Source organism: Psychrobacter sp. CX5 (genome assembly GCF_057621535.2).
This window is the reverse complement of the sequence record NZ_CM177735.1, coordinates 3,114,260-3,171,930: the sequence shown is the minus strand read 5'-3', so window position 1 is coordinate 3,171,930 and position 57,671 is coordinate 3,114,260. Positions and strand designations below refer to the sequence as shown.

Annotated in this window: 43 protein-coding genes (2 of these 43 running past the window's edge); 18 read left to right on the top strand and 25 right to left on the bottom strand. The window is 41.0% G+C overall.

What is annotated here, in order from left to right; translation table 11 throughout:
• Positions 1-2,455, bottom strand: the 5' portion of a protein-coding gene (nirB, locus tag AC21OG_RS12145; protein ID WP_487376862.1) for a nitrite reductase large subunit NirB. It extends 173 nt beyond the left edge of the window; 2,455 of the gene's 2,628 nt are visible here — the first part of the coding sequence; it begins with the start codon at positions 2,453-2,455; the stop codon falls past the left edge of the window.
• Between the two features lie 609 nt (positions 2,456-3,064).
• Here nirB and AC21OG_RS12140 point away from each other — a divergent pair.
• From AC21OG_RS12140 to cobA, 5 genes are all read left to right on the top strand, one after another.
• On the top strand, positions 3,065-4,570 hold the full coding sequence (locus tag AC21OG_RS12140) for a NarK family nitrate/nitrite MFS transporter (RefSeq protein ID WP_487376860.1): 1,506 nt from the start codon (positions 3,065-3,067) through the stop codon (positions 4,568-4,570).
• 235 nt (positions 4,571-4,805) lie between these two features.
• A complete protein-coding gene (locus tag AC21OG_RS12135; RefSeq protein WP_487377143.1) occupies positions 4,806-6,878 on the top strand; it encodes a bifunctional protein-serine/threonine kinase/phosphatase in 2,073 nt (690 codons plus the stop codon).
• 164 nt (positions 6,879-7,042) lie between these two features.
• Positions 7,043-8,512 carry an NAD(P)/FAD-dependent oxidoreductase gene (locus tag AC21OG_RS12130; protein ID WP_487376859.1) on the top strand — a complete coding sequence of 490 codons (1,470 nt, stop codon included), beginning with the start codon at positions 7,043-7,045 and terminating at the stop codon, positions 8,510-8,512.
• Positions 8,513-8,514: 2 nt separating this feature from the next.
• Entirely contained in the window at positions 8,515-12,003 is a 3,489-nt protein-coding gene (locus tag AC21OG_RS12125; RefSeq protein WP_487376858.1) for a molybdopterin-dependent oxidoreductase, read from the top strand.
• A gap of 195 nt (positions 12,004-12,198) precedes the next feature.
• Positions 12,199-13,155 (top strand): uroporphyrinogen-III C-methyltransferase, encoded by a 957-nt coding sequence (gene cobA, locus AC21OG_RS12120; RefSeq protein ID WP_487376857.1) that lies wholly within the window; start codon positions 12,199-12,201, stop codon positions 13,153-13,155.
• Between the two features lie 314 nt (positions 13,156-13,469).
• Here cobA and AC21OG_RS12115 read toward each other — a convergent pair whose 3' ends face one another.
• From AC21OG_RS12115 to AC21OG_RS12105, 3 genes are all read right to left on the bottom strand, one after another.
• The gene (locus tag AC21OG_RS12115) at positions 13,470-13,856 is read right to left on the bottom strand and encodes a hypothetical protein (protein WP_487376856.1); all 387 of its coding nucleotides are present in this window, start codon (positions 13,854-13,856) and stop codon (positions 13,470-13,472) included.
• A gap of 153 nt (positions 13,857-14,009) precedes the next feature.
• A complete protein-coding gene (locus tag AC21OG_RS12110; protein ID WP_487376855.1) occupies positions 14,010-14,351 on the bottom strand; it encodes an AzlD domain-containing protein in 342 nt (113 codons plus the stop codon).
• The gene (locus tag AC21OG_RS12105; RefSeq protein WP_487376854.1) at positions 14,348-15,196 is read right to left on the bottom strand and encodes an AzlC family ABC transporter permease; all 849 of its coding nucleotides are present in this window, start codon (positions 15,194-15,196) and stop codon (positions 14,348-14,350) included. The genes AC21OG_RS12110 and AC21OG_RS12105 overlap by 4 nt, the downstream gene beginning before the upstream one ends.
• Positions 15,197-15,402: 206 nt before the next feature.
• On the opposite strand from AC21OG_RS12105, the gene AC21OG_RS12100 reads away from it, so the two are divergent.
• Positions 15,403-16,860 (top strand): SLC13 family permease, encoded by a 1,458-nt coding sequence (locus AC21OG_RS12100; protein WP_487376853.1) that lies wholly within the window; start codon positions 15,403-15,405, stop codon positions 16,858-16,860.
• A gap of 92 nt (positions 16,861-16,952) precedes the next feature.
• On the opposite strand, the gene AC21OG_RS12095 is transcribed toward AC21OG_RS12100, so the two are convergent.
• Both AC21OG_RS12095 and AC21OG_RS12090 read right to left on the bottom strand, forming a co-directional pair.
• The gene (locus AC21OG_RS12095) at positions 16,953-17,423 is read right to left on the bottom strand and encodes a Dps family protein (RefSeq protein WP_486546521.1); all 471 of its coding nucleotides are present in this window, start codon (positions 17,421-17,423) and stop codon (positions 16,953-16,955) included.
• A gap of 512 nt (positions 17,424-17,935) precedes the next feature.
• Positions 17,936-18,598 (bottom strand): YcxB family protein, encoded by a 663-nt coding sequence (locus AC21OG_RS12090; protein WP_487376851.1) that lies wholly within the window; start codon positions 18,596-18,598, stop codon positions 17,936-17,938.
• 411 nt (positions 18,599-19,009) lie between these two features.
• On the opposite strand from AC21OG_RS12090, the gene serS reads away from it, so the two are divergent.
• The 3 genes from serS (at position 19,010) to AC21OG_RS12075 (ending at position 23,836) form a co-directional block, all read left to right on the top strand.
• Positions 19,010-20,296 carry a serine--tRNA ligase gene (gene serS / locus AC21OG_RS12085; RefSeq protein ID WP_487376850.1) on the top strand — a complete coding sequence of 429 codons (1,287 nt, stop codon included), beginning with the start codon at positions 19,010-19,012 and terminating at the stop codon, positions 20,294-20,296.
• Positions 20,297-20,510: 214 nt separating this feature from the next.
• Positions 20,511-22,511 carry a transketolase gene (tkt, locus tag AC21OG_RS12080; protein ID WP_487376848.1) on the top strand — a complete coding sequence of 667 codons (2,001 nt, stop codon included), beginning with the start codon at positions 20,511-20,513 and terminating at the stop codon, positions 22,509-22,511.
• A gap of 320 nt (positions 22,512-22,831) precedes the next feature.
• Positions 22,832-23,836, top strand: coding sequence for an IS110 family RNA-guided transposase (locus AC21OG_RS12075; RefSeq protein ID WP_487378311.1), 1,005 nt, complete (start codon positions 22,832-22,834; stop codon positions 23,834-23,836).
• A gap of 248 nt (positions 23,837-24,084) precedes the next feature.
• Here the strand turns inward: AC21OG_RS12075 and AC21OG_RS12070 are convergent, their stop codons facing one another.
• Complete coding sequence (locus AC21OG_RS12070; protein ID WP_487378310.1) at positions 24,085-24,753, bottom strand: hypothetical protein; 669 nt, start codon at positions 24,751-24,753, stop codon at positions 24,085-24,087.
• A gap of 320 nt (positions 24,754-25,073) precedes the next feature.
• Between AC21OG_RS12070 and AC21OG_RS12065 the strand changes: the two genes are divergently transcribed.
• A complete protein-coding gene (locus tag AC21OG_RS12065) occupies positions 25,074-25,676 on the top strand; it encodes a hypothetical protein (protein WP_487378309.1) in 603 nt (200 codons plus the stop codon).
• 91 nt (positions 25,677-25,767) lie between these two features.
• Complete coding sequence (locus tag AC21OG_RS12060) at positions 25,768-26,343, top strand: hypothetical protein (RefSeq protein WP_487378308.1); 576 nt, start codon at positions 25,768-25,770, stop codon at positions 26,341-26,343.
• Positions 26,344-26,445: 102 nt separating this feature from the next.
• Here AC21OG_RS12060 and AC21OG_RS12055 read toward each other — a convergent pair whose 3' ends face one another.
• Positions 26,446-27,423, bottom strand: a complete 978-nt coding sequence (locus AC21OG_RS12055; protein ID WP_487378307.1) for a DMT family transporter — start codon at positions 27,421-27,423, stop codon at positions 26,446-26,448.
• Positions 27,424-27,844: 421 nt separating this feature from the next.
• Between AC21OG_RS12055 and AC21OG_RS12050 the strand changes: the two genes are divergently transcribed.
• Positions 27,845-28,846 carry a GlxA family transcriptional regulator gene (locus AC21OG_RS12050; protein ID WP_487378306.1) on the top strand — a complete coding sequence of 334 codons (1,002 nt, stop codon included), beginning with the start codon at positions 27,845-27,847 and terminating at the stop codon, positions 28,844-28,846.
• 63 nt (positions 28,847-28,909) lie between these two features.
• Here the strand turns inward: AC21OG_RS12050 and AC21OG_RS12045 are convergent, their stop codons facing one another.
• Both AC21OG_RS12045 and AC21OG_RS12040 read right to left on the bottom strand, forming a co-directional pair.
• On the bottom strand, positions 28,910-29,542 hold the full coding sequence (locus tag AC21OG_RS12045; RefSeq protein ID WP_487378305.1) for an FMN-binding negative transcriptional regulator: 633 nt from the start codon (positions 29,540-29,542) through the stop codon (positions 28,910-28,912).
• A 17-nt stretch (positions 29,543-29,559) separates the two neighbouring features.
• The gene (locus tag AC21OG_RS12040) at positions 29,560-30,879 is read right to left on the bottom strand and encodes an MFS transporter (RefSeq protein ID WP_487378304.1); all 1,320 of its coding nucleotides are present in this window, start codon (positions 30,877-30,879) and stop codon (positions 29,560-29,562) included.
• Positions 30,880-31,201: 322 nt separating this feature from the next.
• Between AC21OG_RS12040 and AC21OG_RS12035 the strand changes: the two genes are divergently transcribed.
• Both AC21OG_RS12035 and katG read left to right on the top strand, forming a co-directional pair.
• Positions 31,202-32,392 carry an acyl-CoA dehydrogenase gene (locus AC21OG_RS12035; protein ID WP_487378303.1) on the top strand — a complete coding sequence of 397 codons (1,191 nt, stop codon included), beginning with the start codon at positions 31,202-31,204 and terminating at the stop codon, positions 32,390-32,392.
• A gap of 473 nt (positions 32,393-32,865) precedes the next feature.
• The gene (gene katG, locus AC21OG_RS12030) at positions 32,866-35,073 is read left to right on the top strand and encodes a catalase/peroxidase HPI (RefSeq protein WP_486546594.1); all 2,208 of its coding nucleotides are present in this window, start codon (positions 32,866-32,868) and stop codon (positions 35,071-35,073) included.
• A gap of 249 nt (positions 35,074-35,322) precedes the next feature.
• Here katG and copM read toward each other — a convergent pair whose 3' ends face one another.
• From copM to otsB, 10 genes are all read right to left on the bottom strand, one after another.
• Entirely contained in the window at positions 35,323-36,141 is an 819-nt protein-coding gene (gene copM, locus AC21OG_RS12025) for a CopM family metallochaperone (protein WP_487378302.1), read from the bottom strand.
• 557 nt (positions 36,142-36,698) lie between these two features.
• The gene (locus AC21OG_RS12020) at positions 36,699-37,886 is read right to left on the bottom strand and encodes a sugar transporter (RefSeq protein WP_487378301.1); all 1,188 of its coding nucleotides are present in this window, start codon (positions 37,884-37,886) and stop codon (positions 36,699-36,701) included.
• Between the two features lie 158 nt (positions 37,887-38,044).
• Complete coding sequence (locus tag AC21OG_RS12015; protein ID WP_487378300.1) at positions 38,045-39,682, bottom strand: BCCT family transporter; 1,638 nt, start codon at positions 39,680-39,682, stop codon at positions 38,045-38,047.
• Positions 39,683-40,202: 520 nt separating this feature from the next.
• A complete protein-coding gene (locus tag AC21OG_RS12010; RefSeq protein ID WP_487378298.1) occupies positions 40,203-40,955 on the bottom strand; it encodes a hypothetical protein in 753 nt (250 codons plus the stop codon).
• A gap of 175 nt (positions 40,956-41,130) precedes the next feature.
• Entirely contained in the window at positions 41,131-41,814 is a 684-nt protein-coding gene (locus tag AC21OG_RS12005) for a glycosyltransferase family 2 protein (RefSeq protein ID WP_487378297.1), read from the bottom strand.
• On the bottom strand, positions 41,811-42,812 hold the full coding sequence (locus tag AC21OG_RS12000; protein WP_487378296.1) for a class I SAM-dependent DNA methyltransferase: 1,002 nt from the start codon (positions 42,810-42,812) through the stop codon (positions 41,811-41,813). The genes AC21OG_RS12005 and AC21OG_RS12000 overlap by 4 nt, the downstream gene beginning before the upstream one ends.
• A complete protein-coding gene (locus AC21OG_RS11995; RefSeq protein ID WP_487378295.1) occupies positions 42,796-43,605 on the bottom strand; it encodes a PIG-L deacetylase family protein in 810 nt (269 codons plus the stop codon). The genes AC21OG_RS12000 and AC21OG_RS11995 overlap by 17 nt, the downstream gene beginning before the upstream one ends.
• Positions 43,593-44,780, bottom strand: a complete 1,188-nt coding sequence (locus tag AC21OG_RS11990; RefSeq protein WP_487378293.1) for an acyl-CoA dehydrogenase family protein — start codon at positions 44,778-44,780, stop codon at positions 43,593-43,595. The genes AC21OG_RS11995 and AC21OG_RS11990 overlap by 13 nt, the downstream gene beginning before the upstream one ends.
• A 177-nt stretch (positions 44,781-44,957) precedes the next feature.
• A complete protein-coding gene (locus AC21OG_RS11985; RefSeq protein WP_487378292.1) occupies positions 44,958-46,631 on the bottom strand; it encodes an alpha,alpha-trehalose-phosphate synthase (UDP-forming) in 1,674 nt (557 codons plus the stop codon).
• Between the two features lie 29 nt (positions 46,632-46,660).
• Positions 46,661-47,581: a trehalose-phosphatase gene (gene otsB / locus AC21OG_RS11980; protein WP_487378291.1), complete on the bottom strand. Its 921-nt coding sequence runs from the start codon at positions 47,579-47,581 to the stop codon at positions 46,661-46,663.
• 574 nt (positions 47,582-48,155) lie between these two features.
• Between otsB and AC21OG_RS11975 the strand changes: the two genes are divergently transcribed.
• The 4 genes from AC21OG_RS11975 to AC21OG_RS11960 all read left to right on the top strand — a co-directional run bounded on the left by AC21OG_RS11975 (position 48,156) and on the right by AC21OG_RS11960 (position 52,274).
• Positions 48,156-49,202, top strand: a complete 1,047-nt coding sequence (locus AC21OG_RS11975) for a DUF1852 domain-containing protein (RefSeq protein WP_487378290.1) — start codon at positions 48,156-48,158, stop codon at positions 49,200-49,202.
• Between the two features lie 266 nt (positions 49,203-49,468).
• Positions 49,469-50,503 carry a methionine synthase gene (locus AC21OG_RS11970; protein WP_487378288.1) on the top strand — a complete coding sequence of 345 codons (1,035 nt, stop codon included), beginning with the start codon at positions 49,469-49,471 and terminating at the stop codon, positions 50,501-50,503.
• A 211-nt stretch (positions 50,504-50,714) separates the two neighbouring features.
• Positions 50,715-51,242, top strand: a complete 528-nt coding sequence (locus tag AC21OG_RS11965; RefSeq protein ID WP_487378287.1) for a flavin reductase — start codon at positions 50,715-50,717, stop codon at positions 51,240-51,242.
• Positions 51,243-51,446: 204 nt separating this feature from the next.
• Positions 51,447-52,274: a sulfite exporter TauE/SafE family protein gene (locus AC21OG_RS11960; protein WP_487378286.1), complete on the top strand. Its 828-nt coding sequence runs from the start codon at positions 51,447-51,449 to the stop codon at positions 52,272-52,274.
• Positions 52,275-52,433: 159 nt separating this feature from the next.
• Here AC21OG_RS11960 and AC21OG_RS11955 read toward each other — a convergent pair whose 3' ends face one another.
• From AC21OG_RS11955 to AC21OG_RS11935, 5 genes are all read right to left on the bottom strand, one after another.
• Positions 52,434-54,929 carry a copper-transporting P-type ATPase gene (locus tag AC21OG_RS11955; RefSeq protein WP_487378285.1) on the bottom strand — a complete coding sequence of 832 codons (2,496 nt, stop codon included), beginning with the start codon at positions 54,927-54,929 and terminating at the stop codon, positions 52,434-52,436.
• A gap of 227 nt (positions 54,930-55,156) precedes the next feature.
• Entirely contained in the window at positions 55,157-55,645 is a 489-nt protein-coding gene (locus AC21OG_RS11950) for a DUF305 domain-containing protein (protein ID WP_487378283.1), read from the bottom strand.
• A gap of 22 nt (positions 55,646-55,667) precedes the next feature.
• Positions 55,668-56,123, bottom strand: coding sequence for a copper resistance protein B (locus tag AC21OG_RS11945; RefSeq protein ID WP_487378282.1), 456 nt, complete (start codon positions 56,121-56,123; stop codon positions 55,668-55,670).
• A 36-nt stretch (positions 56,124-56,159) separates the two neighbouring features.
• Positions 56,160-56,660, bottom strand: coding sequence for a hypothetical protein (locus AC21OG_RS11940; RefSeq protein WP_487378281.1), 501 nt, complete (start codon positions 56,658-56,660; stop codon positions 56,160-56,162).
• A gap of 33 nt (positions 56,661-56,693) precedes the next feature.
• Positions 56,694-57,671: the 3' portion of a copper resistance system multicopper oxidase gene (locus AC21OG_RS11935; protein WP_491185048.1), read on the bottom strand. It continues 720 nt past the right edge of the window; only the last 978 of its 1,698 coding nucleotides appear in the window; its start codon lies off the right edge, out of view; the stop codon is at positions 56,694-56,696.

Sequence of the window (57,671 nt, the reverse complement as noted above, 5' to 3'; positions counted from 1 at the left end):
TATCCACCAATAGCTGCATTTGATCTTCAAGCTCTTTGGCGATGCCGAGACTGTCATTGATAATCACATCTTGTAAATACTCTAGACCACCTTCTAAGCTTTCACGCCACTTTGAGGTGCGCTGTAATTTGTCCGCGGTTTTAATATAGAACATGGTAATGCGATCGATATACTTTAAAAGAGTCTCGGTATCAAGATCTTTTGCAAACAACTCTGCATGACGCGGTACCATACCACCATTACCCGCCACATATAAGTTCCAACCATTTTCGGTTGCGATGACACCAAAATCTTTCGATTGGGCTTCGGCACATTCGCGCGTACAGCCTGAGACGCCCATTTTGATTTTGTGCGGTGAGCGCACGCCTTTATAGCGGTTCTCTAAGGTTAATGCTAAGCCAACACTGTCTGCAACGCCATATCGACACCAGTTGTTACCGACACAAGATTTTACGGTACGTAAAGACTTGCCATACGCATGACCGGTTTCAAATCCAGCTTCAACTAAGCGCTCCCAAATATCGGGTAATTGCTCAAGACGTGCACCAAACAAGTCAACACGCTGACCGCCGGTTATTTTGGTATACAGATTAAACTCTTTGGCAACTTGACCGAGTACAATCAATTTATCAGCAGTAATTTCACCGCCTGCAACGCGTGGAACGACTGAGTAGGTGCCATCTTTTTGGATATTACCCAAGTAATAATCATTGGTTTCTTGCAGAGGGGCAAGCTCGGTTTTTAGGACATAGTCATTCCAGCAAGAGGATAAGATTGAGGCCACGGCAGGCTTACAAATCTCACAACCACGACCAGTGCCGTGCTGTGTTAATAGCTCATCAAAGGTCTTAATTTCATGCACACGAACTAAGCTGTACAGCTCTTGACGCGAATAAGCGAAATGCTCACATAAGTCATTATTCACCTCAAAACCAAGCTCGGTCAGCTGATATGCGAGTACATCTTTTACCATAGGGGCGCAGCCACCACAGCCTGTCCCTGCTTTGGTGCAACTTTTGACCTCAGCAAGTGAGTATGCGCCATCTTCAACAGCCCCGCAAATCGCGCCTTTAGTCACATTAAAGCATGAACAAATCGTCGCCGTATCGGGTAGATTTTCGACACCCATTGATGGTTTTTCAACATTGGGTAAGATTAAGCTTTCGGGATGAGCGGGTAGGTCGATATCATTTAAAAATATCTGAAGTAGGTTGTTATAATCTTCGGTGTCACCGACCATTACGGCGCCCAATAACTTCTTATTATCGCCACTGGTGACCAGTTTTTTATAAATACCCTCTGCAGGATTCTGATAGACATAGCTTAAGCTGCCTTCAGTTTTGCCATGTGCATCACCGATACTGCCGACATCTACGCCCATAAGCTTAAGCTTGGTACTCATATCCGCACCAGTAAAAGTTTTATCAGTATCGCCCGCTATCTGAGCAGCACAAATGCTTGCCATCGTATAGCCTGGAGCTACCAATCCAAAAATCTTGTTGTCCCAAACGGCACACTCACCGATGGCATATATATCCTCATCGTTAGTTTGACACTGATCGTTAATTAAAATACCACCACGACCACCAAGCGTCACGCCACATTCTGGATTCTGTTTCATAATGCCATCTTGAGGACGGATACCCGCACTAAAGACGATAAGATCAGTATCAAGCTGCGTGTCATCAGTGAACTGCATGGTTAAATACGTGTCTTTGTCTAAATGAATGTCTTGTTCATCTTTTTGATGAATATCGTGATTGAGTGACACACGGCGGTTATGAATGATCTCTTTGGTATTTTTGCCCGTCAATACCTTGACGCCTAATGATTCAATTTTTTTCTTAAGTATTTCACCGCCTGCCGCATCGAGCTGTACACCCATCAGCTGTGGAGCAAACTCTACCACATAGGTGTCAAGCCCTAAGGTGACTAATGCTTTTGCCGCTTCCAGTCCAAGTAAGCCACCACCGACAACCACACCTTTTTTGACATTGGGTTTTTCAGCAACTTTAAGAATGCTATCCAAGTCAGCAATGGTGCGATACACCTGACAATGCGAATGACCACCACCTTCAATAGGTGGCACAAAAGGATAGGAGCCCGTTGCCAATACCAATTTGGCATAGGTTATCGTGTCACCCTCTTCGGTAGTGATAGTATGGCTGACGCTATCAATATCAGTGATGCGTTGGTTGAGATGCAGCTTAACATCCGCAGCGTCATAATTGGCAAGATCAACAAGATTAAGTTTACTGGCATCTTTATGCTCAAAGTAACTTGAAAGATAGACGCGATCATAAGCGGGACGGTCTTCTTCGCCAAAGACATGAATGTCGTATACATCATTGAGTCCAAGCTCGATGGCTTTTTCTACGAAATGGTGACCGACCATTCCGTTACCGACGACGACTAAATTAGCTTTTAGCGTTTCGTTATTCTTTGTATTACTCATAAATGCCTTGCTCATTGTTATTTATAAAGGGGGAGTTTGGTAAAGGAAGCGACTCATTTATATGGTGCACTTTACTAATTGCCTACCCTAATACATTCAATAATCGTGCCACTCTTAAGCAATACAGCTAAATAAACTTTAAATGAAATAGATATCTTATCTCAGAAGGAGCTGACTCCTTTATCAGTTCTCTTTGCATTTTTATAACCTTCCGATCAACTCATTTTTTATGTCACTCACTATTTATGGTTTATTTTTTTGTATTATTCGAACGTTATTTTTGATATCTATCAAGGTGTTAATTCATATTAAGAAAGCTTAAATTATTTTTAATCATAATTTAAACAGATTTATGGATGGATGGCATGGGGATTGCAACGACATGGATAATTGAACCGTTTACTAAATAGCCTCTAAATCAATATAAAACTATGTAGTTAATTAAGACATATGATAAATACACGATGTTAAACGTTAACTTAATTTAGTAAAAATTTAATAGCTAGCTTAATAACGGGTTTTAACAATAAGTTTAATAACGAGCTTGACAATATGCATTTGAATAACTGTGTTATTGCAAGCTACCCATCCTAAATAAGGAAATCAAATATGTCTTCAGCCACTCCCGTCCCCCCTTCCAAGGGTAAACTAAATATCTTATCTTTTGCTGGAAAAAATAAAATCCTGCATTTAGGTTGGATGGCATTTTTCTTAACCTTCTTTGTCTGGTTTAACCACGCCCCCTTTCTATCTGCTATTGGTGAAACCTTAAATCTAACCCCGCAACAAGTTAAAACGTTGTTAATCTTAAATGTCGCATTAACCATTCCTGCACGTGTCATTATCGGCATGCTAACGGATAGGTTCGGACCTCGAATTGTTTATACCTGCATTTTAGCGCTGGGTGCCATACCTTGTTTTACCTTCGCATTCGCACAGGACTATACGACACTAGCCTTATCACGTTTCGTTTTAGGTTTCGTTGGAGCAGGCTTTGTGGTGGGTATTCGCTTAATGAGTGATTGGTTTCCAGCGAATGAGTTGGGTACCGCAGAAGGTATTTATGGTGGTTGGGGTAACTTTGGATCAGCTGCAGCTGCTATGATACTGCCTACCTTGGCGATTGGCTTTGCTGCTTGGTTCGGTGGAGACGAAGGTTGGCGATATGCTTGTGCGACCTCTGGTGTCGTCATGGCGTTATATAGTATTTTATTCTATGCCAAAGTACGTGATACCCCTAAAGGGCATACTTATTTTAAACCTAAGAAACATGGCGCCATGACCGTAACCTCATCAGGTGACTTTTGGTTAATGATGATCTTTAAAGTGCCGATGTATTTAGCGTTAGCTCTACTGGCATGGAAACTCTCGCCATCAGGTGTTAGTTTATTAAGTCAGTTTTGGGTTAATATTATCTATTTGGTATTAGCATTATTGTATGTCTACGAGTTTATTAGTAGCTATCGTTTCAATAAAGAAGTATTTACCACCCCAGTTCCCGAAGCTCAGCGTTATGACTTTAAACAAGTGGGTGTATTAAATATTTTGTACTTCGCAACGTTTGGTTCTGAGTTAGCAGTAGTATCAATGCTACCGTTATTCTATCTAGAGACCTTTGAAGTATCTGTGGTTGCCGCAGGTTTATTAGCCTCGTCGTATGCCTTTATGAACTTAATGTCACGCCCAGGTGGCGGTTGGTTAAGTGATCGATTTGGACGTAAAAGCACGCTCCTTATCTTAACCGCAGGTCTTGCGATTGGGTATTTCTTAATGGGCATCGTTGACTCTACCTGGCCTATAGCTTTAGCGTTATTAATTACCATGTTTTGTTCATTCTTCGTACAAGCGGGTGAGGGTGCCGTATTCGCCGTCATTCCCCTTATTAAGCGCAGTATGACAGGTCAGTTCGCGGGTATGGCAGGCGCCTATGGTAACGTGGGCTCAGTGGTGTATCTTACCGTGTTAAGTTTGGTGTCTTATCAGATCTTCTTTATGGTCATTGCTGCCACGGCAGTTGTTGGTTTTATAGCTTTATTCTTACTAAAAGAGCCATCTGGCGTCATTCTAGAAGAAATGCCAGATGGATCATTTGCTGAAATTAAAGTGAGCCATTAATCCATTCAAAAAACGTTTCTTTAACTTATCGAAAGTTAACTTATCGACGTTTCATTTATAGAGTTTCATGTATAGAAGTTTAAGGGTTATTACGCCTCAGGACACGCCCAAGGAGTAACAGTTGAATAGTAGGAACAGTCGTCCTGATCAGCATAATAAGACGGAAAACCAGTCTAACAATACAACAAGCCACCAATTTGCTTCGCAGGCAAGTTGGTGGCTTGATTTTTGGTCAATGGCAGGACGTAAGTCTGAGAATCAGGACAGTATGCTGATTACCAATTGTGTGATGAATGAAGATTGGCAAGGTCCAGCACCTCTTTTAGTACTGTTATCAGATGGCGTGAGCGCCTGCCAATTTCCAAAGCAGGCCAGTAGACTAGCGGTACAAACAGTTGCAGAAACCGTGGTCAATCAGCTACCTGATATCATTGAGCAAACTAATCATTCGACCAGTTCTGTACAAAGTGGAACCGGATTATTAAATGATGAGTATGTCGCAATAATGCTGAAGCAGGCCGTCAATAACGCCAATGATGCGATGTATTTCTCACAGGTCTATCAACGCGTGCCACCCTTGTTGTCAACTTTGTCGGGTTTGCTGTGTATCAATGACCGTATACATCTATTTCACACAGGTGACTCTCGAATATATCGACTGGGTGTCAATGAATTAACTATATTGAGCCATGACCATCGTATTCACAAAGGTCAAGATAAAGGGGCTTTATCGGCAGCTTTGGGTGCCGATACGACGGTGCATTTACAACAAGATGTGTTTACTTTACATCAAAATGAATATCTCGCCATCATGACGGATGGGGTCTACGAGTTTATCGAGTCATCGGAGCTGCAGTATGAAGTCAGTCAGTCGCTTTCGAGTTTAGAAACGACATTAACTAATGGTGAGTTTGAATTTAGCGCCGATTCATTTGATCACTATATTCAGCATTGGCAATTAAGTCGACGATTGTGTGAGCATGCGTTAAAAGAGGGCAGTAATGATAATCTGAGTATGATCATGCTAGGTATGCTCACCCCAGCCGCCACTTATCCTTTGATGGTAAACCCGAAGAATCAACCGCTAAATAACCCCTTGGCTACTGATGCTAAAAATACAGTGGCTGCTAACAGGACGTTGGAGGATAGTGTGGGCAATAACAGTACGCATCAGAGAAGTCCTAAAAATAGCATTGACGAAAGTGCTTACATACCACCGCCAACTCAAATAGCAACGCCTCCGCAAACCTCTAGCTTTAAGTTACCGAGCGGTTTTGAGATAGGTGAATCGATTGACGGGTTCAAAGTCACTAAAATTATCGCTCGTACCGCTCGCAGTGAAGTCTATTTAGTTGTGGACAGTGAGGGGCATGAATATGTGCTTAAGTCGCCCAGTATTAATACGGTTGACGATGGAAACTACATTCGTGATTTCTTAAAAGAACGTAAGATTGGACTAAGCTTATCCAAAAATCGCCGAGCAGGGGAGTCTTCTTATAACCAAATAGACCCTAATAGCCCTGTTATTAATAATGTGCACACCAAAGAGACAAAGGAGGGTCAGCAGTCAAACTCAACGTTCAGTGACTCAGGGTTACTTCGCTATTATCCCGTTCCAGCAAGTACCCTATATTTATATCACTTGACCGAATACGTTGAAGGCGAAAGTCTGAGAATGTTTATAGAGCGCAATGCGCCTTGTGATATTTGGCAAACTCATGACTTATTAACGAAGATTGGCATGGCAGTTCGGGTGATGCATCGAAACTATTTATTGCATCAAGATTTAAAACCGGAAAATATATTGTTGACCAAAAGCGGAGCGGTCAAGTTGATCGACTTTGGCTCAGTAAGTTCTTCAATTTTAAAAGACAGTACCCGTCCGCCTGTTGGTGATTTACACTACGCTGCACCTGAATACTACACGGATGCACCAAAAGGGGTGCATTCAGATTTATTTTCCATAGCGGTTATCGGCTTTGAGTTATTAACGGGCGAGTTGCCGTTTACCTCGCAACAGCTTATGTCGCCAACCAGTGCGCTGAAAGTGCCAACAGAATTACTACGTAAGCAAAACGTACCGTTTTCTAGCCAGCAAGCGCTATTGCGAGCTATGCACCGTAATACCAATGTTCGTTACCAAGCAATCGGTGAGTTTCTGCAAGAGTTCAATCCAGATAATATGGCCTCAGTAAATGATCCTGAACCGTTGATCAAACGTCATCCCTTAATGGTATGGCATGGCATTTGCTTGATACAAAGTGTCATTATTGTTTTTTTAATATTTAAGGTTTTAGCAATCCACTAAATTTTGCTAGCCGTACTTTTTATAATCACAATGTTTAATAAGCGAACGTTTTTCCAACCGAAGCTTTGTTAATTCGCACTTTTCATAACCATTTTTTTAATTGTAATTTCAATCGTCCATTTTATGTCTGCACACATTGCCACCACAATGGCTAAGGTCTTCCCATGCCAGCTCAAGTAACTGCTAGCTCAAATCCGCAACTTTCTGATAACTCACTCAGTATTAATACTATCCCCAATGCTATCTCTAGTGGCATTGTGATTGTGGGTGCGGGTATGGCAGGCAGTCGTTTGGCCATTAAGCTGGCTACTTTATGGAAGCAATGCAAAGGGGTAAACCCGGAGATTACCTTAATTAGTAAAGAGCCTCAAGTAGGTTATAACCGTATTATGTTATCTCCAGTGCTGGCAGGAGAGACCTTATTTGAAGACACTTATTTGTATGACAATAGCGAATACGAGCGTTTAGGAATCAAGATATTAGCGGGCGTTTGTGTGGATACTATAGACACTGCTAGCCAGCAGTTAACTTTGAATAATAATGATATTTTGAGTTATGACACGCTTGTTATTGCCACCGGCTCTACTGCTCGGGTGATTCCCTTTCCGAACCATGACGCCAAAGGGGTGCATGTGTTTCGGGATGCAAGTGATGTCGCTGTGTTAAGTGACTTTGCCAAACAGGGCAAAACGGGTTTGGTGATTGGCGGTGGTGTGTTGGGATTGGAGGCGGCCTGTGCCTTGGCATCTCAAGGTGCGCGTATGAGCGTTGTTCATGTGGATAGTTATGTCTTAAATCGACAGTTGGATCAGCCTGCTGCCTTAATGCTACAAAATGAACTTACCTTACGTAACGTCGGACTAGAAGTGTCAGCGATGTCTACGACTATTGAAAAAAATGATGTCGGAGAAGTTACAGGGTTAAGCCTAAAAGATGGTCGAACATTACCGGCTGACTTTATTGTGATGGCAGTGGGTATTATTCCTAATACTAAGCTCGCCAAAGACAGTGGGATTTTGGTCAATCGTGGCATAGTGGTTGATGAGTATATGCAGACCAACTGCAACAACGTTTATGCCATTGGTGAATGTGTTGAAATTAATGAAGAACTCTTTGGCATGGTGTCCTCGGTCAATCAACATGTCGATACGCTTATCAGCGTTTTATGTTATCCAGATAATCAAAAAAAGTGGCAACCGTTTATCAGTGTGCCATTATCTTTAAAGCTAAAAGTGTCGGGTATAGCCGTATTTTCAGCAGGACAAATTGAATTTGAAGATGATGAGATTGATGAGATTGAGCGTGTCATCTATCGGAACTTAGCGCAAAATCATTATCATTGTCTGTATATTAAGGACAATGAGCTGATTGGGGCAGTGCTTTATGGAGAAACCAGTGATGGCAATTTTTACAGTCAGTTAATTAATGATAAAACGGATGTATCCGGTTTTAAAGACTCATTAATATACGGCGCTGCTTATTGCCAACCTATGTTAGATGAGTCCACGGGTGAGCCGTTAACAGAAAACATGAATGATAATTCACTAGTAAACCAAGAAGATAATAATTTAAACAGAAAGGCCACAACAAAAAATGACGCTTCAAGCAGTCAAGCTGCACGGGAGCCTGCATAGGTATGAGTAACACAAACCGTAGCGATACTATTGATGTTTTAAATAACAATCTACAAACCTATACCACCAGTCCGAAGCATATCTCTACACTAGTTAATAATGAGAGCACCAACTTTAGCGAGAATAATATTAATACCAGCCAACATAATCCAGCCAGTTTAATTCCGATAAAGCTTATCAATGAAGATAATCCATCTTTAAGTGCTGATTCAAGAAGCGCGGAGCCAAGCGGCATAAAAACAAAAAATGTAAAAACAAGAAACGAAAGGACAAGAAATTATAATACGGATAAGTTGAAAACAGTGAAAACCACGTGCCCATATTGTGGTGTTGGCTGTGGGGTATTAGCGACTATCGATACTGTAAATGGCAATATAAGTGTTGAGGGTGATCCTGATCATCCTGCCAATTACGGTAAGCTGTGTTCGAAGGGTAATAACTTAGCCCAAACTTTAGGTACTGAACGACGACTCCTGACGCCTTATTACCAAAATAAAAAATTAAGTATGCAGTTGCCCTATGCCATTACGGGTTTATTAAATGAGCCTTTAAATGAGCCTTTAAATGAGCCTTTAAATGAGCCTTTAAATGACGAAGCAAACGAGCCATTTAATGATTCTCATGAAAATAGCCTAAGCAAAGAAATCCAACCCTCTAATTGGGAGCCTATCCTAGACGATATTGCAGATCGCTTATCAAAAACCATCGAACAACATGGCCGTGATAGTGTGATGCTATATGTCTCAGGCCAGCTATTAACTGAAGATTATTACGTCGCTAATAAGTTTATTAAAGGCTTTATAGGCAACAACAATATCGATTCCAACTCACGATTATGTATGTCCTCCGCAGTGGCTGGGCATAAACGAGCTTTTGGCGCAGACTTAGTACCCGGTAGCTATACCGATTTTGAAACTTGTGATTTATTAGTACTAGTCGGCTCAAACATGGCGTGGTGTCATCCAATCTTATTTGGGCGTTTTTTAAAAGCGAAACAAGACAACCCTCATAAGAAGCTGATTGTGATTGATCCCCGGCGTACAGATTCGTGTGAGTTTGCAGATTTACACCTGCCTTTAGCACCAGGTACAGACACGCATCTGTTTAATGGTCTACTCAATTATCTAGAGACAAATGGATATCAAGATGCTGCCTATGCAAAGCAGTGTCTAGGCTTGAATGAGGCATTGGCCTCCGCAAGGTCATGGGATATTGAGTCCGTCGCCAAAGCTACCCAGCTTGATACTGACACTATCGAGCAGTTTTATGATCTATTTGCGAATAATGCCAAAACGGTTACTGCCTTTAGCATGGGGGTGAATCAGTCAAGCTCAGGTACCGACAAAGTTAATGCCATTATTAATACACATTTGCTGACTGGTCGGGTGGGAAAAGAGGGCGCCAGTCCATTTTCATTGACCGGTCAGCCTAATGCAATGGGCGGGCGAGAAGTAGGCGCTTTAGCCAATCTATTGGCAGGACATCTAGAGCTTGAAAATGCGGATCACCGTCACGCCGTAGCCGACTTTTGGCAAGCCCCTCAAGCTATCGCACCCAATGTGGGCATTAAAGCGTGCGATGCTGCTGATGCCATATTAGATGGACGTATCAAAGCCATTTGGATTATGGCAACCAATCCAGTGGTCAGCTTACCTGAAGCGGATAAATTCCGTCGGGCACTTGCGGAGTGTGAGCTCGTCATTGTGTCTGAATGCTCAAAAGACAGCGACACCATTAAGTGTGCCGATATCGTTTTGCCGGCTCAAGGCTGGGGCGAGAAGTCAGGAACTGTTACTAATTCTGAACGACAGATTTCACGTCAGCGTACGTTGATGCCTGCTGCTGGAGAGTCAAAGCCTGATTGGTGGATCATATCGCAAGTTGCCAAACGCATGGGATATGCAGGGTTTGACTACCAGAAACCTAGTGATATATTTACTGAACATGCGGCATTGACCAGCTATCAACAAGATAACTATCCCAGACAGTTGGATTTATTGTCAGAGCTGTCATCTAAAGTTGACGCTAATAACGAAAGCAGTTTTTTAAATAACGAGAGCAATGCTTTATCTGAAAACCAATATGATGCCATGCTACCGTTTCAATGGGGTGGCACTCGTATTGACGTGGTGGATAATAACTTTAAGCATGATACCCCTCGATTTATTACTATCAAACCACCTGAAGAAGCAGGGGCAATCAATAGATTTACCTCTAAACAGGATAAACTGAACCCTACCGAAGTCAAAGCTCAAGCACAGACCATTAATAGCACTCAGATCCGCAAAGATATAGACGAGTTAACTACGTCTTCGAATATGTCAGCTAATAATGCCATCAATTTACGTCTTATTACAGGTAGACTACGCGATCAATGGCATACCATGACCCGCACTGGTCTGGCACCAAAGCTTAACCAACAACAAACCATCCCAACCATAACCTTACATCCTAAGGACGCAGAAACTCTAGGCGTCGTTGATCAACAGTTTGTGTCCATTTCTCCTGAGTCTCCTTTTGAGTATGAGATACAGTCGTCAACTGAATCGAAAGCATCCACGTCCGCTATTGCGCAAGTTGAAACCAGTGATGAGATGCGCAGCGGCGATGCCTTTATGCCGATGCATTGGAGCAATGCATTTGCCAATCTTGCAAGAGTAGGCGTATTGATACCGACTAAAGTTGACCCTATCTCATCGCAGCCTGAACTCAAGAACTCAGCTATAACGGTCAAACCCTTAATCATGAAAACGGTTGGACGTTTGCTGGTGCATCCAGATTGGTTAGACGCTGTTTTGGTGCAATTACACGTTTTATCAGCTTCGATGAACTTTAGTGAGCAGGGTGTGTCTTCAACGGAATTACCCAATATAGTCTGGAGCCTGAGTCGCCAACAGGACAGCATCTTAATTAATATCGCCACTTCAAAAGAGTCGGTCAGTTCAGCTTGGTTAACCTCAACCTTTTGGCAACAGTTTTTCGCCTCAGTTGAAGAATTAGCAAACGGTGAATCTTCTGACTTAGAAATTAGATCAATTGGTAATAACAGCTTGATTGCTAACGCTAGTTTTATAGAAAATATCAGTTTTATAGAAAATAAAAGGGCCAAACAATTTCGTATGGTGGTTATTAATGACGCCAATCAGCATAGCAAACATGGACTACCTGACCAACCGCAATTAATGCTAGCGGTATATATCGCGCCAGAGTATGACCAGCTTCCGAGCACGCATTGGCTAAATGAGTGCTTTGTCGATATGAGTACTGTACCTTCAACGAAGTGGTTGCTGGCTGGTCGTCCGGCAAGTGGTTATGTTGATCCCGGACCAATCGTCTGCGCGTGTATGGGAGTCGGGGAAAATATAATTATTAATACCATCAAAAACGATAAGGCGACAGATGCAATTACTGTTGGCAAATTATGTCAAGCAGGCACCAATTGCGGCTCATGTGTGGGTCAAATCAATGAGCTTATTAAAGAATATGCGTAAACTTAATAGATTTGAAGGGTGTTATGAGCGGTTGGCATATCAATTGCAGCTTATAAAGTACTGACACTGAAATGACACTGAAATGACGCTCAAATGTAATTATCTGATTCAAATGTTAATTTTGTCAATATTAAATTGCCTTGGGGCGTCAGTGTTCAGCCATTTATATGTTATACGCCAGGAGCGCCGCCGAGCATGACCGATTCAATACTTTCTAATATTTCACCCTTATCAGACGTTTCTCTAACATCTCAATCCTCTTCGTATACGCTAAGTGATTGTCTACACACGTATACTGCTAAAGCATCACAGAAACAGGCTCAAAAAGGGGCAGTGTATTTAGTTGGGGCAGGATCGGGTGATCCAGAGCTATTGACCCTAAAGGCGTATCGGGTGATGCAGCAAGCCGACGTGGTACTTTACGATAGCTTAGTGTCGCAAGACATCCTTGATATGTGTTCGCCACAGGCTAAAAAGATATTTGTTGGCAAAAGACGGGACAATCACGCCCTGCCTCAGCAAGATATTAATCAGCTGTTAGTCACTCATGCTCAAGCTGGCAAATGTGTCGTGCGTCTAAAAGGCGGTGATCCCTTTATATTTGGTCGTGGTGGCGAGGAGCTACAAACTGTCGTTAAGCATGGGATTTGCTTTGAATCTATTCCGGGTATTACCGCTGCGAGTGCTGCCGCCAGTAGTACTGGTATTCCGTTGACCCATCGCGACTGCGCACAGTCGGTCAAATTTATCACGGCGTATAAAAAGACCAATGCACCGAATGAGGACTTCTCAGAAATGCTAGATCCGACACAGACGGTTGTGTTATATATGGGGCTTAATCGTTTGCAGAGCTTGACGCAGGGCTTAATGCAAGCGGGTCGTGAACCAAAAACGCCCTTTGCGCTTATTAGTCATGCCAGCCTGCCAACCCAACAAATCTTAGTCGGCACGCTAGAGAGCATCACGGCTCAGCAGGCGACAGCGAATCTTCCCACGCCTGCTTTATTGATCATGGGCGATGTGGTCACGCTTCATGACCAATTAGCGCCTTACAATTTGGCCTATCGTCAAACGCCCCCTATTTCAGTAGACTTGCCAGTGGTTTTGCCAGTAGATAACGTCCAAAATACAGCGTGTGCTGCCTCGGTTTAACCCAATAGTATCCTGTATCAATAGTTGTAGCCCATCCCGCTTTCCACTTGTATCTGCCAATTTGAGCGAGGCGTTGGCTACCGTTTGGGCTGTCGCTTGCTTCGCGTCGCCACCCCAAACTTAGCCACGCCATTCGCTCAACTTAGCAGGATACCGCTGCAATCGGGGCTAAACCGCACTATCTTTTATCGCTAAGTTAATAAGTTTTCGATTCAATATACTTTTAAATAAAAAGAGCCCGTTAATAATAACGGGCTCTTTTTATTGTGAAAGTTCTGCAAACGTCTATAGAGGTTACGACGTTTAAAAAAACTTTATTTAGTAAAGCTGGCATAACACGTCTGAAGAGATTTTGCGACGACTTTAGTCACCAGTTGCGAGCGATATTGAGGGTCAATCGCTGCATTGGTCAACTCAACCACCGTCACTTGTTTTGGGGCTTCTTCGCTGACACACCCACAAATTTTAGTTTTAGCAGCTTCTTCTTGTTCTGAGTTCATAGCAACACGAGCAATACGCCATGCGTTTTGCTTTTCAAGCTCATTGCGACAGGTATTATCGACAGCTGCTTTAAAAATATTCATGCCAACATTGGTTGCGGTACCCACAGTATTGTCTGAATTATTAGGCGTACCGGTTGTGCTACATCCAGATAGAGCAAGCATTGCTAGCAAAGCGGTTGCGGAAAAAATGTGTTTCATAAAAGAATCCATAAATAGATATTAAATTTAAGACCTGTATTGATAAACCTAAGGAAGGAAAATTTCACTTTAGTCTAAATAGCCAATGATAGGCTTTAATACAGGTTCAAAGGTGAACGATATCAACCCTCATAGTATGACAGTGAAAAACCATTATGCCAATCCATAATAGCGCATAATATAGAAGCCTAACAGACTGATAATGATTACCAAAAGGGTATAGCGTACGACCATACTCAGTACAATAGCCAAAAGACCGCCCCAAAAATAGCTACTATTAAACAATTGGCTATGCGATGTCTCGTCCAATCCCGCCTGAAACATAATGGGTATAAACATAGCGGTTAAAATACAAGGCGCCGTAAATACCAAAAGCCTTCTTGCTTTTGGGTGCAATCGTATCTCAAATGACGTGGTGAAGAATATATAGCGAACGCTAAAGGTGATGACTGCCATCATGATAATCGCTAGGGTAAAACGAGAAGGTGCTATCATGATTTTGGCTCCTTACTCGGTTTAGCGTGATCACCCTCTTCACTGGTTTTAAAATTTGCTTTTTCGTTAGTATTAAGATCAGCTGGTTCGCTGGTTTTTAGATTTGTGTCGGAGTCATCGTTGTTGACGTCTGTAGACCTATCATCAAAAGCCGATAAAAAACCACCTACCGCCATACCCATGAGAGCAGAAAACATTAGACCATTACTCATATTCATTAATTCAAACACATAAGCGCTGATGGCACTGACAATGACTGCCACAGCAATCGGTCTCGTTTTTATCATCGGAACGACCATCGCAATAAAGGTCGCAGCTATTGCAAAGTCAAACCCAAGTTTTTCAATATCACCTAATAGATGAGCGGACAAAATACCCACCAAGGTTCCAATATTCCAAATCGCATAAAACACCAATCCCGCTATCACTGCATACGCATAATCAAACCGCCCTGTTTTAAGTTGCTCCGCCTGAGCGACCACAAACATCTCATCTGTGAGTAAAAATGCAAAAAGCACTCTTTTATAAAAGGGTAGAGGCGTAATCTCTTCTTTATAAGTTGCTGAATACAATACATGACGCACACTAATCATAGTGGTGCTGTTAAGTAAAGCCAACCAGCTACCCATACTGCCTAATATAGCAATACCAGAGAGTTGAGTGGCACCAGCAAACACAATCAATGACATCAGCTGCGCTTCAAAACTGGTTAATCCAGCCTCAATGCTTAAGGTGCCACATAATATTGCCCAAGGTATAACCGACAGTGACAAAGGTAATATTGCCAATGTCGGCGACAGCAAACGATAGTTAGTCTTTAAAGACTTTGAATGAATAGTTGACATGATAAGCTCAGTTTTAAATCAATCGTTCAATAATTTGCTTTTACATTTTGTAATATAAGGATACAATTAAGATAGATTGCTAATAAAGTAGCATATATTAAACACTACGTATTCACTTTTAGTTTAATTTTTTATCTTAATCAGATGTCTCACCATTATAGTTTATTTGAATGTTAGTGGGTCAACTTAGCTAAAAAGGACGTTCTATGTCAGACTCAAATATGAACCCAACACCTAATAAAGTCCCAGTGGAAAATTTAGATAGCCACTTACCAAATGATGGCAACGAATATCTTTTTACAGATACGTTTCCAAAGGGAACCTTCAAGGGATTGATTATCACTGCGATTGCAGCGGTGGTCAGTATCATACTATTTTCAATTTTACCATTTGATATCAATGTCAATAAAGGACTGGCATTATTAGTATTCATTGGTGCACTGTGGCTTAATGAGGCCTTACATGTCACTATTACCGCGATATTAGTGGTGGTCATCGGTGTGATTATTGGCATACCAGATTTTGATACGACAGCAGCGCTATCGAGTTTCTCAAACCCCCTAATATATCTGTTCTTTGGTGGTTTTGCGCTAGCTGCTGCGCTTCACGTACAAAAGCTTGATGCTAAAATTGCACTTAAAATAATTGCCTTATCCGGAGGGCGACTTTTTAATGCGGTCATGTTGCTATTTGTCGCCACTGCTTTTTTATCCATGTGGATATCTAATACGGCAACCGCTGCAATGATGCTGCCATTGGCCATCGGTATGTTAACTCAAGTCGATAGAGAAAAGGATCGTGGTACCTTTGTGTTCGTCTTATTGGGCATCGCTTTCTCAGCCAGTATCGGTGGTTTAGGTACCATAACGGGATCACCACCCAATGGTATCGCTGCCGAAGCGTTAGGTATCGCTAACATCGATTGGATGAAGTTTGGTATTCCGATGGTGTTAGTCTTACTACCGACCTTAATTGGTGCGATGTATTTTGTTCTGAAGCCGAATCTTCACATTGATTTTAAATCTGTTGCAGCCCCTGCTATTCCTTGGACTAAGCCAAGAGTATTGACCATTCTTATCTTCGTTTTAACGGTATTGGCTTGGTTGTTTAGTAAAAAAATAGGCGATACGTTCGGGATATCTAAAACAGATACCATTATTGCTTTAAGTGCAGCAATAGCGGTCGTTAGCTTAGGGTTAGTCTCGTGGAAACAAGTCTCTGATAACACCGATTGGGGCGTGTTAATGCTGTTTGGGGGTGGTATCGCTCTGTCAAATATATTAAAAATATCAGGGGCATCCGTTGTAATGGGTGAAACTGTGGCTCATGCCTTGGCGACAGCGCCATTATTCTTAATTTTATTAGCTATGGCATTGTTTATTATATTTCTAACCGAATTTGCGTCAAATACCGCTTCTGCGGCATTATTGGTGCCTATATTTGTAGCCATTGCTGAGCAGATGGGTATTCCAACAGAAGTGCTGGTATTGATTATCGGTATTGGTGCATCCTGTGCCTTTATGCTACCCGTTGCCACACCGCCAAATGCGATTGTATTTGGTACGGGTTTAATCAAACAGTCTGAAATGGTTCGGGTTGGCATCGTTCTAAATATTATTGCCTCAATAATAGTGGCAGTTTGGGCTTATTTTATCCTGATGTAATTACTGGATGAATTTAATGACAATAAAAGGCCCCTTAATCTTCTGATTAAGGGGCCTTTTTGTACGCTTATTTAAGCCTATAGATCAATTAATTAACCTAAGAATGCATTGTACATCCAAATAAGTTTTTCTTGTTCTTGGACATACTCATCTACTAAATCAGCAGAACCTTGATCTTCAGCTTCTTCAGCGATTGCAGACACTTGACGTTGTTCTTCGATAAGGGCCTGAAGACCAGATACTACACCTTTGACACACTCTTTACCGTTGAAGACACCTTTGTCTTCTTTGATACTACTGTTCTGAGCAAAGTCACTGTAGGCATGTAATGGTGTGCCGCCAAGTGTTAAAACACGTTCCGCTATTTCATCAATCTGAACTTGTAAGCTAGTGTATAATTCTTCAAATTTCTCGTGTAATGAGAAGAAGTGCTCACCTTTTACATTCCAGTGATAGCCACGTACATTAATATAAAAAATATGATAGCTTGACAATAAGCCGTTAAGCTTGTCAATAACCGCAGTCATGTCTTTTTTTTCTAAACCGATTTGATTGGTAGTCATAATTATTTTCCTTGTAAGTTAGTGAGTTTTTATAAGTGCAATAAAATTTAAATAATAAAGGTCATGAGTTCATAACCTATCGACGGTTATTATAGTAACAAAATGCATTGTATAAGTTAAACAAATCGTTTTAATTATTATGATAAGTTAAATTAAACTTAAGATAGTTTATTACCATTAACAATAAAAGTTCATATATAGCTAAAACAACGGTAAATCACTTGATAACGTTTAGCCAATTCATACTTAGCTAATATACGCTTACTTATAAACATCATCATCGTAACCATTTGATCGTAAGCATTTGAATGAAGAGCATTTTTAAGCAAACATTGTTATCGATGCCTAGAATAGAATAGCCATCATACCCAAAATAATAGGTAGGGTTAAGACACGTTTACAAATAGTAAATAAACATTTGTTCTCTAATTTTTCATTAAGTGCTTATGTACTTATTAAGGTTAAATTAAAGTTATGAAGGTTAAATTAAAGTTATGAAGGTTAAATTAAAGTTATGAACGCCCGAGGGTCTCTGGTTGTAAACCGCGAATAGGCACCACCTCTTGCAGATGAGTGCGAACGGTATCAACAGGAAACCTATTGGCCTGCAAACGTTTAGGTATGATTTGACTGCCTTGCTGGCCCTTCATTTCAAATAGCATAAAGATATAGTCATCGGTCTCATCCCAGCTTTTTACTGACGTCCATGGAATAACCGCCTGCTGAGTATTAGCAGCGCGCATCTGCATACCGCGCATTGCTTTTGACATATTGGGTTGTAAGCCAGCATTTGGTGCTGGCATGGCCATAATTAGCCCATGTTTTTGCACGCCAAGCTTCAGCTGTTTCATCTCTTCAGGCATTTCTTGTTCAGCCATTTGCTTTTCAAATTCTCTTTTGACATACCATTTCATACCAATGGTGCGAACCAGAAGATAAGCCACCACCAAAAACAACATCAAATAGAAAATAAAAGTAGAATAACCCGTGACATATACCAATCCAACAATAGCGGCAATCACCACAATGCCCATAATCACCCATTCTTTAACCTTAATATTCTTTAAGCCAAATGAAGGGTTTGTTTGTTCAAATAATTCGAATTGTGCTTGGTGAAATTCTTCTTCAGTAAGATTGATTTCAACAGGTTGAAGGGTATAAGGATAGAGAGCCATATAATTACTCGAGTAGAATAGATTATTAAATAAATTAAATAAAAAAGTTTTGATGACACAACGTAGAGTCACATTTTTAGTGTCACCATTATAAAGCTATCTTACCGAAAAGTGAGGCTAATTGAAACGTTTACCCAGCAAGTTTAGAAGATAAAAGGCTTAGATTAGATGTTATAAATAAATTGACTGTTTATTGACGTTTTTACATGGTCAAAAATGCTTGGTCTTGTTATCATAGGCGAATTGTAAAATTGCTCATTTATCTTAAATTACGCGCAAAACCGATAACTAACGATTACGAATAAAACAACCATTTTAAATAAAATAACCATTTTGCATAAATCAAAGAAACGAACTTATTTAAAACAAATCAATCTATTCAAAAACTAAGTCATTCTATAAAGGTGCTGCATGATAGATCCTAAGTTACTACGTCAAGATTTAACACAATTGAAGCAAAAGCTTGCCACACGAGGCTACGAGTTAGATGTGGACTTTTGGGAAGAGATTGAATCGCAGCGTAAATTGTTACAGGTTAAGACTGAGGATCTGCAAGCACAAAAAAACTCAGGCGCTAAACAAGTCGGACAGCTTAAGAAAAATGGCGAGGATGCCACTGAGCTATTAGCCAAAATGCAGACGATTAGCAGCGATATGAAGCAGGCTGAGGAAGACCTAAAAGCGCTACAAGATAAGATTAATACTGCGGCCTTACAAATTCCAAATATTCCCGCTGACGATGTCCCAGTGGGTGAGTCTGAAGAGGACAATGTTGAAGTACGCACGTGGGGCAGTCCACGTCAATTTGATTTTGATATTAAGGACCATACCGATATTGGTGAAGGGTTGGGTCAACTTGATTTTGAGACAGCCGCCAAAATTACGGGGAGTCGCTTTAGCGTCTTAAAGGGTCAACTGGCTCAATTACACCGTGCGCTCATTCAGTTTATGTTAAACACGCACACCGTGAAATATGGCTATACCGAATGCTATGTGCCTTATATTGTAAATTCAGACAGCCTACAAGGTACAGGACAGCTGCCAAAATTTGAAGAAGATTTGTTCAAATTGACCAACCATACTAATAATGACGATATGGGCTTTTATCTTATCCCGACCGCTGAAGTACCCATGACCAATTTGGTGCGCGGTGAGCGATTAGAAGCGAGTGAATTACCCTTTAAGTTTACGGCGCATACCCCTTGCTTCAGAAGTGAGGCAGGCTCGCATGGCCGTGATACCCGTGGTCTAATTCGCCAACATCAGTTTGAAAAAGTTGAAATGGTGAACATTGCCACGCCTGAACAGTCCGATGAACTGCTTGAACAAATGACAGCGCAGGCTGAATATATCTTGCAGCAATTAGAGTTGCCTTATCGCGTCGTCAAGCTATGTACCGGTGATATGGGCTTTAGTGCGCAACGCACTTATGACATCGAAGTATGGTTACCGAGTCAAGAGACGTACCGTGAGATTTCAAGCTGCTCCAACTGTGGTGACTTCCAAGCCCGCCGTATGGGAACCCGTGTTAAAGATGGCAAAAAGACCGAACTTGCGCATACTCTAAATGGTTCTGGTCTTGCAGTAGGACGCACGTTATTGGCCATTATGGAAAACCATCAAAATGCCGATGGTAGCATCACCATTCCTGAAGTATTGCGTCCTTATATGGGCGGTGCTGAAACAATTTCAGCGTAGTTTATCGTTTGAAAACCCTTACGTTTATGTTTAATTTTGCGATATGCCTATTCGCAGTCGTATTAACTGTTTAAGATTTAACCTATTTTTTGAAAGTGTCATTTAACCTTGAATGACTCTTTCATTTATTTATTGATTATTTATTGTTTTGATCGTTCTACACTCCCTTTTCATTTTTGAGTTCTAATAGACCACCAACACCTAGGATTTTTTTATGTCAACTCCAATATCTGAACGCAAACTCGCCAATGCCATTCGTGTTCTTTCTTTCGATGCGGTTCAAAAAGCCAATTCGGGGCATCCGGGCGCACCGATGGGTATGGCAGACATTGCAGAAGTATTGTGGCGCAAATTTCTAAAGCATAACCCTGCTGATCCACACTGGCCAAACCGCGATCGTTTCGTGCTCTCAAACGGTCATGGCTCTATGTTGATCTATTCACTATTACATTTAACCGGCTATGACGTCAGCATTGATGACCTTAAAAACTTCCGTCAATTGCACTCAAAAACGCCAGGTCACCCAGAGTATGGCTACACCCCAGGTATTGAAACGACCACAGGTCCATTAGGTCAAGGTATTGCCAATGCTGTCGGTTTTGCTATTGCCGAAAAAACATTGGCTGCACAGTTCAACCGTGACGGTCATAACATCATCGATCACCATACCTATGCCTTCTTAGGCGATGGTTGCTTAATGGAAGGTATCAGCCATGAAGTATGCTCATTGGCAGGGACACTAGGCCTCGGTAAATTGGTCTTTTATTATGATGACAATGGTATCTCTATCGATGGTGAGGTAGAAGGTTGGTTCACAGATGATACGCAAATGCGCTTTGAAAGCTATGGCTGGCAAGTCATCAAAGTGGACGGTCACGACACTGATGCCATTACCAAAGCAACTGAGCAGGCGCTAGCAGAGACAAGCAAACCTAGCTTAATTATTTGTAAAACCATCATCGGTGTCGGTAGTCCTAACAAACAAGGCAAAGCGTCTAGCCATGGTGCACCACTTGGGGATGATGAGATTGCCTTAACCCGAGATGAGCTCGCTTGGAAACACGCTCCGTTTGAATTAGATGACGAAATATATGAAGCGTGGGATGCCAAAGCCAAAGGCGATGTTCAACAAAAGAACTGGGAAGCTGACTTTGCAGCCTACCAAAAAGCCTATCCTGAGCTTGCTGAAGAATTACAACGTCGTCTAAGTGGCGAGTTACCTAGCGACTTTGAGCAAACAGCGACCGACTACATTAAGCAATGCCAAGAGCAGGGCGAAGACGTTGCTAGTCGTAAAGCCAGCTTTAACGCCATTAACACTTTCCAACCTTTATTACCTGAATTATTGGGCGGTTCTGCGGACTTAGCAGGCTCCAATCTAACCCTATTCAAAGGCGCTAAAGGTATCGAGACTGACGCAGATGGTAACTACATCTACTATGGTGTGCGTGAATTTGGTATGACGGCCATTGCCAACGGTATCGCTTTACACGGCGGCTTCATCCCTTACGTAGCAACTTTCCTCATGTTTATGGAATACGCGCGTAACGCTGTCCGCATGGGCGCATTAATGAAGCAGCGCGTCATTCATGTTTATACCCATGACTCAATCGGACTGGGTGAAGATGGCCCGACCCATCAACCTGTTGAGCAATTGACTAGCCTACGCACTACGCCAAACTTATATACATGGCGTCCATGTGACACCGTAGAGTCTGCTACCGCTTGGCGTGAAGCACTACTGGCATCCCATAATCCGAGCGCCTTAATCTTTAGCCGTCAAACCCTACCGCATCAACAGCGTGACAGCGAGCAAGTGACAAATATTGCCAAAGGTGGCTATGTATTGGCAAAAGAACAATCAGAGCTTCAAGCCATTATCATTGCTACAGGGTCAGAGGTTGGCTTAGCGATGGATGCGTATCAAACGCTAAGCGAGCAGGGTATCGGTGTCCGTGTGGTATCTATGCCATGTGCTGAGATGTATACACAGCAAGACGCCGCTTACCGTGAGTCTGTATTGCCATCCAATATCTTAGCCCGTGTTGCGGTCGAAGCCGCACACGTTGACTACTGGTATAAGTTTGTCGGTCTTGACGGCAAAGTAATCGGTATGACCACTTATGGCGAATCTGCACCAGCCGGCGAATTATTCAAAGAGTTTGGTATTACCAGTGATGCCGTAATAGAAGCGGTTACTGATTTAGTAAAATAACATTATAAAAGTTTGGTAGGTTGGGTGAAGCTTGCGACACCCAACATTAAAAAAAGAGTTGTCAGATAACCTGGCAACTCTTTTTTTTAGTTTATTGGTACGTTTATTGGAGCTAATCTCGCTTGTATGTTAAAAAAGCCATAGATAAGTGTTAACCTTAGCTATGGTAGCAGGTAGAGTGAGCTAGTGATCTCGCTATAGCCAAAGAGCTCGACGCAAAGATAAAGCCCTCTACCTGTATTTCTTTAGATTGAATGGTATCAAAGTGCCTTAGAAATTAAAACTAAGAGACACTGTATTCACAAGGGAAATGCAAAGAAATGACCTATCAAGTATACGTTGGAATTGACATATCCAAAGCTAAATTTGACGCAACATGGCTAAACAGAGAAGGTAAAAAAGTTAAAAACAAAGCCCACAGTAAAACCTTTACTAATGACGAAAAAGGCTTTGCAATCTTTACCAAATGGCTAGCTAAGCAAAGCACAAACAAGAAACCGGATGAGTATCTTATCATCATGGAAGCCACAGGCATATACTATGAGAACCTAGCCTATGATCTACATAGTAAAGGCTACACAGTAGCCGTTATTAATCCGGCATATGCCAAACAATTTGCAGGTGCCATCGGCAGTCATCACAAAACCGACAAACAAGACGCGTACGTACTCGCGCAATACGCCTATACAAGGCACCCTAAAGCATGGGAGCCAGAACCTGAGCACGTCAGAAAGCTCAAGTATCTGCTAGACCGTTTAGACACGCTCAAGGCTGATAAGAAGCGAGAAAGCAACCGTCTAGAAAAAGTTGAATCTAGAAAGAGCTATGACAACGATATCGCCCAATCTATAAAACAAGTGATAGACACTTATAACGAACAAATAGATATCATCCAAGCCAAGATAGATAAACACATAGGTAATCATCCTGACTTAAAGTCAGGCTATGACAACCTAGTTAGCATTCCAAGCATAGGTAAGACAGTCGCACCGAATGTATTGTCGTTACTCCTATCTAAAGACTTTAAGGATGCTTCGCAATGCGCCTCATTTGTTGGATTAACCCCTATACATATACAGTCAGGAATCTTTAAAGGAAGAAGCCGTATTAGTAAAAAAGGGGATGGCAACCTACGATCGAAGTTGTTCATGTGTGCGTTATCTGCAATTAGTTGCAATCCTGATGTTAAGCAACTATACGAGCGACTGCTGAAGAGAGGAAAATGCAAGAAAGTGGCTTTGATTGCAGGTATGAGAAAGTTATTACAGATTTGCTATGGTGTGATAAAGCACCAAAGCAAATACAAACCTCAAGTTACTATTTGATAGTAATTTGAGTTGACATATAAGATGGTATCTTTTTGCTACTATCTGCACGTTTGAGTGAGGCGATGGCTAAGGTTTGGTGAGTCTACTGCTTCGCTAGCCTCACCAAACCAAGCCATCGCAACTCCCTCAACCGTACAGTATATCCGCTTCAATCGAGGCTAAACCGCATTTCAAGACGACTATCTACGACAAAATTGTAAGTTGCTAATTAAGGTACGATTTAATAAAAATGTATATCGCTTTTCTTAAAAATAAGGCTCTCGTAATTTATCAAGTATTTCTATAAAGTCGACTTTGTCAGGGGAGATTAATTCGTTTTTAAAGGATTGCTGTTGCCAACCAATATCTAAGGATGATTTATAACAAATAGTTTTTACATTATTAATATATAGATTATTATCTTCAAAAGTAAATTCAATTCTATCGTCACATTTAATAGACTGTCCTATTTCATACTCTAAATAAAACCCGCTGATCGTCTTATATAACTTTGGTACTGAAGCATATTCTAGACTCAACTGCGTACTAGATGTTTCATTTGATTCAGAATCTTTTATTAGCAAAATAATTTCGTCAAGGATAGGGGAGTCGCAAAATTCTTGTAGCTCTTCAGTCGGTCGAAGTAAGGCTATCGCTTCTTCAATACCATCTTCGGTTAAATCCTGTTTAATTACGGATTCTACTTTTATTTGATTTGATATTAACCAAGGAGATAGAGTCTCATTGAATGACTCTTTATCGATAAAGCAGTCTGATGAAAATTGCTCACCTGAAACAAGTTCTAGCTCTTTGTGATTTAAATCTGCTTGATTGTATAGCAATTTTGATTGAGACAATTCTCTTTTTTGGATGGCAGCTTGGGTACAAGAACATAGTAATATTACAAGACCAAGTAACAGTGTAAATTTCATCATATAACGCTCCAAGACGTTGTTTGATCGATAATATTAGATTTTGTTGGATTAAATGGCTCAAAATCAATCTAACTTGAACCACTATTTACACTAATACTGGCTCTAATAAAGGTAATTTTAAAATTCTAAATTTAGCGCACATCACGTAGTATTTAAAACTTAAAAAATTGATACGAATAGTAAATTATATATAATTAAATTAAAATTAATATAAATTTTAACTTAAAATATGTAGGAAATATAAAATTTTAGGTTTATTCAATTTAATACCATTCAGGAGAGATTTTCTGATACAAATTAAACAGGTAGGTTTCTTTTCATTGTTATCATCCTTATGTCTGGTAGTAGTATTTTTTAATCCAGCCCATGCTACTATTATTAAGACACACACTGAGGACATCAAAGCCTCTAATAAATTAAATTTAACTAAAATCTGTATTTCTAATCAAACAGATGATGATCTAATTGAATATTGCGATAAAGGTTATGTTTTGAAGACCGAAATACTTGACGATGGTACAGTCGAAGAAAGCGTCTTTATGGACGATTATGATGGATATGGATGGTCACATACGACTATAAAAAAGATTAGAAATAATATTTATCTGTTCCGTCTAGGTTGTGGTACTTATTGTGCTGGGAATATTCTCGTAGGCTTAAATGGGAAAGAGCAGGCTTTTGATTATTGGTTTGCTTATGACGCACTTAGTCAGTGTGCCGTAGAATACAACATTGATAAAAAATTATGGGAAGCTCGACCTTTTTTCTCGAATGCCGTTTTTGAATTACAGCAAACCTTTGGTGATATTGAATCGGCTGCCATTCCTAAATATCAACTAGAATTCGTAGGGGAGAGCATGTTTGTTGTAAAATCTAATTTCGAAGATATAGTTGGATACATCTATAATCCTTGTAACCGATAAAGCAAAATGAATATGAGCCATGATTCGTATATTTTTTTATGCCTCTAATTTCTAAAGCTTAAAACTATTAATATATAAAGATAAACTTAAAATGAGCTTTAAATCGATGACCAAAAAAATAAATTCCACAGTTCTGCTATGCTCCTTTGCACTGATTGGTTGTGCTAGTGGCATGCCTAATAATGCTAATATAGCCGTGGAAAACATCGTTATAGATGATAATTTAAATCTTGAATTAGAGTATGATCAAGATCTAATTGAAGCGACAAATACACACTATAGGAATCAGGATTCTAAGTGCGAATTAGATAACAGCTTCACTAAAACGTTTAAAACGTCAGCAGAGACTTGGCGCATTTGCGAACCTGAAAAGGGCGTTAGAATTATAGAGATTGAATCATTTCAGGAGCCAACTCTCTATAATGAAGTTTATTTCGAATACAATGATCAGTTAGTTTATGCAGTAGAATCAGAGCTTTATAAACCTAACGATCTTGAAATCTTACAAGGCTGGGTATGTGAATTTTATATAAAAGATGGCAAATTAAATTTTATTACCTCTTTAGGTCATGGTAAAACAGAATCGGATGAATGGGATCCTAGAGTTATCCTTGATATGTATAACAAGAGAGTAGATGAATTAAATTATATTCAAACATCATCGTAGCCTAGTTTATAGCTGGTTAGCTCTAGCTCAACAAAAATATAACCTACCAGTAATCTAAACCAACTAATAAACGACGAACTAAACAATAAGCTAAATAATTACTCACTGTCTTACCATCAGCATCACCGATGACACCGTGATCAAAATCCCGCCAATCCAGCCCATCGTTGTAATTTTCTCACCAAACAACAGCACAGCAAATAGAGCACCAAACACCGGTTCACTGCCCATCAATAAAGAAGCCCGACTCGGTGATCCAATTTTTACCGCCCAGTTTTGAATAAAAAATGCGAAGATAGTACAAAATACCACTAAGTAGATTGTCGCTATCCAAAATTCTGCTTGAGTGGGAATAAATATCTCATCTCCTTTTATAACGCTGCTCACCACAAACAACACCAAACTACCCATAAACACCACCAATGATTGAACCGCTGTCAGTGTCAAGGATGAGACGGGTTTAATCTCAGCATGCTTTTGGTCAGTAGCACGTTTATTAAGCAGTTTTTTGGTGAGAGTGACCATCAACCCGCGTCCAAGTGCCGCCATTAATATCAATAAATCACCGATTTTCAGACTAAAATCTGATGATCCGTTAGGCGCACCGATGATCAACAAATAGGTACCTAATAAGGAGGTCACTGCACAAATAAAGACAAGATTAGAGGGTCTATTTTTTAAAATCACCCATTCCAAAAAAGGTGTCATAATAAGACACAGGCTGATTAAAAAGGCCGCGTTAGCCGCAGTGGTATAAAATAGACCATAAGTTTCGAATATAAAAATGGTGAATAGGATTAATCCTAATGGCGCACCAATCTTGAAGGTATGTTTAAACTGAGTGCTATCCTGTAGAAAGGATTGCCATAATACAGGGGATAAAATAAGGCAAGTAAGCCCAAACCGAATCGTTAAAAACCCCAATATCGGATAAAACTGCAAGCTAAGTTTTGCCACGCCATAGCTTGAGCCCCACAGTGCCGCTACCAGAATTAAACAAATATCTGATAACCATAAAAGCTTTGTTTTATAGCCGTCATTACTCGATCGATTTATCGTTGCCTTTGCCTTCATGCTCATTGATTCTCTTAGCACATCGTATTATGAATGGGAGTGTTGGATAATACAGTCGTCTGGTTGTTGAAAGTCAGTTTTAAGATTGCGCGCTTTTTATTGAATTTTTAAAATACGATATCGATAGTTAAGCTTTTATCCTTTCACAGGTATCGTATATTAAGTAGCCAATCCAGCCATCCGCTTGTATCTGCTAATCTGTGCGAGGCGGTGATACGGTTTGTCATGTCTCTTGCTACCGCGTAGCCATGCCAAAACCGAATCACCGCACCTCGCCCATCTCAGCAGGATACCGCTGCTGTCTGGGCTAAACCACATCACATGACGACTATTTTATGTGAGTGCTAAAATAGTTTTTAGGAATGCTCTAATAACCAACAAAAATCACTACTAACTATTTAACAGACTTTAATTTGAAGGCCAAAATGTGATAACGAACCATCCTCATCAAAAGCATCGCAAGTTAAATGTGTATTTCCTATTAAATAAGGGGGTGCATATTTTAGATTTGGCAGGTCCGATGCAAGCGTGGCATGAAGCGTCCAAAAGAGGCGCGGCTATCGAACTGCATCTTATTGGATTTGAGACGAGTTTGGTGTCACATCAAGGCTTACAATTCAACGATATTAAACCTCCGCCTCAATCCATTGCCAATAATTCAATTATCATGGTGTGTGCCAGTCACAACCATGATGCCATTTATAGCGATTCATCAAGTCAACGTAGCATGCAATGGTTAAATAAGGTGGTCAACAATCACAATCATCTTATAAACAACACGATTGATGATAAGTCGGACCAGAGTGCAAATAAGTTACTGGTAGTAGGTATTTGTACTGGCAGTATTCTGTTGGCAAAATCAAAGCTACTGGATGGCAGACGTTGCACCACTCATCATAGTTTGCGCGGAGTTATTGAGCAAAAATATCCCAAGGTGCAGTTTGAATGGGATACGATATTTCTAGAAGATGGCAATTATATCACCACAGCTGGAGTAACGGCAGGTTTGGATGTGACATTGCATTTAATAGAGCGTTATTTTAGTTATGAGTTATCGTTAGATATTGCAAGAGACTTAGTGGTGTATCGACGCCGTATGTCGAATGACCCGCAATTATCAATCCATGTTCAATATAGAAATCATGTGCATCCACTAGTGCATGAGTTACAGGATTATTTGCAAACCAATTTTCAATCTAAGATTTCACAGCAGGCGTTAGCGGTACAATGGGGTGTCTCATTAAGACACTTACAGCGTACCTTTAAACAAGCCACAGGAACAACCATCCATCAATATCTAACCTACTATCGTACAGAACATGCCAAAAAAATGCTGACTCAGCATACCAATTTAGAGTATATCGCTCATGCCTCAGGCTTTCCCAATAGTGACTCATTAAGACGGTGTTTAGAGTCTTTGGACGATTAATGGCAGGGTTTTATTATATAGGAAGGTGTCATTTTGTTAGCCTAATTTAATAGATATTCTTGTTTATCCATTATCTCGTATCAAGTCGGCCATCTCACTCGCTTTCTGGCTACCCAGTTGTCTAAGACCCGATATTATACCCGCTTTATCTGCCTCATTTTTATTTTGACTAAGCTTAAACTGTGCCTGTATATCGGTAATATCCAGACGTATGCCAACAATGGCACGGGTCATCGCCTCAATGTAATTAACAGGTGTATCATTCAGTGACCATGGTATCGGTTGGCTGGCTTCAAAGTCTGCGGTCTGTTTCGTGAGAATATCAATGAGTGAATCCGTTTGCGTTAAAATTTCAACCATACCTGTGACATGAACTGCTTGATAATTCCAGGTTGGAAGTGCTTTATGGGTGACTGCTTTGGTAGGATACCAGTTTGGCGTTATGTAATGACCGGCATCTTGAAAAATGACAAGCCAAGGTAATTCGAGGATGGTGATATCATTTAACGGGTTGGTTTTAGTGATATGCCCATACAAACAGCCTAAATGGCTGCCATCATCCTGCCAATACATAGGTATATGACAGGCTTCAATGCCCCATGAAGTATTGGCAATGACAGTCGCCAAAGGATGACGGGTAATAAAAGACGTTATAGTGTTCATGTCTTTTTCTTGAAAGGCTTTCGGAGTAAACATGAAGGTAGCCTGTTTATTTAATCGAATGACATAAGTTTAAATGAGGCAATGGCTGAGAGTAAACACATGACAACTAAGGCATAAAGATAGTATTGATAATTGCCTGCGATATCGAAGCTTACACCGCCAAGCCATACGGATAGAAACACAAAAATTTGGTGTACCAAGAATAGCATGCCAAACATTCTCCCTTTGATAGTAGCGCCATACCATCGCAAACACAACAATGAACTAATAACCACCGTACCCATATAGGTGAGGCCGAACAGAGATAGTAAAATAAGATAAATAATATCGATAAAAAATAGTGTCATTAACCAAAAGGTAAGCGCTCTAATAAAGTATAAAACACCCAGAACGACATAGAGGTTAAAGCGCTTAATGGCCACAAGTACAAATACTGAACCCATTAATTCTGTGATACCGAGCATACTTAAGCTAGTCGCTATGAAGGCTTCGCCTGTGTTAAAAGTCTGAATGACTTTAACCGTATTGAGTAATGCCACAAGGTGTACGTCAATAAAAGCCATTGCCATACCACAGCCACCAAAGGATAAGGCGAGTAGGGCAAAGCGCTGTGTCAGTAATAAGGTTTTAAATGAAAGGGGCTTAAATGACAGGGGCTTAATACTAACCTGTGTGAGTCGTGTCTTGCTGGTATCCATTGATTCAACAGGGTTAGGAGGTTTTGGAAATTGATGGTGTTTTGGGAATTGATGGTAGAGATACAAGCCTATGGGAACGAGGATTATTAAATAAGTGACCGAGAGTATGCCATTGATAGGTTGCCATGCGATATAGCCGTTTAGATACACCCATAGTGGAGACAATATAATAAACCCAATTGCCGTACCATTAGCGAGTAGGGTATACGTTGCATTTTTAGCGTTGTCAGAAAATACACTATCAATTAATACCCCAAACGGTATAAAGGTCATGGCGGTTAACGCATAGGACAATAGCACACTAAAGCACACTATTAATAAAGGAAGTGTGTCAAAGGTATAAACACCATAGAAACCTATGACGGCTACGATAATGCCTGATAATATAGTAGTAGAGGCACCATATTTATCACAAAGCCAGCCTGTTAAAGGGGAAAATATGCCGACAAATAGCCCAAATAAAGCGCCAAGAAGTGAGACTTGGGAGCGACTTAAGTCATAAATATCTGGCAAATCGATGAAGTAGATCTGATAGACACTTTTGATGGCAGAGGCCAGTATGGTGACGATAAGACCAAATAGTACAAATAATAATTTGTTACCTGACGATAAAGGCTCTTTGATGATCACTTTATTTAATAAAGGAATTTTTGATAATAATCGATAAGACATAACGTACCCCAAAAATAAGACTTAGTCTTATGATTGTTGCAAAATCTCTGGCAGATACGGTCATAAATACGACATGATATGCTAAAAAAGCGATCTCAAAGCTGATTTTCCAATTTAATTAATAGGAACGTTAATAGGAACGTTAATAGAAACGTTACTAGGAACATTAAGAGTAAAGCTAGATAGGGAGTTGGTTTTAATGATTAAAGGTTGGGTTTAACGCACACTCATTGCTATCCTCCTCATTGCTATCCTATTCATTATTTGTTCAATTCACACCACTAAAATTCACTCTCAAATTGACACCAACAAGGAATCCGTAATGTCAAACAAAGCCACTCACAGACCTTTTTTTGATTGGTCTGACCCCTTTATGTTAGCCAGCCAATTGACTGATGAAGAAAAAATGGTACGACAAACCACTCATGACTTTTGTCAAGCTGAGTTGATGCCAGGTATTGTACAAGCCAACCGTCATGAGACGTTTGATAGAGATATTATGCGGCAGATGGGTGAGTTAGGGTTATTAGGCGTTACCATTGAGGGGTATGGTTGTGCCGGCTTGTCTCATGTGGCTTATGGGGTCATCGCAAAAGAAATAGAAGCCGTCGATTCGGGTTATCGATCGGCTATGAGTGTTCAGTCAAGTTTGGTCATGCATCCAATTTGGGCGTATGGCACTGAGGCGCAAAAGGATAAATACCTGCCTAAGCTTGCCTCGGGAGAATATGTGGGCTGTTTTGGTTTAACAGAGCCCGATTCAGGATCAGATCCAGGCTCTATGACCACTCGTGCAAAAAAAGTAGACGGTGGCTATAGGCTCAAAGGCAATAAGATGTGGATCACCAATAGTCCGATTGCCGATGTGTTTGTGGTATGGGCAAAAGACGATTTTGATGAGATAAGAGGCTTTGTATTAGAGAAGGGGATGAAAGGGTTATCTGCACCGAAAATCGACGGTAAATTCTCACTGCGGGCGTCGATAACCGGTGAGATTGTCATGGACAATGTTTTTGTACCAGAGCACAATGCATTTCCAGAGATTCGAGGATTAAAAGGTCCCTTTGGCTGTCTTAATAAAGCGCGCTATGGCATATCTTGGGGATCAATGGGCGCAGCGGAGTTTTGCTGGCAAGCTGCCCGTCAATATACGCTAGATCGAAAACAGTTCAATCGGCCTTTAGCGGCCACTCAATTGGTTCAATTAAAGTTAGCAGATATGCAAACTGAAATTGCCCTAGGCTTACAAGCAGCTCTTAGAGTTGGACGTTTAATGGATGACAATATGGCGACGCCAGAAATGATATCGCTGATTAAGCGTAATAATTGTGGTAAGGCGCTGAATATCGCCCGAGTAGCTCGAGATATGCATGGTGGAAATGGCATTAGTGATGAGTATCACGTGATACGACATGCGATGAACTTAGAAGCCGTTAATACCTATGAGGGCACTCACGATATACATGCCCTTATTTTGGGACGTGCGCAAACGGGTATTCAAGCTTTCACCTAAATTTAATGATAATCAAAATAATTATAGGACAATTGTCGATTATATGATATAAAATATTAAAATCAGGATGATGATTTAATTAATCAATCATGGTTTTTTTAAAAATGAAGTTCATTATGAACGATGTCTGGTATATATTGTTTATAAAGGAATAGGCAAGGGAGGAAGCTTGCCTTTTCTTGTAATACCTCATTCATAATCTGAACTTATAGTAACGATTATAAGACGATGATAAAAATAACTTTTTAACCCAAAGTTTAGTGGTAAGTCTCACTGAGGAGTGGGCTTTTTCAACTAAACTGAACATAAAGCATTAAATTGCTCCAAACTATCATAGGAATTTAAAAGTGTCTAATACTGATAATACCCAAAATAACCCAAACACCAACACAACTTACGATCAAGGAAATGGTGAAGGTCCCACAATTCATAGCGAAAATGTGGATCAAAGCCATAATCCTGAACGTCCAAGTATGGGCGTATGCCCAGTGATGCATCAAGCACACACGACCAAAGCGTCTTCAGTAACTGATTGGTGGCCAAACACTCTCAACCTAGATATCTTGCATCAGCATGATCAAAAAACCAATCCAATGGATCCTGACTTTGACTATGCCAAGGCATTCTCAGAGCTTGATTTAGAGGCCGTTAAGCAAGATCTAAAAGATTTTATGACAGACTCACAAGAGTGGTGGCCAGCGGATTGGGGTCATTACGGCGGCTTAATGATTCGTATGGCGTGGCACTCGGCTGGTACTTATCGCCGTGCCGATGGTCGTGGTGGTTCTGGTACTGGTAATCAACGTTTTGCGCCACTTAACAGTTGGCCTGACAATGCCAACTTAGATAAAGCGCGTCGCCTTTTGTGGCCTATTAAGCGTAAATATGGTAACAAGCTATCATGGGCTGATTTATTCATTTTAGCTGGTAACATGGCCTATGAATCTATGGGCTTTAAAACCATAGGTTTCGCTGGCGGTCGTGAAGATATCTGGCACCCAGAAAAAGACATTTATTGGGGTTCAGAGCGTGAATGGTTAGCAGAAACTAAGAACCGCTATGACGACGACAGCAAACGTGAATCACTAGAGAATCCATTGGCTGCGGTACAAATGGGTCTTATCTATGTGAACCCAGAAGGTGTGGATGGTAATCCTGATCCATTAAAAACCGCTGCTGATATTCGTACGACCTTTGGCCGTATGTCTATGAATGACGAAGAAACCGTTGCTTTGACAGCAGGTGGTCACACAGTAGGTAAAACTCACGGTAATGGTGATGCCACATTATTAGAAGATGAGCCAGAAGCTGCGGATGTGAAAGAGCAAGGTCTAGGTTGGCGTAATCCTAAAGGCAAAGGTAATGCGGGCGATACGGTCACCAGTGGTATTGAAGGTGCGTGGACCACTCATCCGACACAATGGGACTATGGCTATTTTGATTTATTATTCAAGTATGATTGGGAGCTTACTAAGAGCCCAGCTGGTGCGTGGCAGTGGGAACCTGTTAACATCGCTGAAGAAGACCGTCCAGTGGATGCCCACGATCCAAGTGTACGCCGTAATCCAATCATGACTGATGCTGATATGGCGATGATCAAAGACCCTGAGTATCGTAAAATCTCTGAGAAATTTCATAATGATCCTGAGTACTTTGATCAAGTATTCGCCAAAGCATGGTTTAAATTGACGCACCGCGATTTGGGTCCTAAGTCTCGCTACTTAGGTGCTGATGTGCCTACTGAAGACTTTATTTGGCAAGATCCTATTCCTGAGGGCAATGCTAACTTAACGAATGATGATATTGCTAAACTAAGCGCTCAAATTCTAAACAGTGGTTTAGACAAACGCGAGCTGATCATTACGGCTTGGGATAGCGCGCGTACTTATCGTCAGTCAGATTATCGTGGTGGTGCTAATGGCGCTCGTATCCGCCTTGCTCCTCAAAAAGACTGGATTGGTAATGAGCCTGAACAGTTACAACGTGTATTAGAGACCTTAACTCGTATTCAGTCTCAATTTGATAAACCAGTTAGCCTAGCTGATTTGATTGTATTAGGCGGTAATGCTGCTATTGAACAGGCGGCCAAAGATGCTGGCGTTGATATCAAAGTACCATTCGTACCAGGCCGTGGTGATGCCACTGATGAGATGACAGACGTTGATTCATTCTCTGACCTTGAGCCTTTACATGATGGCTATCGTAACTGGGTTAAGAAAGAGTATGCCGTATCTCCAGAAGAGATGCTATTAGATCGCACTCAGTTGATGGGCTTAACTGCTCCTGAAATGGTCGTATTAATCGGTGGTATGCGTGTTCTTGATACCAACTATGCGCATAGCCAAAATGGGGTATTCACGGATCGTCCAGGTGTGTTAACCAACGACTTTTTCGTAAACTTGACCGATATGAGCTATACATGGCATCCTGTTAAGTCAGAACACACGTCTGATTCAATCGATAAAGCGGCTCAAGTTTATGAAATTCGTGAGCGCAATACTGGTAATGTGAAGTGGAAAGCCTCTCGTGTTGACTTAGTCTTTGGTTCAAACTCTATCTTACGCTCTTATGCTGAACTCTATGCACAAGACGATAACTTAGAGAAATTCGTCAAAGACTTCGTGAACGCTTGGAACAAAGTGATGATGGCCGATCGTTATGATGTTAACCAAGCTGGTTAATCTATGTAGCTTGCTTTGACATCATTAGACTTTAGAGTCTTAAATTAAAAAGCAGCCACCTAATTAGGTGGCTGCTTTTTCTTTGTTACGAGGTGCAAAAAAAAATATCGTTTAAAATAAAGTCATAGCAAACCTAATCCAAGTGAATCTACGATAATGCTTAAACACTGATAAAAAAACCACTTGATAGACTATCAAGTGGTTTGATTCTGAATAAATAGAATTTAATAACAGGCTAAGGATTATACATTAAGAATGTAATGCTATCCAATTTTGCATTAATTCAATCTCCGACTGCTGAGCATTGATGATATCTTGAGCCAGCTTCCTCATTGCTTTGTCTTTACCATATTCAAGTTGCACTTTTGCCATTGCGACCGCGCCTTCATGATGAGACAACATGCCCATCGCAAAGGCCATATCGGGGTCATCACTATGTATACCTTTCATCATTTCATCGTGCATAGACTGCATACTGTCATGATAGGCCTTTTGCATAGCTGGAGTATAGTCTTGCTCAGCAGTATCTGGATGAGACTCTAGCCAGTCTTGCATTTGCTGAATTTCAGCTTGTTGGGCACTGATAATATCTTCAGCCAACTTACGCATGGCATTATCTTTGCCATACTTAAGCTGTACTTTTGCCATATCTACTGCCCCCTTATGGTGAGGTAACATGCTTTTGGCAAAGGCCACATCGGCATCATTGGCCATCATCCCAGCCATCATGCCATCATGCATTTTATTCATACCAGACATATAGGCATGCTCAAACTCGCTAGCATTGGCATCTGCTGTCATTTGCATATGATGTTCATCAGTATGCTCACTCTGGAAGTGATGTCCATTGTCAGGGGCAGTTTCGGGTGACTTTGCCATATCATTTGCGGTGTTATCTGTTTGATCTACTGTCACAGCCGCTTTCGCATCCTCTGCATTATTTGCCTTAGGTTGGCAAGCCGTTAACATAAGAATTGAGGAGCATAACCCAATCATAATGCTGTTTTTAGCAATGAAAGAGTTGTTAGAATTCGCAAGATTTTTAGTAGCTGATTGACTATTTTGCATGTCACTCTCCTAATATAGGACTGGTAAAAGTTCCCTTGTCAAAAGCCGAACCATACATATACCTATCACTTAGTATTTAAACCATTGATAGTAATTTGGCACGTTTAAACAATTAAGATAAAGGTAATTTGAACATCCAAATGATATTTTAAAATCCAAAACTGCTTTGCTAAGGAGTTTTTGGTTTAAGGGAGTTAATTGGTATTAAGAAAAAGTAGGTTTTTCCATAAAATTATATGATCACAAGTTTTGCTAACCATAAATTTACCTAATAACGTCTACGAGGTCTATAGCAATTTAACAGCGTTTATTCGTCATAATTGTAAAAATGGATCCGTTAAATTTTAGACTTTGAAACAGGCTTAGAGTAAAAAGTCACCTTCTCATTAGTGGGTAGGCGCTCAAAACTTATTTATCATGCTATTCTATAAGGGTCTTAATAAAAAATGCGGCGTCATACAACAGTCAACGAATGTTTAAGCGTTTAGTAGAACTTATGCTAATGGCGTCTATACCAAGCTATAATCTTAATCATGTTTGGTTTATAACAAAGGCGCTTAACGTATAGAAGGGAAGCGATTGATAGTATAAATCATTAGTACAATAGCGATAGTTGAGATAGCCGCCCCAACATAGCCGATACTTGATAAGGATAATCCAGTGACTGCATAGCCACCAATCAATGCACCAGCTCCGATACCTAGGTTAATAATACCTGAGAACATAGACATCAGCATATCTTGAGCATGCTCATCAACCATTAATACTTTGGCTTGCATTGAAATAATAAGGAGCATGAGCGCTGTTCCCCAAAGAAGGGCATTAAGGCTAAATAACCATATTGATGATACCGCATACATTAAGCTCAGCATCGACAATAGCATAATAATAGTTGATGAGATCATTAGTGAGGTGTCATGCTTATCACCTAAACGACTAAAAATAATACTCCCAATAATGCCCGCCCCGCCAAAGAGCAACAAGACAAAGGTCGCTACATTTTCACTAATAGCCCCTATGTCACGCATAAAGGGTTCGATGTAAGAGTAGGCAGTATAGTGTGCGGTAAAGACCAAAAAGATTAAAACATACAAACACACTAACAATGGATTTTTAAGCAGTTCAGGTACTTTGCTAAATGACCCTTTAAACTGACTAGGCAGGGGAGGTAACAGCTTGGCTTGCAGTATAAAGACGAGCAGCGCAATAACGCCAATACCTCCAAACGTGGTTCGCCACCCGTACCATTGTCCTATCATTCGCCCTAACGGCACACCCAAAACCATAGCCAGTGACGTCCCAGTAGCGACAACGCTTAGCGCTAACGCCTTTTTGCCTTCAGGAGCGACTCGAATCGCAATGGCCGCGGTAATTGACCAAAATATAGCATGGGCAAAAGCGATCCCCACTCGGCTAATCAGTAGTACATTAAAGCTCCACGCAACCACTGATAATACGTGACTGATAATAAATAAGGCGAAGATACCGAGTAACAAACGCTTTCGCTCAAGATTTTTAGTCAGTAGCATTAGGGGCAGTGACATGGCGGCCACTATCCACGCATAGAGGGTAAGCATCCATCCTGTCTCAGCGGTAGTAATAGAGAAGTCCTGAGCGATATCGCTTAATAAAGCCACAGGAACAAACTCGGTGGTATTCATCACAAAAGCACTAATACCCATTAAAAATACTCTTATATATTGAGTACGTTGAGTCAGACTATTGGCTTCAAGGTTTTGTTTCATAACATCTTATTAATAGATAACGATAAGTTAGGGTCTGTACTTTATGACTATTTTAAAATAAATAACGCATTCTACTGTCTGATAGACAATAGAATGCGTTTTAAATTGTATGTGTTTAATGTGGTCAGTTTAAGTCATCAGTTTATAAAGCGATAGGGCTAATACTTTTCAAGTTCATCAAGTAGCCATTCGCGCGCTTTATAAATGCGTCTTAATCCTAAGAATAAACTCACACACATCACTAACAGTACAAAGGTGAAGGGCAGACCAGTACTCACTGACCCAGATTGAAGAGAGGTTAGTGCAGCCTCACCACCACCATATAGCAGGGCAATGGCAATTAAACCTTCAGTAACTGCCCAAAAAATACGTTGTCCAACAGGCACTTCAAGTTTACCACCGGCAGTCATGGTATCAATCACCAAAGAGCCCGAATCAGATGAGGTAATAAAAAAGACCAGCACTAATACAATGGCAATTAAAGAAGTAATCGTGGCAAAGGGTAAGTTGCTTAACATCTGGAACAAACTTAAGGAGGCATCAGTAACTCCTCCAGATAGCTCTCCGATCTGATTTTTGTATTGACTAAGACCTGTCTCACCAAATACAGTCATCCATATCAAGGTTACAACTGTTGGTACGACCATCACCGCGGTTAAAAACTCACGAACGGTACGGCCTTTCGAGATACGGGCGATAAACATACCGACAAAAGGTGACCAACTTATCCACCAGGCCCAATAAAAGATGGTCCAGCCATGATAAAAGTCAGTATCCGTACGCCCAATAGGGTTTGATAAAGGCAAAATGTAAGAGGCATAGTTGACACCAGTCTCAAACATTTTTGAGAGTAACTGTAACGGATTGGCAACTAGGAACACAAATAACAACAATATCATCGCCACTAGCATATTGAAGTTAGATAACACTTTGACACCGCCGTCTAAGCCGCGAACGACCGAAATGGTGGCCAGCATAGTGACAACGGCAATAATAATCATCTCTAAGGCATTGCCACCCAAATTGATACCAAATAAATATTCAAGACCAGTAGCCGCTTGCTTGGCGCCTAAACCTAAAGAAGTCGCTAAACCGAAAATAGTCGCCAAGACTGCCACGGTATCGATGATATGACCAGGTAGGCCCCATGTTTTTTCTTTAAATAACGGATAAAAAACGGAACGTATTGTAAGTGGAAAGCGGAAATTAAAGGTGAATAATGCCAAGGATAAACCGACGGTAGCATAAATAGCCCAAGGGTGTAGTCCCCAGTGATACATGGTCGCACCCATCGCCGCTTTGAACGCTTCTGGCGTACCAGCTTCTACCCCCAAAGGCGTCCCAAACCAGCCACTCGCATAGGCCAAAGGCTCAGATACTGACCAAAATAACAAGCCAATACCCATACCAGCGGCGAATAACATGGACAACCAAGACAAGCGTCCGAATTCTGGTTTGGCCCTAATACCGCCGATGCGAATATTCCCATAGGGAGACACAATGAGTGCTAAGCAAAAAAGCACGAATAGATTACTGGCAACGAGCATAAACCAGTCAAATGTATTAACTACCCATGTTTTAGCACCATTGAGCCACGTATTGGCAAGCTCTGGCATTGCCAATGTAAAAATAATAAAACCTAATACTAATAACGCAGAAATACCAAATACAGGGTTATGAATGTCCATACCGAGAACTTCAATATTATTCTCGCCGACCTCATGGTCAGTGGTATAGAGACGCTTACGAAAACGATCAATGAGGGGTTTGGGGATTTTATCAGGATGTATACTCATAATATTGTCCTATGTAAAGTTGATAAAATTCAAGCAAAGCCGTTTTGCTGATATTTACTACCTTTATCAATATTAGAGTAGCTTTAAGTCATAAATTGAGGCTGTATTGAGCCTTAGCGCTCGTTATAACGAAAGCTAATGCTGAGTTTGATAAAGAGGTCTCATCGGTAAATCAGACCGTTTTAAAAATTTTATGAAGCTAGAGTAGTGCTGATTAAGCGAATCAGTAGTATCAAAGCATTAAGTATTACTAATCTTGACTTAGGGGGCTTTAAGCTTGCAAACCTGTATAAGATAAATTTGTAACGATAAATACTTGATAAAATAGAGCAAAAAATAAGGCACTTATAGTAACAAATAAAAATATCCTGTCAAATTTTGATAACAATCCGTAACCGTTTTAATAGATCTTTTGACTAAATTCATTAGCGTCAACTTAACACTTATTTTGATAAAATTATAAGGGGGGGGGTTTAAGTATATTGGGAAGGTTAAAAGAATAGATATTGCATAAAATACTCTAACATTTTGTTTTTGATTCATAAACCGAAGCAGGCAGTATAACGCCTTGCAATCCAATCATGCTGACTAGGGACTTGATGGTTTCTGGGTTATCAGGAAGTTTAATCTTATGATTTTCTAAAGATTCCCGGCGTGACTGATGGATATCGAAGTCTTTATAATCATAAGACATGATCTGCGATAGCGTGAGAAAAAGGTGTTTCCCAGAGCGTCTGGTCACAACGACTTGATGCCACTTACTGTAATATATAAATGCAATGTAGAACCGTGCGTCTGAATTCCTAGAGCCGTACAGTATGTTAAATCTTTCATCATCTTCTTCTTCATTAAAAAACGGCACAAAAGCGACCTCACCAAACTCGTCTATATTATCATCAGTCATGTAATTTGTTTGGTGTAAATATTCCCAAGTATGAATTTTAACGTTTCGCTCCAAGATATCGTAGCGTAAGTCATGCAGGTACAAAAAGGTTTTATAGCCCTCGCTTTGTACAATTTCTCTTTCAAAGTCATTTAGGTTTTCATGATGAGGGTCTTCTGAAATATTACGAAAAAACTCTTCTAAGCGATCATATAGTGCAATTGTGCGTAGTGTGCGACACAGTTGCATCATTGTTCTGCGATTGGTCACATTCAGTATAGAATTTGGCTGAGAACACACTTTAAAGGGGAATGTTGGAATGTCATTATAAAAAAACTCACGAATTTCACTTTTGGCGTATTCATTGTATTTATTGTCATTGTTGTTCATAGCTTGCGCCTTTAGGTCTTAAGTGAGGGTTGTTCTTCATTCTCAAAGTCACTGTATTATGGTTAAGTTTTAAATGTTTAACAGACTTTGTACGAGTTACTTAAGAGCTTTTATATCATTGTTTTGGTAATGATGACATAGTCTTTCAATACTTAAAATAGTGGTTTAAAGCCGCTTACTTCACATGACGTTGCTCTAAATTGACTAAAAATGCTGCAAAGCCTTCTTGGGCGCGAGCTTGCAGGCGACTGCTGGTAAGAACACGGACTTGATTGCTCCAGATAATATTAAATCCTTGAGCTTCAAACCGTTTAACCAAATACACATCTTCATGACATGGTAGGGGCGCAAAACCGCCAACAGCCTGATAGGCATCGGTTTTAAAGCTTAAGTTTGCCCCATGGATATGGCGGTGATCCATCGTATCTTGGTAATGAGCGATATAATCTTTTCGAGTTTGTGGCGTTAAATGTGCCCAGCTATCTATACTAACAACGCCGCAAATCATATCCGCATTTAAACGAGTAATATGATCAATTTGTTTTACTAGCCAATTTGAAGGCACGACCGAGTCTGCATCAGTACACGCAATCCATGTCGCACCTTGAGTGATAGCATGACGAATACCCGTATCTCGTACCCGTCCTACATTGCGATACTCACAGCTAATATTTTTAACCTCAGCAGCTTGAACCAACTCAAGCGTGTTATCGGTGCAACTGTCAAGCACCACCAGCGGAAAAGCCTTAATTGAGGCGGGCAGTTGTTCAATGGCGGTTTGTACTGAGTTTAAGCAGTCCGTTATAGTTTCCGCCTCATTGTGCGCAGGAATAACAATTGCAATTTTGATAGCTGTCATACAAGGTTCTCTTGCATGGCAACTGACTGTGGTGAGTTAATCCAGACATCTAATAAAAAATCACGTTCAACAAGTTGCGTTTGATGCGTAAAGGTTGATTTAGGTTCCAGCTGAGTTTTAGGTTCAGATTTTAGTTCAATATGAGGTTCAGACGGTTTCAAGTCTTTACTATGGCTGGCAGAATTAAGAGCTTGTTGTAAACGGTGATGCACTGTATCACCATTCATCTCAAAGCCATCAATATCATAACGCCAATGGCAACATAACAGCGTGCCACCGACTGCAAGATTTTGCTTAATCCATTCAATAACCGTATCGATATCATCGGGTGCCAAATAATATAAAATCTCACTAATGACAATCAAATCGAAGCGGTGATTGAAGGGCTTGTCGAAGGGGTGATTGAAGGAGTGGTTGCTAGTGTTTAAACGAGTTGATGAAGGTTCGTCTACAATAGGTAAAGCATCAGGAAAAGCCTCCAAAATTGCTGACTCTAAACGATTCAATACCTTTGGAATAACCCCTTGTATTACCTTAGCATGGGATAAGTTCTGTAATCGCTGCCGTGCAAGTTGCACCGCATTGTTATTGCCATCAATACTGAGCAGTGCCTGACATCGCTGCGCGAGCAATTCACTAAACACCCCATTACCACAGCCTAACTCAATAGCACTGCTATATTGGGCTTGAGGCAGTACCGATAGACAAATGTCCCGTTTGCGCTTTTCATACCAGCGTGTCTGGTACTGCCATGGATCAGTATTGTCACTATATAACGCATCAAAATACGATTCTGAATAAGTATCAGTTTGGTCAGTGTCAGTTTGGCTATTGGATTGGCTATTGGATTGGCAATTACTTTGATTATTGACTTTGTTTTTAAAGTTTTGGCTATTATCTGCTGATGTACTTTGTGCAACGGTATGCTTATTAGTAGGTTTTAAAGGTGTCGGTTTCATAGGTATTGGCGACTCAGTCAATTTAGAGTTGTGGCTCATATAAATATACTTCCCATGGCTGGCTAATTCTAGCGATAGTTTGAGCAGATAAAATTGGCGGATTGCCGGTACTCTCATCAACCGTAATCTGGCTTTCAAAACAGTGGATCGCTTGAACTTTACGGTGTAACTGTTCAGCGTCTAAGTCAACTCGAATAGCGTTATGCCAAGGTATGCGACTATCGTTTGGTTTCGCCCAATGCCAAGCCCAAATTAAGACTTGATAACAGTCTAAATGATGATGTTTCGCATAGGTAGCGACCACTTGTCCCGTGGCTTCATGGTCAGGATGACCATCATGAATAAAAGGCGTGACCAAAATATCATTAGGCTGAATAAATTCAGCGAGCTTTTGATGGAATAGTGCTTGTTGGTTAAAGACATCCCCATCCGTTAAGTTAAGTGCAATAGTGGTCACTTGGTTTGAAATACCTAACGCTTGTATTGCTGCAAGACTCTCTTGAGGGCGGATAATATCTAGTTTTTCTGGTGGATAAATCGTTGACTCTGGATGACTTTGAGTACCATTGGTCACATGAACTAGGATAATGGAATTGCCATTGGTAACCAATTGTTGAAGTAATCCACCACAGCCTAATATTTCATCATCAGGATGAGGGGCAAAAACGCACACCCGCTGATGGGGGGCAAAGCGCTTAGTGATATCTAAACGGGGGAGGTCATGTAACCCTTGCCAATTCCTCCAAGCCTCTTGACTGGTGCCGTCGCCTTCGATAACCCGATCACCAACTATAGGATGATTTTTCTCATTATCAGAGTTTAAAGTTGCCATATGGTATCCTGCCCGTTCACTAAAGTACTGATCGCATTAGTGCTCGACTGATGGTTATGCTCACTAAGCTCACTTGCCAGTTCGCCGATTCTTTGTAAGTCGAATGCCGCATGACTTTGACGTATAAACACCGGTAAATCTGCTGATAATCTAGCAAAGTGGGCATTACGGCAAAAGGGTGCTGCCCCTAACGCTTGTCCGACGGTCTCTAATACTTGTCTTGCGAGCAGTTCAACGTTTGCTCTTAATTGACGGATGACAAGCTCGTGACTAAGGCTAGGTTGGCTATCCATTGACTCAGCCACATGGTAAAAATACTGTTGAGTGACTGCCAATGCTGTACTAATTTGCCCCAAATACATGGCTTTATAATCGTTTGGTTTATGCTGATAAGACTGTATTAGATATTTAGCTATGCCCAATGTTGCCCCGTACCAGCAAGCGGCAACGCCTGCTGCGCCATGCCAAAATCCTGCACGTTCTAGATACTCATTAGCTGCCCCAACATTGGTGGCAGGTACCTGATTAAACTGAACAGTGGCGGTATCGGTTGCCTGCATTCCTACGGCTTGCCATTCACTATTGTTAATGGTAATACCTTCTTGGCCTTCTTGCATTACACCGTCTTTATGCATATCGACTATTAATAATTGTGATTGACCATTATCATCACGATAAGTCATTAACGCATGGTTGACGATATTGGCGCCAGAGCACCATGCTTTTGTGCCACTGATTTTGCCTTGTTGATAGCGGATAGGGTCAGGGTAACCTTCTGCTGCCCAGACTGCCCAAAGACCTTGAGCGGGTTTGTCAAAGCCAATTTCTTTTAAGATGCTTAAGGCATCCAAATGCGATTCAAACCATTTAGCAAGGGTTAAATCAATCCCTGATACATACGCCAATATTTGCCAACGTAGTAAGGTTTGCGATTGTGCAACATTAATATTACGATTATTAACATCTGCAGTTTTATCTTGATTAGTTTTAGGTCTAAAACCGCTAGCAGGGTGGGGGATTTTATGCGCATAGGCAACTAAGATATTTAGTATATCCATGCGATTGTCTTCGGTCATCGTTAATGTGTTTATACCGTTTTCGCGGGCAGGCCAACACTCAGCTATAGCCCGTTTAATGTCTTCTAATATCGAATTTTCAGTCTCTAACGGGAACATATAATTTCCTTTTTTTATAATTTTTTATAATCTCTCAAAACGTAGTGATAACTTTTTTGATATTTAATAACCTTTTCAATACGCTCTTTATCAATGCCCTTTTGTGTAGGTTCTTTGGTATAGAAACCCTATATTCACGGTACGTAATTTAAGGAACATAATTCAAGGTACTTTGAATTAGGAAACCATGTCCTCTTCTAACCCATATAAGTCATCTAAGAAAGCTTGTTGCCAGTCATGTAAAGTATGCTGTTTTAACCCTTTCAGCAACTTATCATGACGGGCTTTACGCTCGTCTAACGGCATCTCTAAAGCTGTTTTAAGCCCTTGAATGACGCTATCTGGTTTTTTAGGGTCGATAATGACAGCATCTTGCATCTGCTCGGCAGCACCTGCATAACAAGACAGTACCAATACACCAGGATTATCTGGATTTTGGGCGGCAATATATTCTTTAGCCACTAGATTCATACCGTCTTTTAGCGAGTTTACCCACCCAATGTCGCTGTGCCAAAACTCAGTCATTAATGTTTTATGGGTTAACACCTTTTCACTATAAGTAATCGCCTGCCAATGGGTGCTTTTATTCGCAGTGTTATTAATATCATGTGCGTCAATAGTGTCATTATTATTATGAAACTCATCTGCTGTGCTGCTATTTGTCGTTTGTTTGCTCGCAAAAGTATGTTTAGAGGGTGAAAACTTTTGATTAATATGCTGTACGGTGTGTCTAACTTGTTCATATAAATACCGATACGCAGGCAAGTCCAAACGACTAGGGCAAGCAATTTGTAAAAATTTTAATTGGTTTTGATAGCGTGGATATTGCTGTAAAAAATCAGCATACGATGTAAACCGCTCCAATAACCCTTTTGAATAATCAATACGATCTACGGCAATTATTTGCTTAACAGACTGATCAACTGGCTCAGTTGATTTTTTATTCTTATTATGAAGAGTGGCTAGAACATTTAAATGATGAACTTGCTGCTGAATTTTAGCAACATTAATGCCAATAGGGTAAGTTTTGACGATGAGACAATGAGGGTTGTTGTCTGTATTTTTAAGATTTAAATTTAGTAAAGTTTGCGCTTTTCCAGTTGTATTTACACCTCTACCCTTAACACTGATTTGTAACTGGCTATTAAACGGAGTACTCAACTGCTTCTTTAGATAATGTTTAAACACATCAAGACAGTTGGAATTGTCATGATGAGTTTGCGTGCCAACTATATCGTAGTGGGCGAGATGCTCAATCAGCTCTACACTTTTATCTAACTGTTGCCAATACGTTAGGGGCGCAAAAGGAATATGCAAAAAAAATCCGATGCGATTACGCATACCCAACTGTCGAAAATAATAGGCCACACTTAAAAAGTGATAATCATGCACCCATATCACATCTTCGGGTTGGCAAACGTCACTAAGCTGCTTGGCAAAAAGACGGTTTATAGATTGATACCCGTCATAATCATGTGGAGCCTGACTCATCAAATCGGTTTGCTCATGCAACAGGGGCCACAAGACATTGTTAGCAAACCCACAGTAATAATGCTGATATTGATGAGACGTTAAGGCGGTCGTCATATACGTCAGCTTTGATTTAGACAACTGTCCTTTTTCACACTGCAATTCTGAGTGACTAGTATCTAATTCACTAAAATTTAAGGCAGTAAAATTTAAGTCTTTGTGGTCTACATTATGATCTTCATCAATGATATAGCCATTCCAGCCCATCCAGATACCAGAGTTTTCCTTCAATACGTCATGCATCGCTAAGGCAAGTCCGCCTGCCATCGGATTATTGTCGGGCAATTTTACCCGATTTGATAAAACGATTAAGCGGCTCATATATTTTGTCTCATTGATTATTAAATGACCTATTTTAAAAATTTAGGATTAGTGTTTGGCACATAATTTAGATTTGGGTAATTTATTTGATTCATACCCAAAAAATATTCAAGAAGCGGAACTACCTCATTAATATTTTTAACAAAGTAACGGGCAGTTGTTGGCTCGCTGCCGACCTTAATACCGATACCCGCTTTAGGGATATTGTGTTTAGGTAAATTATCAACTTTATTACCGTCCTTTTTTAACCATGTATACTGTTGCACCGCCTTAAATCCAGCTTCATCGGTTATGTCATCGCCTATAAAGATAGGGCAGAGCGGCTTGGATGCCTTAGATAGCAGATGGGACAATAAGCTCAATATAGCAGTGCCTTTATTAACCCCTTTAGGTACAATTTCCCATACATATTTGCCCTGTTTTAATGTCCAGTTAGGATAGTCCTCGATAAGATTTGACATAAGACGATAAGCGACATCAGATAATGATGGGTTTTGTCGATAATGAAGGGCACAAGAGTAGGGCTTTTGCTCAATGGTAAAATCTGTGTAAGGCTGGCAAGATTGGAGTATGGACTGCTTAATTTCATTTAGCTCTTCCATATTAAGCGGCAATCCGGTAGTTACTTTCCCATTGGCATCATTCGCTTCGTTAAAATACTGACCACCTTCGAGCGATACCTCTAAACCGTGCGTTGCGGCGATCGGTAGTTGAAGAGGAGAGAGCATTTGCCTAGCTTCAACGAGACTACGTCCTGTTACCACAGCGATTGGCATGCCCTGACGTTGAATATCGTGCAATAGTGTTAATGTCGTCTTTGGAATAAAACTGGCTTTAGGATTAATCGTGAAATCCGCCAACGTGCCATCGATATCTAAAAACAAACAATAGCCTATTCGATTATATAAATAGTCTGAGAAATTAGAAGGTTGAATAAAGGTTGACGGCATATAGGAGCAGGGGTCTTAAGCTAAATATGAAGGTATAGAAGGGTTTGAAGAATCACTATGTTGACATACTACACCCAATGTTATGACAGTAGGACTGTTTTAAATTCGTTTCAAAATGTTTATTTAATAACAATTAGACTACACACACTTTTAACTGCCTATTTATAAATATAACCTTATCTTCAACTATTGACATACGCTGTAGCTTTAGCCCAGCAGTTTTGATTAAAGGTCTTTCATCATCTGCTGGGCTAAAAGCACCAGCCTACATTGAATTTTAATCAGTTGAGAACGGGGTAGCCTATATGTATAGTTTATGATGAGTCACTAGGAAGCAAGATTGATTTTAAGTTGATTTGAATTGTTTTAAGTAGATTTGAATTGATTTGATGTGATGTGATGTGATGTTTAGCTAAGTTGTCACAAGTTTAACTAGAAAGTAAAAGCCAAGAAACATGAATAAAATTCATCTTATATTAAAGTTATATCGTTTTATTCATGTTAGCGTTCATGGTTTAATAAGCACCTAAAATAAATTTGGTTTTAAATCATTTAATTAAGGGTGCAATTCACCATGAGTAACACGTTTCACTATTCAATCAAGACCATTCACTTTGATGAAAACTATCAGCCTGCCTCTAGCACGCGATTGACGACTAACTTTGCCAATTTAGCACGTGGCGAGCAACGTCAAGACAACCTGCGTAAAACCCTGACGATGATAAACAACCGTTTTAATGCGCTGGCACATTGGGATAATCCTGCAGCAGACCGTTATACGGTTGACGTCGATATCGTCTCAGTCGATATGGATGTCGAGGGTAATGGTATTAATTTTCCAATTATTGAAATGCTAAAAACAACCGTCATTGACCATAAATACAATACCCGTATTGACGGTATGATTGGTAATAGCTTCTCATCTTATGTGCGCGATTATGACTTTAGCGTGGTGCTTCTTGATCATTTTGATAAAAATCCAGGTACACCGCCGCCGCAAAGTTTTGGTGAGTTACATGGTAAACTGTTTCAAGATTTAGTGAACTCTGAGGCTTACAAAGCCCACTTTAATAAACAACCAGTGATATGTCTTAGCGTATCGACAAGCAAGACCTATCACCGTACGACAAACCAGCATCCAGTATTGGGGGTTGAGTACCGACAAGATGAATACTCGTTAACGGATGACTACTTCCACAAAATGGGTTTAACGGTTCGTTACTTTATGCCTGCGGGTAGTGTGGCACCTTTAGCGTTTTACTTTGCCGGTGACTTGCTTCGTGACTACACTGATATTGAGCTCATAAGTGCGATTGCGACGATGGAGACTTTCCAAAAGATCTATCGTCCCGAGATTTATAATGCCAACTCAAGTGCTGCTCAGGTATTTCAACCGAGCCTCACTTATCAAGATTATTCACACACTCAAATTGACTATGATCGTGAAGAGCGTAGCCAGCTTGCCGTGAAGCAGGGTAAGTTAACGGAGGAGACGTTTATTAAGCCTTATAAAGACATTCTTGATAAGTGGGCAGCAAGCTTTGATATCACTAAGCCATTTAATAAAGAGAATCAACAAAAAACCGTTGAAGATGAATCTATTGAACCACAAATTGCCTAGTTAGCTCATTCAATATGTACTATTGCAATAACATCGTAGCTAATCCTGCTTTTTGTTCCTATCTTGACAGCGGACGGGAGCGAGCGCTAAGTCTAGAGTCGTTCCAACATTCGAGCGACCCCCTCTAGTCGAGCGCTCGCAATCCCGTCCACGGTCAAGGATATCCACGGCAATCAGGGCTAAACCGCTCTAACCTGCAACGTTACGAAATAAATTGACAGTGACGCTATTTAAAAAGCAACGCTAAATAAAGAGAATAAACAAACATGACTAACCTATTATTACCAACCTCAACCGCTGGCAGTTTACCAAAACCTTCATGGCTTGCAGAACCTGAAAAGCTTTGGTCACCATGGAAAATAGAGGGTGATGAGCTGATTGAAGCCAAGCAAGATGCACTGCGGGTATCACTACAGGAACAAGTACGAGCAGGAATTGATATTGTCAGTGATGGTGAGCAAACCCGCCAGCATTTCGTGACCACCTTTATTGAAAATCTGGATGGCGTAGATTTTGAAAAGCGTGAAACGGTCAAAATTCGTAACCGTTATGAGGCAAGTGTGCCGACTGTCGTTGGTGCGGTGAGTCGTACCAAGCCGGTATTTGTTGAGGATGCTAAATTTTTACGTGCGCAAACCGATCAGCCGATAAAGTGGGCACTACCTGGTCCGATGACCATGATTGACACCTTGTATGATGACCATTATAAAAGCCGTGAAAAACTGGCATGGGAATTTGCCAAAATCCTTAATCAAGAAGCCAAAGAGTTAGAGGCCGCTGGCGTTGATATTATCCAATTTGATGAGCCTGCCTTTAATGTGTTCTTCGATGATGTCAACGAGTGGGGTATTGCTACTTTAGAGCGTGCTATTGAAGGTCTCAAATGTGAGACGGCAGTGCATATTTGCTACGGATATGGTATCAAAGCCAATAATGACTGGAAAAAAACACTAGGTTCAGAGTGGCGTCAATATGAGCAAGCGTTTCCTAAGCTGCAACAGTCGAACATTGATATCGTGTCGCTAGAATGTCATAACTCAAAAGTGCCGATGCATTTGATCGAATTGATACGTGGTAAGAAGGTGATGGTCGGCGCTATCGATGTGTCAACCAATACTATTGAGACCCCTGAAGAGGTTGCTAGTACGCTGCGTAAAGCGCTGCAATTTGTGGATGCCGATAAGCTATATCCGTCAACTAACTGTGGTATGACCCCTTTGTCTCGTCAAGTGGCGCGTGGCAAGCTAGAAGCGTTAAGTGCTGGTACCAAAATCGTTCGTGATGAATTAACAGCAAAATAATCCTAGAACCTATTCTATTTCTATTATAGTAGGACTTACGCACGAGTAGAGATTATGGCAACTGGTTAATATTTATGAATCCTCTGAAGGTAGAGCCAGACGCACCATAAATAATAACCAGTCGCTTTTAAAGCCGTGAAATTGTATTTTCGCATAAGTCCTACCTATTAAGTACTATATAGATAAATAAACTAAACGTAGGATGCTAATCATGATTGAAGCCACGCATTTTAGGGACGCCATGTCATTGTTACCGACTGCAGTAAATGTCGTCACCACAGCCGGAGATGCTGGGGTACATGGGTTTACTGCCTCTGCGGTTTGTAGCGTCACAGACACGCCGCCAACTTTATTGGTCTGCATGAATACCACGTCTCGATCACATGCGCACTTTATTGATAATAAGGTTTTGAGCGTTAATGTGCTTAGTGCCCAACATGAACCTATATCCAATGCGTTTGCCTCCAAATTAGATTCAGTTGAGCGCTTTAAGCAGGGCTCATGGACGACATTAGTGACGGGTGCGCCCATTTTAGAGGATGCATTGGTCAGTTTTGATTGTAAAATAGAGCAGGTTCAGGAAGTGGGCACCCACAGTGTGTTTATGTGTCGTGTGGTCGCCATCACTCAAAGCCATCAGGATCAAAGCTTGGTATACTTTGATCGTCGCTATCATACTGTAGGTCAAAGATTAGAGCATAAATTAATAAATGAGACGGATCAAAATCAAATGGCTTAAGACAATAATGCTTTAAGATAATATTTGAATCAGTGCTAGAGAGCAAGCTTGAATTAAATCTTTAATTAAAGCTCGAATTAAGTTTAAGTTAAACTGATTGTAATAAATCGAACAAACGCTTGTTTTTGTTTAGACTAAATGACCTAAGCAAACTTTAAACGAATATCAAACCCTTCATCTACTTAAAAAAGAAGACAATATCACGTGGAATTAATCATTTTTTTACTAATAGGTGCGCTGGCAGGCTTTGCAGCAGGACTCTTCGGTGTCGGCGGTGGAACAATTATCGTACCTCTGCTTTTTATCGTCTTTACTCAAATGGGATTTAGCCCTGATGCGATAATGCACCTTGCCTTAGGTACGTCACTGGCGACAATTATTGTCACCTCAATCAGCTCATTGATGGCGCATAATAAAAAAGGCGCTGTGATGTGGCCTGTCTTTAAAAACTTAGCACCGGGCCTTGCGATAGGTAGCTTTGCAGGCGCTGGGATTGCCGGTTTGCTATCAGGAATTCATCTGCAAGTGATAGTGGGGCTATTTCTGTTATGGGTGGCCTATAGAATGTTTACTAGTGGTAAAAGGCAAGCGGCCGCAAATGCTAAAGCCAAGATGAATAATACCAATATTGTACTGCCTTCAACTCCTATGCAAGTTGCCGCAGGGGCTGGTATTGGCATTGCTTCTGCTATTTTTGGTATTGGTGGTGGCAGCTTAACCGTGCCTTATCTCACCCGTTATAACGTGGTAATGCAAAAAGCCGTTGGCACGTCTGCCGCGTGTGGTTTGCCCATTGCTATTGCAGGTGCTTTAGGATTTATGTTTTTTGGGATGCAGCATCACTTAGATGTGCCAAATGCGATAGGCTTTGTTCATATCTACGCCTTCTTAGGCATTGCCAGCATGAGTTTTTTTACCGCTAAATTAGGGGCAAAAGTGGCACATGCCTTATCACCACAACTGTTAAAGCAATGCTTTGCGGTGTTGTTAACCGCTGTGGCACTTTTCTTTTTGTATAAAGGGTTGGTTTAAGCGTTAGGGTCTTTATGAAAAAAATGATTCACAGTTCATCAGACCCTAGTATTTACAGAGTTTCTATTAATAATGGTTTTACAAAAAAATAGTTTTGTGAATGCTTTCTATTTAATGCAGCTATTTAAAAAACCTATTTACAGTAGCTATTTAAAAAACCTATAAATCCAACCCGCGCAATCTTAAAGAGTTAAAAATCACAGACACAGAGGAGAGGCTCATAGCTGCAGCGGCCAGCATTGGGCTTAGTAGGAGTCCAAAGAAAGGATAGAGTAGGCCGGCTGCAACAGGAATACCTAAAGCGTTATAAACAAAAGCGAAAAATAAGTTTTGTCTTATGTTCTTCATGGTAGCCTGACTTAGCTTATGAGCTTTGGTTATCCCCATCAAATCCCCTTTTACCAAGGTAATACCCGCACTTTCAATGGCGACATCGGTACCAGTGCCCATGGCAATACCTACTGTGGCTTGGGCTAATGCAGGCGCATCATTGATCCCGTCGCCGGCCATGGCTACGACACGCCCTTGCTGTTGTAACTCCTTAACGATGCGGTTTTTATCTTCAGGTGAGACGTCGGCTTGTACCTCATCGATATTAAGCTGACTGGCAACTGCTTGAGCAGTTACGGCATTGTCTCCAGTGAGCATGATGACTTTGAGGTTTTCATTGTGCAGTCGATCAATGGCTTCTTTGGTACTAGCTTTAATAGGGTCAGATACTGAGATGAGACCAGCTGGCATATTATTGATGGATACAAACATTACCGTTTCGCCGTCACTGCGTCGTTTATTAGCGTGATCAGATAACTGAGTATCGTAGCTATTTAATCTTCTCATCAGTTTGTCGTTACCGATGGCAACGCGCTTATTATCTACAAGCGCTTTAACCCCTTCACCGGTGACGGATTCAAAGTTACTAACGGCAGCCAAGCTAAGATTACGCTCTTTGGCAGCTTCCACAATGGCCTCAGCAAGAGGATGCTCACTGGAGTGCTCAACGGCAGCGACTAAGGCGAGTACTTCATTTTGTTTCCAGCTTTCTGTTACCTCTAATGAGGTCAACTTAGGCTTGCCTTCGGTTAAGGTGCCTGTTTTGTCAACAACGATGGTATCTACCGTCTCCATACGCTCTAATACTTCAGCATTTTTGATCAATACTCCGTTTTGAGCACCTTTACCAGCCCCAACCATAATAGACATGGGTGTGGCCAGTCCTAAGGCGCAAGGGCAAGCAATGATCAGCACGGCTATGGCATTCACTAGAGCATGAGCAAAGACAGGATCTGGACCAAACAAAGCCCAGACAATAAAGGTAATGACTGCGCCGATAATAACCGTAGGCACAAACCAGCTAGCTACCTTGTCGACTTGTTTTTGAATAGGTGCCTGGCTACGCTGAGCCTCGCTGACCATTTTTACAATTTTGGATAAAACCGTATTTTCGCCAACATTGACCGCTTTAATTAATAACGACCCTGTCCCATTGACGGTACCGCCTGTAACAATATCTTCGCTTTTTTTAGATATCGGCATAGGCTCGCCTGTCACCATAGATTCATCGACGCGGCTTTCGCCTTCAATCACTACACCATCAACAGGTACTTTATCCCCTGGTCTGATACGTAAGATGTCTCCAGTGTGGACCTCTTCCAGTGACACTTCAACCTCTTGTCCCTGTTCATCGACACGTCTGGCCGTAGGCGGAGCAAGCTCTAGCAGTGCACGAATGGCACCTGAGGTCTGACTGCGGGCTCTTAACTCTAACACCTGTCCTAGCAATACCAAGGTGGTAATGACCGCAGCGGCTTCAAAGTAGACGCCGACTTGACCAGTGGCATCTTTAAAGCTATCTGGGAATATTTCAGGGAAGAAAATAGCCACGATACTGAACAAATAGGCAGCCCCTGTGCCCATTGCAATCAGTGTAAACATATTCAGGTTCATCGTCTTAATAGACTGCCAACCTCTAACGAAGAAAGGTTTGGCTCCCCACACCACCACGGGAGTTGCTAGCATAAGCTGGATAATACTCAGCCAATAATTGGAGATACCATAGCTGCTGAGCAGGCTATTTAGATGAATACCGACCATCTCACTCATAGCGATAAAAAACAGCGGAATGGTCAGTAAGGTACATACCCAAAAGCGGCGGGTCATATTGTCGAGTTCGGTGGTGTCTTCTTCCTTTAATGAAACAGTCTCTGGTTCCAGTGACATACCGCAGATAGGACAGCCATTATTTTTGATATCACGAACTTCAGGATGCATTGGGCAGGTATAAACAGTACCCTCATAGCCGTCAGGTACTTTGTTATAAGGGCTATTTTCAATATGCTCAGGGTTAGTAGTATTGCTGGCGTGATGGCTATGGCTTTTAGTATGCCCCTGATGATCGCCATGTTCACTGTGATTGCCATGATTGGCATGTTCATTGTGAACATGGGTATGCTCAGAACTTGCGACCTCATCTTCGGGTTTTAGAAACATATGACAGATAGGACAGCGACTCTCTGTGATGTCTTTGACGTCTGGGTGCATCGGACAGATGTAAATAATACCTTCATAGTTTTCGGGTACTAAATTGTATTTATTACTAGAAGTCGATGGGCTAGAAGTTGAACCGTTTTCCATACTCTCAGCTTTAGCCTTATTCATAGTATGATGCTTATTTGAATGGTCATGGTTCAAGAGACTACCCCTTAGTAATAGACATGGTTTTCAAAATATACTTATAAAACAGACTTTAATTACTACCAAATCTAGAAATCAACCTATCGGGGAAGGGCAAGTTCACACTCAATAAATCAGACGCGACAAATAGTCAATTTAATGAGCTTGACCGAGTTTAACAAGGATAGGTTATTTAAGAAATAAGGTATAAATTACTCTAGCTCTTCGATCAGAGCCTGCATCTCCTTAATTTCACGCTGCTGTGCCTCAATTATGTCATCTGCAAGCTTCTGAACTCTAGGGTCTTCAATGTGCGCCCGTGAACTGGTCAAAATGGCAATCGAGTGATGTGGAATCATTGCTTGCATCCAATCGACCTGATCGATCGTTTGCTGAGAGCGCACGCCCCAAAGACCAAAAGCAAATATCACCACACTAATACCATATATCAAAAGGTTAAGCGTAGTGTTCTTATACATATTACCCATAAATGCCAGCATTATTACTGCCATGCCAGCGCCCATATATAGAGCCATATAAGCCCTAGTTTCACTAAAATAAACGTGTTCCCACTTATAAGTGTTGAAGTACATCATCACGTACATTATCAAAGTTGAAGTAAGGATCATTAACGTAAATTTCAGATAAGGGTTCATACCTGACTCTGAATGATGCGCATTGTGCTCTGTTGCCTGTTGCACTGTGGTCTCCTGATAACGGATACTAGAACCAGAAACTTAGCCCAGCTATCACAATGCTTGAGTCTACTGATTCTCCATGCGCTCGGTGCTGTCCTCGATTTGCACCCAGTGCGGTTTCGTAACTGACTCCAATATAAGGGGCTACTTGACGGTTTAGGGTCTCATAGGTGAGTCTAACTTTACTCTCAAGTTCATTAAACCCTTTTCTTATATGTTGTGCCTCATCATCTTTGCTAAATGCGGTGATTTCTACTTCAGGTATAACTACCCAATGCTGATTGAGTCGCCATTCGTATTCAGCGCCAGCGTTTACTCTAAGTTGACCATTAGGATATAAATACGCATTGGCGCTGGTTTCGATAAAGTAGGGTGCCGTCCCTTCAATACCTGCCATGACAGCGGCGTCATCCAATGCCGTATCATAAGCCACGCCTAAGCGACCATTCCAAAAGATACTTAGTGGTTTCCAATAAGACAACGAGGATAAGCTATCAATTACTTTATCATCTTTCGTTTATGCACTACCTTCGCTTTCAAAAATAACACGCTTTTCATCAGTACCATACCAAGCAGTTGTCTCAAAATTAATATTGTCCTCATCAAAGTTATAGCCCAAATCAGAAACAGATACCCCCCAAGTCGGCATATCGCCCATCATCATGGGTTTGCCAAACTTGCCATAATCAATGCCGTTGGAGTAATCGGGGCTACGGGCACTTTTTGGTGGTTTACCACCTTGCATGCCTGACATATCCATCGAGCTGTGATCCATGCCCGACATATCCATTGAGCTGTGATCCATATCCGACATATCCATTGAGCTGTGATCCATATCCGACATATCCATTGAGCTATGATCCATGCCTGACATATCCATTGAGCTGTGATCCATGTCGTACATTTTAAGTGGTTGTAAGTTAGCCTCTGCAGACGACGTTGATGCCAATGCAACAGAAGGGGCTAAAACCATTGACACGATACTGAGCGTAAAATAACCTATCTTATGCGTTTTCATTTGATGGCTCTGTCAAAATATAATTTTTAGGAATTAAACAACGGCGACTTCTCGGAACATACCTGCTTCCATATGATATAAAATATGGCAATGCCAAGCCCATCTCCCTTGCTCACCAGTTACATCAAAACTCACTTTTTGGGCCGGATGAATTAACATGGTATGCTTTCTCACTTGAAACTCGCCTGATGGTGCCCTTATATCACTCCACTTGCCATGCAAATGCATTGGGTGCATCATCATAGTGTCATTAACTAAGGTAATACGAACTCGCTCACCAGGTTTAATATTGACTGGAGTCGCATCGCTAAATTTAACCCCATCAAACGCCCAAATATAGCGTTCCATATTGCCAGTGAGGTGCAACTCAAGCTCACGGGTCGGTTTTAATTGCTCAGCAAAAATGAGATCATCAACACTGCGTAACTGGTCATAAGTCAGCACGTCTCTATTAACATTTCGCAAATTAATACCCGGATCATCAAGATTCACTCTAGGCGTGTCAACACGCATGTCTGTTTTAAAGTCATATTCGGTATGGGCGTGGTTGGCTGTAAACTTACCACTCATGTCACCCATCATATCGGCCATGGTCAGCCACTCTACACCATCCATTTTAGGGATAGCTGAGGCAGCCACATATGCATTATCTTTGGTGGCAAGTGTCGCTGTCACATAACCTGTACGATCCACATTTTGCGCAAAAATAGTATGTGCATCATGAGTTGGCGTGATAATAACATCGTAAGTTTCGGCTACACCAATTCGAATATCGTCAATGCTAACAGGTTCTACATCGACGCCATCTGTTGCCACTACCTTCATTTTCAGACCCGGTATTCGTACATCAAATATCGTTTGAGCTGAGGCGTTAATGAATCGAAGCTTTACAGGTTGACCAGCTTTCACTTTTTGATACCAAGCCTCGGTTGAGGGTCTACCATTAATGAGATAGGTAAAGGTGTTTTCACCCGTTAAGTCGCTAAAATCAGTTGGCATCATTCGCATCTG

Excerpts from the sequence above, each read along its gene's own strand:
- AC21OG_RS12000 (WP_487378296.1), bottom strand. The coding sequence starts at position 42,812 with ATGAGCCACAACTCTAAATTGACTGAGTCGCCAATACCTATGAAACCG.
- copM (WP_487378302.1), bottom strand. The coding sequence starts at position 36,141 with ATGCAAAATAGTCAATCAGCTACTAAAAATCTTGCGAATTCTAACAAC.
- AC21OG_RS12020 (WP_487378301.1), bottom strand. The coding sequence starts at position 37,886 with ATGAAACAAAACCTTGAAGCCAATAGTCTGACTCAACGTACTCAATAT.
- AC21OG_RS12010 (WP_487378298.1), bottom strand. The coding sequence starts at position 40,955 with ATGAACAACAATGACAATAAATACAATGAATACGCCAAAAGTGAAATT.
- katG (WP_486546594.1), top strand. The coding sequence starts at position 32,866 with ATGGGCGTATGCCCAGTGATGCATCAAGCACACACGACCAAAGCGTCT.
- AC21OG_RS12060 (WP_487378308.1), top strand. The coding sequence starts at position 25,768 with ATGAGCTTTAAATCGATGACCAAAAAAATAAATTCCACAGTTCTGCTA.
- serS (WP_487376850.1), top strand. The coding sequence starts at position 19,010 with ATGATAGATCCTAAGTTACTACGTCAAGATTTAACACAATTGAAGCAA.
- tkt (WP_487376848.1), top strand. The coding sequence starts at position 20,511 with ATGTCAACTCCAATATCTGAACGCAAACTCGCCAATGCCATTCGTGTT.
- AC21OG_RS12100 (WP_487376853.1), top strand. The coding sequence starts at position 15,403 with ATGTCAGACTCAAATATGAACCCAACACCTAATAAAGTCCCAGTGGAA.
- AC21OG_RS11965 (WP_487378287.1), top strand. The coding sequence starts at position 50,715 with ATGATTGAAGCCACGCATTTTAGGGACGCCATGTCATTGTTACCGACT.
- AC21OG_RS12015 (WP_487378300.1), bottom strand. The coding sequence starts at position 39,682 with ATGAGTATACATCCTGATAAAATCCCCAAACCCCTCATTGATCGTTTT.
- AC21OG_RS12135 (WP_487377143.1), top strand. The coding sequence starts at position 4,806 with ATGGCAGGACGTAAGTCTGAGAATCAGGACAGTATGCTGATTACCAAT.
- AC21OG_RS11990 (WP_487378293.1), bottom strand. The coding sequence starts at position 44,780 with ATGTTCCCGTTAGAGACTGAAAATTCGATATTAGAAGACATTAAACGG.
- AC21OG_RS11995 (WP_487378295.1), bottom strand. The coding sequence starts at position 43,605 with ATGGCAACTTTAAACTCTGATAATGAGAAAAATCATCCTATAGTTGGT.
- AC21OG_RS12055 (WP_487378307.1), bottom strand. The coding sequence starts at position 27,423 with ATGAGCATGAAGGCAAAGGCAACGATAAATCGATCGAGTAATGACGGC.
- AC21OG_RS12045 (WP_487378305.1), bottom strand. The coding sequence starts at position 29,542 with ATGTTTACTCCGAAAGCCTTTCAAGAAAAAGACATGAACACTATAACG.
- AC21OG_RS11955 (WP_487378285.1), bottom strand. The coding sequence starts at position 54,929 with ATGAATAAGGCTAAAGCTGAGAGTATGGAAAACGGTTCAACTTCTAGC.
- AC21OG_RS12040 (WP_487378304.1), bottom strand. The coding sequence starts at position 30,879 with ATGTCTTATCGATTATTATCAAAAATTCCTTTATTAAATAAAGTGATC.
- AC21OG_RS12105 (WP_487376854.1), bottom strand. The coding sequence starts at position 15,196 with ATGTCAACTATTCATTCAAAGTCTTTAAAGACTAACTATCGTTTGCTG.
- AC21OG_RS12090 (WP_487376851.1), bottom strand. The coding sequence starts at position 18,598 with ATGGCTCTCTATCCTTATACCCTTCAACCTGTTGAAATCAATCTTACT.
- AC21OG_RS12095 (WP_486546521.1), bottom strand. The coding sequence starts at position 17,423 with ATGACTACCAATCAAATCGGTTTAGAAAAAAAAGACATGACTGCGGTT.
- otsB (WP_487378291.1), bottom strand. The coding sequence starts at position 47,581 with ATGCCGTCAACCTTTATTCAACCTTCTAATTTCTCAGACTATTTATAT.
- AC21OG_RS12110 (WP_487376855.1), bottom strand. The coding sequence starts at position 14,351 with ATGATAGCACCTTCTCGTTTTACCCTAGCGATTATCATGATGGCAGTC.
- AC21OG_RS11975 (WP_487378290.1), top strand. The coding sequence starts at position 48,156 with ATGAGTAACACGTTTCACTATTCAATCAAGACCATTCACTTTGATGAA.
- AC21OG_RS12130 (WP_487376859.1), top strand. The coding sequence starts at position 7,043 with ATGCCAGCTCAAGTAACTGCTAGCTCAAATCCGCAACTTTCTGATAAC.
- AC21OG_RS11985 (WP_487378292.1), bottom strand. The coding sequence starts at position 46,631 with ATGAGCCGCTTAATCGTTTTATCAAATCGGGTAAAATTGCCCGACAAT.
- AC21OG_RS12005 (WP_487378297.1), bottom strand. The coding sequence starts at position 41,814 with ATGACAGCTATCAAAATTGCAATTGTTATTCCTGCGCACAATGAGGCG.
- AC21OG_RS11940 (WP_487378281.1), bottom strand. The coding sequence starts at position 56,660 with ATGAAAACGCATAAGATAGGTTATTTTACGCTCAGTATCGTGTCAATG.
- AC21OG_RS12070 (WP_487378310.1), bottom strand. The coding sequence starts at position 24,753 with ATGATGAAATTTACACTGTTACTTGGTCTTGTAATATTACTATGTTCT.
- AC21OG_RS12075 (WP_487378311.1), top strand. The coding sequence starts at position 22,832 with ATGACCTATCAAGTATACGTTGGAATTGACATATCCAAAGCTAAATTT.
- AC21OG_RS12035 (WP_487378303.1), top strand. The coding sequence starts at position 31,202 with ATGTCAAACAAAGCCACTCACAGACCTTTTTTTGATTGGTCTGACCCC.
- AC21OG_RS12125 (WP_487376858.1), top strand. The coding sequence starts at position 8,515 with ATGAGTAACACAAACCGTAGCGATACTATTGATGTTTTAAATAACAAT.
- AC21OG_RS12115 (WP_487376856.1), bottom strand. The coding sequence starts at position 13,856 with ATGAAACACATTTTTTCCGCAACCGCTTTGCTAGCAATGCTTGCTCTA.
- AC21OG_RS11970 (WP_487378288.1), top strand. The coding sequence starts at position 49,469 with ATGACTAACCTATTATTACCAACCTCAACCGCTGGCAGTTTACCAAAA.
- cobA (WP_487376857.1), top strand. The coding sequence starts at position 12,199 with ATGACCGATTCAATACTTTCTAATATTTCACCCTTATCAGACGTTTCT.
- AC21OG_RS12140 (WP_487376860.1), top strand. The coding sequence starts at position 3,065 with ATGTCTTCAGCCACTCCCGTCCCCCCTTCCAAGGGTAAACTAAATATC.